This window comes from Pantoea sp. Ae19-2, from assembly GCF_059801205.1.
In genome coordinates, this window is record NZ_JBCHWE010000001.1 from 4255931 (window position 1) to 4312712 (window position 56782).

At 54.7% G+C, this 56782-nt stretch carries 56 protein-coding genes (2 of these 56 cut by a window edge); 35 read left to right on the forward strand and 21 right to left on the reverse strand.

Annotated elements, in window-relative coordinates:
- Positions 1 to 194, reverse strand: partial view of a glycerol-3-phosphate dehydrogenase gene (gene glpD, locus AAIE03_RS19525; RefSeq protein WP_014604841.1) — the beginning only. It extends 1312 nt beyond the left edge of the window; the window shows 194 of its 1506 coding nt (coding positions 1–194); the start codon lies at positions 192 to 194; the stop codon falls past the left edge of the window.
- Between the two features lie 226 nt (positions 195 to 420).
- On the opposite strand from glpD, the gene glpE reads away from it, so the two are divergent.
- From glpE to malQ, 5 genes are all read left to right on the forward strand, one after another.
- The gene (gene glpE / locus AAIE03_RS19530) at positions 421 to 747 is read left to right on the forward strand and encodes a thiosulfate sulfurtransferase GlpE (protein WP_014604842.1); all 327 of its coding nucleotides are present in this window, start codon (positions 421 to 423) and stop codon (positions 745 to 747) included.
- 29 nt (positions 748 to 776) lie between these two features.
- A complete protein-coding gene (gene glpG, locus AAIE03_RS19535) occupies positions 777 to 1595 on the forward strand; it encodes a rhomboid family intramembrane serine protease GlpG (RefSeq protein WP_013027532.1) in 819 nt (272 codons plus the stop codon).
- 39 nt (positions 1596 to 1634) lie between these two features.
- The gene (locus AAIE03_RS19540; protein ID WP_013027531.1) at positions 1635 to 2393 is read left to right on the forward strand and encodes a DeoR/GlpR family transcriptional regulator; all 759 of its coding nucleotides are present in this window, start codon (positions 1635 to 1637) and stop codon (positions 2391 to 2393) included.
- 153 nt (positions 2394 to 2546) lie between these two features.
- Positions 2547 to 4952 carry a maltodextrin phosphorylase gene (gene malP, locus AAIE03_RS19545; protein ID WP_498563141.1) on the forward strand — a complete coding sequence of 802 codons (2406 nt, stop codon included), beginning with the start codon at positions 2547 to 2549 and terminating at the stop codon, positions 4950 to 4952.
- Between the two features lie 9 nt (positions 4953 to 4961).
- Complete coding sequence (gene malQ, locus AAIE03_RS19550; protein ID WP_498563142.1) at positions 4962 to 7034, forward strand: 4-alpha-glucanotransferase; 2073 nt, start codon at positions 4962 to 4964, stop codon at positions 7032 to 7034.
- A 37-nt stretch (positions 7035 to 7071) separates the two neighbouring features.
- Here malQ and nfuA read toward each other — a convergent pair whose 3' ends face one another.
- Together nfuA and gntX are read right to left on the reverse strand one after the other, a co-directional pair.
- Entirely contained in the window at positions 7072 to 7647 is a 576-nt protein-coding gene (gene nfuA / locus AAIE03_RS19555; protein WP_013027528.1) for a Fe-S biogenesis protein NfuA, read from the reverse strand.
- Between the two features lie 58 nt (positions 7648 to 7705).
- On the reverse strand, positions 7706 to 8386 hold the full coding sequence (gene gntX / locus AAIE03_RS19560; protein WP_498563143.1) for a DNA utilization protein GntX: 681 nt from the start codon (positions 8384 to 8386) through the stop codon (positions 7706 to 7708).
- Positions 8387 to 8420: 34 nt separating this feature from the next.
- On the opposite strand from gntX, the gene bioH reads away from it, so the two are divergent.
- Positions 8421 to 9197: a pimeloyl-ACP methyl ester esterase BioH gene (gene bioH, locus AAIE03_RS19565; protein ID WP_014594791.1), complete on the forward strand. Its 777-nt coding sequence runs from the start codon at positions 8421 to 8423 to the stop codon at positions 9195 to 9197.
- Between the two features lie 169 nt (positions 9198 to 9366).
- Entirely contained in the window at positions 9367 to 9636 is a 270-nt protein-coding gene (locus AAIE03_RS19570) for a YdgH/BhsA/McbA-like domain containing protein (RefSeq protein ID WP_026021071.1), read from the forward strand.
- Here AAIE03_RS19570 and AAIE03_RS19575 read toward each other — a convergent pair whose 3' ends face one another.
- From AAIE03_RS19575 to yjbE, 4 genes are all read right to left on the reverse strand, one after another.
- On the reverse strand, positions 9637 to 11322 hold the full coding sequence (locus AAIE03_RS19575) for an alpha-amylase family glycosyl hydrolase (RefSeq protein WP_498563144.1): 1686 nt from the start codon (positions 11320 to 11322) through the stop codon (positions 9637 to 9639).
- A 282-nt stretch (positions 11323 to 11604) separates the two neighbouring features.
- Positions 11605 to 13929 carry a Tex family protein gene (locus AAIE03_RS19580; protein ID WP_498563145.1) on the reverse strand — a complete coding sequence of 775 codons (2325 nt, stop codon included), beginning with the start codon at positions 13927 to 13929 and terminating at the stop codon, positions 11605 to 11607.
- Between the two features lie 99 nt (positions 13930 to 14028).
- A complete protein-coding gene (gene greB, locus AAIE03_RS19585; RefSeq protein WP_014604849.1) occupies positions 14029 to 14505 on the reverse strand; it encodes a transcription elongation factor GreB in 477 nt (158 codons plus the stop codon).
- A gap of 163 nt (positions 14506 to 14668) precedes the next feature.
- On the reverse strand, positions 14669 to 14917 hold the full coding sequence (gene yjbE, locus AAIE03_RS19590; RefSeq protein WP_014604850.1) for an exopolysaccharide production protein YjbE: 249 nt from the start codon (positions 14915 to 14917) through the stop codon (positions 14669 to 14671).
- Between the two features lie 535 nt (positions 14918 to 15452).
- Between yjbE and ompR the strand changes: the two genes are divergently transcribed.
- A complete protein-coding gene (gene ompR / locus AAIE03_RS19595; protein ID WP_001157751.1) occupies positions 15453 to 16172 on the forward strand; it encodes an osmolarity response regulator transcription factor OmpR in 720 nt (239 codons plus the stop codon).
- Complete coding sequence (gene envZ, locus AAIE03_RS19600) at positions 16169 to 17533, forward strand: two-component system sensor histidine kinase EnvZ (RefSeq protein ID WP_013027520.1); 1365 nt, start codon at positions 16169 to 16171, stop codon at positions 17531 to 17533. Before ompR ends, envZ begins: the two co-directional genes overlap by 4 nt.
- Positions 17534 to 17571: 38 nt before the next feature.
- Here envZ and pckA read toward each other — a convergent pair whose 3' ends face one another.
- From pckA to AAIE03_RS19625, 5 genes are all read right to left on the reverse strand, one after another.
- A complete protein-coding gene (pckA, locus tag AAIE03_RS19605) occupies positions 17572 to 19191 on the reverse strand; it encodes a phosphoenolpyruvate carboxykinase (ATP) (RefSeq protein ID WP_019106462.1) in 1620 nt (539 codons plus the stop codon).
- Positions 19192 to 19471: 280 nt separating this feature from the next.
- The gene (gene hslO, locus AAIE03_RS19610; RefSeq protein ID WP_013027518.1) at positions 19472 to 20338 is read right to left on the reverse strand and encodes an Hsp33 family molecular chaperone HslO; all 867 of its coding nucleotides are present in this window, start codon (positions 20336 to 20338) and stop codon (positions 19472 to 19474) included.
- Between the two features lie 45 nt (positions 20339 to 20383).
- Positions 20384 to 20785, reverse strand: a complete 402-nt coding sequence (hslR, locus tag AAIE03_RS19615) for a ribosome-associated heat shock protein Hsp15 (protein WP_024471380.1) — start codon at positions 20783 to 20785, stop codon at positions 20384 to 20386.
- Positions 20782 to 21447 carry a GMP/IMP nucleotidase gene (gene yrfG / locus AAIE03_RS19620; RefSeq protein WP_370620537.1) on the reverse strand — a complete coding sequence of 222 codons (666 nt, stop codon included), beginning with the start codon at positions 21445 to 21447 and terminating at the stop codon, positions 20782 to 20784. Before yrfG ends, hslR begins: the two co-directional genes overlap by 4 nt.
- A 56-nt stretch (positions 21448 to 21503) precedes the next feature.
- Positions 21504 to 23639, reverse strand: a complete 2136-nt coding sequence (locus AAIE03_RS19625; RefSeq protein ID WP_013027515.1) for an intracellular growth attenuator family protein — start codon at positions 23637 to 23639, stop codon at positions 21504 to 21506.
- A 382-nt stretch (positions 23640 to 24021) separates the two neighbouring features.
- On the opposite strand from AAIE03_RS19625, the gene nudE reads away from it, so the two are divergent.
- Entirely contained in the window at positions 24022 to 24588 is a 567-nt protein-coding gene (gene nudE / locus AAIE03_RS19630; RefSeq protein ID WP_013027514.1) for an ADP compounds hydrolase NudE, read from the forward strand.
- A gap of 55 nt (positions 24589 to 24643) precedes the next feature.
- Here nudE and mrcA read toward each other — a convergent pair whose 3' ends face one another.
- The gene (gene mrcA, locus AAIE03_RS19635; protein WP_014604852.1) at positions 24644 to 27196 is read right to left on the reverse strand and encodes a peptidoglycan glycosyltransferase/peptidoglycan DD-transpeptidase MrcA; all 2553 of its coding nucleotides are present in this window, start codon (positions 27194 to 27196) and stop codon (positions 24644 to 24646) included.
- A gap of 116 nt (positions 27197 to 27312) precedes the next feature.
- Between mrcA and pilM the strand changes: the two genes are divergently transcribed.
- The 13 genes from pilM to AAIE03_RS19700 all read left to right on the forward strand — a co-directional run bounded on the left by pilM (position 27313) and on the right by AAIE03_RS19700 (position 38759).
- Positions 27313 to 28116 (forward strand): type IV pilus biogenesis protein PilM, encoded by an 804-nt coding sequence (gene pilM, locus AAIE03_RS19640; protein ID WP_145032864.1) that lies wholly within the window; start codon positions 27313 to 27315, stop codon positions 28114 to 28116.
- A complete protein-coding gene (locus AAIE03_RS19645; RefSeq protein ID WP_014594783.1) occupies positions 28116 to 28658 on the forward strand; it encodes a PilN domain-containing protein in 543 nt (180 codons plus the stop codon). The genes pilM and AAIE03_RS19645 overlap by 1 nt, the downstream gene beginning before the upstream one ends.
- The gene (locus AAIE03_RS19650; protein ID WP_210476314.1) at positions 28651 to 29139 is read left to right on the forward strand and encodes a HofO family protein; all 489 of its coding nucleotides are present in this window, start codon (positions 28651 to 28653) and stop codon (positions 29137 to 29139) included. The genes AAIE03_RS19645 and AAIE03_RS19650 overlap by 8 nt, the downstream gene beginning before the upstream one ends.
- Positions 29126 to 29518, forward strand: a complete 393-nt coding sequence (locus AAIE03_RS19655) for a HofP DNA utilization family protein (RefSeq protein WP_014604856.1) — start codon at positions 29126 to 29128, stop codon at positions 29516 to 29518. Before AAIE03_RS19650 ends, AAIE03_RS19655 begins: the two co-directional genes overlap by 14 nt.
- A complete protein-coding gene (gene hofQ, locus AAIE03_RS19660; protein WP_072006666.1) occupies positions 29451 to 30722 on the forward strand; it encodes a DNA uptake porin HofQ in 1272 nt (423 codons plus the stop codon). Before AAIE03_RS19655 ends, hofQ begins: the two co-directional genes overlap by 68 nt.
- 363 nt (positions 30723 to 31085) lie before the next feature.
- The gene (gene aroK, locus AAIE03_RS19665; protein ID WP_013027507.1) at positions 31086 to 31607 is read left to right on the forward strand and encodes a shikimate kinase AroK; all 522 of its coding nucleotides are present in this window, start codon (positions 31086 to 31088) and stop codon (positions 31605 to 31607) included.
- Between the two features lie 38 nt (positions 31608 to 31645).
- A complete protein-coding gene (gene aroB, locus AAIE03_RS19670) occupies positions 31646 to 32734 on the forward strand; it encodes a 3-dehydroquinate synthase (RefSeq protein ID WP_014594780.1) in 1089 nt (362 codons plus the stop codon).
- A 71-nt stretch (positions 32735 to 32805) separates the two neighbouring features.
- A complete protein-coding gene (locus AAIE03_RS19675; protein ID WP_200286763.1) occupies positions 32806 to 33858 on the forward strand; it encodes an SPOR domain-containing protein in 1053 nt (350 codons plus the stop codon).
- A gap of 96 nt (positions 33859 to 33954) precedes the next feature.
- Positions 33955 to 34767: an adenine-specific DNA-methyltransferase gene (dam, locus tag AAIE03_RS19680; RefSeq protein ID WP_013027504.1), complete on the forward strand. Its 813-nt coding sequence runs from the start codon at positions 33955 to 33957 to the stop codon at positions 34765 to 34767.
- Positions 34768 to 34833: 66 nt separating this feature from the next.
- Positions 34834 to 35517, forward strand: coding sequence for a ribulose-phosphate 3-epimerase (gene rpe / locus AAIE03_RS19685; protein WP_014594778.1), 684 nt, complete (start codon positions 34834 to 34836; stop codon positions 35515 to 35517).
- Positions 35501 to 36178 carry a phosphoglycolate phosphatase gene (locus AAIE03_RS19690; RefSeq protein WP_019106456.1) on the forward strand — a complete coding sequence of 226 codons (678 nt, stop codon included), beginning with the start codon at positions 35501 to 35503 and terminating at the stop codon, positions 36176 to 36178. The genes rpe and AAIE03_RS19690 overlap by 17 nt, the downstream gene beginning before the upstream one ends.
- 17 nt (positions 36179 to 36195) lie before the next feature.
- The gene (gene trpS / locus AAIE03_RS19695; protein WP_013027501.1) at positions 36196 to 37200 is read left to right on the forward strand and encodes a tryptophan--tRNA ligase; all 1005 of its coding nucleotides are present in this window, start codon (positions 36196 to 36198) and stop codon (positions 37198 to 37200) included.
- Between the two features lie 275 nt (positions 37201 to 37475).
- Entirely contained in the window at positions 37476 to 38759 is a 1284-nt protein-coding gene (locus tag AAIE03_RS19700) for a cytosine deaminase (RefSeq protein WP_014594776.1), read from the forward strand.
- Positions 38760 to 38795: 36 nt separating this feature from the next.
- On the opposite strand, the gene tsgA is transcribed toward AAIE03_RS19700, so the two are convergent.
- Positions 38796 to 39974 (reverse strand): MFS transporter TsgA, encoded by a 1179-nt coding sequence (tsgA, locus tag AAIE03_RS19705; protein ID WP_013027499.1) that lies wholly within the window; start codon positions 39972 to 39974, stop codon positions 38796 to 38798.
- A 260-nt stretch (positions 39975 to 40234) separates the two neighbouring features.
- Between tsgA and ppiA the strand changes: the two genes are divergently transcribed.
- The 5 genes from ppiA (at position 40235) to argD (ending at position 43700) form a co-directional block, all read left to right on the forward strand.
- Positions 40235 to 40807: a peptidylprolyl isomerase A gene (gene ppiA / locus AAIE03_RS19710; RefSeq protein WP_014604860.1), complete on the forward strand. Its 573-nt coding sequence runs from the start codon at positions 40235 to 40237 to the stop codon at positions 40805 to 40807.
- A gap of 78 nt (positions 40808 to 40885) precedes the next feature.
- The gene (ficA, locus tag AAIE03_RS19715; protein WP_013027497.1) at positions 40886 to 41056 is read left to right on the forward strand and encodes a FicA/YhfG family antitoxin; all 171 of its coding nucleotides are present in this window, start codon (positions 40886 to 40888) and stop codon (positions 41054 to 41056) included.
- Positions 41046 to 41645 carry a putative adenosine monophosphate-protein transferase Fic gene (locus tag AAIE03_RS19720; RefSeq protein ID WP_014604861.1) on the forward strand — a complete coding sequence of 200 codons (600 nt, stop codon included), beginning with the start codon at positions 41046 to 41048 and terminating at the stop codon, positions 41643 to 41645. Before ficA ends, AAIE03_RS19720 begins: the two co-directional genes overlap by 11 nt.
- 170 nt (positions 41646 to 41815) lie before the next feature.
- The gene (locus AAIE03_RS19725; protein ID WP_145032854.1) at positions 41816 to 42391 is read left to right on the forward strand and encodes an aminodeoxychorismate synthase component II; all 576 of its coding nucleotides are present in this window, start codon (positions 41816 to 41818) and stop codon (positions 42389 to 42391) included.
- Positions 42392 to 42479: 88 nt separating this feature from the next.
- Positions 42480 to 43700: a bifunctional acetylornithine/succinyldiaminopimelate transaminase gene (gene argD, locus AAIE03_RS19730; RefSeq protein WP_028715871.1), complete on the forward strand. Its 1221-nt coding sequence runs from the start codon at positions 42480 to 42482 to the stop codon at positions 43698 to 43700.
- A gap of 1 nt (position 43701) precedes the next feature.
- On the opposite strand, the gene AAIE03_RS19735 is transcribed toward argD, so the two are convergent.
- Entirely contained in the window at positions 43702 to 45777 is a 2076-nt protein-coding gene (locus AAIE03_RS19735; RefSeq protein WP_042676635.1) for a YccS/YhfK family putative transporter, read from the reverse strand.
- Between the two features lie 58 nt (positions 45778 to 45835).
- Positions 45836 to 46468 carry a cAMP-activated global transcriptional regulator CRP gene (gene crp / locus AAIE03_RS19740; RefSeq protein ID WP_000242758.1) on the reverse strand — a complete coding sequence of 211 codons (633 nt, stop codon included), beginning with the start codon at positions 46466 to 46468 and terminating at the stop codon, positions 45836 to 45838.
- 303 nt (positions 46469 to 46771) lie between these two features.
- Here crp and AAIE03_RS19745 point away from each other — a divergent pair, with 303 nt between their 5' ends.
- The gene (locus tag AAIE03_RS19745; RefSeq protein WP_013027492.1) at positions 46772 to 47176 is read left to right on the forward strand and encodes an OsmC family protein; all 405 of its coding nucleotides are present in this window, start codon (positions 46772 to 46774) and stop codon (positions 47174 to 47176) included.
- Positions 47177 to 47205: 29 nt separating this feature from the next.
- Here AAIE03_RS19745 and AAIE03_RS19750 read toward each other — a convergent pair whose 3' ends face one another.
- From AAIE03_RS19750 to AAIE03_RS19760, 3 genes are all read right to left on the reverse strand, one after another.
- Positions 47206 to 48075, reverse strand: a complete 870-nt coding sequence (locus tag AAIE03_RS19750; RefSeq protein ID WP_013027491.1) for a phosphoribulokinase — start codon at positions 48073 to 48075, stop codon at positions 47206 to 47208.
- A gap of 61 nt (positions 48076 to 48136) precedes the next feature.
- Positions 48137 to 48355, reverse strand: a complete 219-nt coding sequence (locus AAIE03_RS19755; RefSeq protein ID WP_498563146.1) for a YheU family protein — start codon at positions 48353 to 48355, stop codon at positions 48137 to 48139.
- Between the two features lie 4 nt (positions 48356 to 48359).
- Positions 48360 to 49376: a hydrolase gene (locus AAIE03_RS19760; protein WP_072139091.1), complete on the reverse strand. Its 1017-nt coding sequence runs from the start codon at positions 49374 to 49376 to the stop codon at positions 48360 to 48362.
- Between the two features lie 54 nt (positions 49377 to 49430).
- Here AAIE03_RS19760 and AAIE03_RS19765 point away from each other — a divergent pair, with 54 nt between their 5' ends.
- Entirely contained in the window at positions 49431 to 50033 is a 603-nt protein-coding gene (locus AAIE03_RS19765; protein WP_041457836.1) for a LysE family translocator, read from the forward strand.
- Positions 50034 to 50035: 2 nt separating this feature from the next.
- Here the strand turns inward: AAIE03_RS19765 and AAIE03_RS19770 are convergent, their stop codons facing one another.
- Positions 50036 to 51016: a LacI family DNA-binding transcriptional regulator gene (locus tag AAIE03_RS19770; RefSeq protein WP_014604864.1), complete on the reverse strand. Its 981-nt coding sequence runs from the start codon at positions 51014 to 51016 to the stop codon at positions 50036 to 50038.
- Between the two features lie 221 nt (positions 51017 to 51237).
- Here AAIE03_RS19770 and tauA point away from each other — a divergent pair, with 221 nt between their 5' ends.
- The 4 genes from tauA to tauD are packed head-to-tail and all read left to right on the forward strand — an operon-like array spanning position 51238 to position 54668.
- On the forward strand, positions 51238 to 52227 hold the full coding sequence (tauA, locus tag AAIE03_RS19775; RefSeq protein WP_014594767.1) for a taurine ABC transporter substrate-binding protein: 990 nt from the start codon (positions 51238 to 51240) through the stop codon (positions 52225 to 52227).
- A gap of 10 nt (positions 52228 to 52237) precedes the next feature.
- Positions 52238 to 53005 carry a taurine ABC transporter ATP-binding subunit gene (gene tauB, locus AAIE03_RS19780; RefSeq protein WP_014604865.1) on the forward strand — a complete coding sequence of 256 codons (768 nt, stop codon included), beginning with the start codon at positions 52238 to 52240 and terminating at the stop codon, positions 53003 to 53005.
- Positions 53002 to 53832, forward strand: a complete 831-nt coding sequence (gene tauC / locus AAIE03_RS19785; protein WP_013027484.1) for a taurine ABC transporter permease TauC — start codon at positions 53002 to 53004, stop codon at positions 53830 to 53832. Before tauB ends, tauC begins: the two co-directional genes overlap by 4 nt.
- Positions 53829 to 54668: a taurine dioxygenase gene (tauD, locus tag AAIE03_RS19790; RefSeq protein ID WP_498563147.1), complete on the forward strand. Its 840-nt coding sequence runs from the start codon at positions 53829 to 53831 to the stop codon at positions 54666 to 54668. Before tauC ends, tauD begins: the two co-directional genes overlap by 4 nt.
- A 65-nt stretch (positions 54669 to 54733) precedes the next feature.
- Here the strand turns inward: tauD and AAIE03_RS19795 are convergent, their stop codons facing one another.
- A complete protein-coding gene (locus tag AAIE03_RS19795) occupies positions 54734 to 56638 on the reverse strand; it encodes an ABC transporter ATP-binding protein (protein ID WP_145032850.1) in 1905 nt (634 codons plus the stop codon).
- A 111-nt stretch (positions 56639 to 56749) separates the two neighbouring features.
- Here AAIE03_RS19795 and kefG point away from each other — a divergent pair, with 111 nt between their 5' ends.
- Positions 56750 to 56782: the 5' end (the start) of a glutathione-regulated potassium-efflux system ancillary protein KefG gene (gene kefG / locus AAIE03_RS19800; protein ID WP_013027481.1), read on the forward strand. The gene runs 519 nt beyond the window's last position; the window shows 33 of its 552 coding nt (coding positions 1–33); it begins with the start codon at positions 56750 to 56752; the stop codon falls past the right edge of the window.

Genomic DNA, 56782 nt, shown 5'->3' on the forward strand with positions numbered 1-56782 from the left:
CTCACCAGACGGAATTCATAATGTTCAAGGTAGCGCAGGCCACCGTGAATCAGCTTTGAGCTGGCGGAAGAGGTCGCGCAAGCCAGGTCCCGCGCCTCTAGCATTAACACCGACAGTCCGCGTCCTGCAGCGTCTGCTGCGATGCCAGCACCGTTGATGCCGCCGCCGATAACGATCAGGTCTTTGGTTTCCACGTTGTCTCCTCCGATGTTCGGAATAGTTCACTTATGTTCGTTTTCGAGCATAATCATAATCGCAAACCAACATTGATGCCAGTATTTAACCACCTAAAAACAATTTTGCGTGATATGGATAACATTATCTGGGCGCAAAGGTGAATAGCCGTAGTGATTGTCAGGTTATTGGCGAGGATTATCAGGTTACACTAGACGTCATTTTGATGATGTTATGAGAGACACCATGGAAACTTACCAATGTATTGATGTTCATCAGGCTCAACAGCGGCTGGCACAAGGCGCAGTAATGGTGGATATCCGCGATGCGCAAAGTTTTGCTCTTGGTCATGCCAACGGCGCCTTGCATTTATCGAATAACAACCTTAATGATTTTATCAGTTCAACCGATACAAGCCTGCCGGTGCTGGTAATGTGCTATCACGGCAACAGCAGTAAAAGTGCAGCGGATTATCTGCACGCCCAAGGATTTACCACTGCTTACAGTATTGATGGCGGGTTTGATGCCTGGCGCGCCGCCTTCCCTCAACAGGTGACCAGTGGCGCTGAGTGACTGGTCAGGCGTAACACGGAGAGTGAGTAATGCGCATTACCCAATTTAACCAGCCGCGCATGGCGCAGGCTTTTGTTGACTATATGGCAACGCGCGGCGTGAAATTGCGTATTGAACGTGAAAGTCATTACGTCATTATGCTGGATGATGAAAGCCAGCTTTCGATGGTCGAAAACGAACTTCAGCAGTTTGTGCGCGATCCCAACCATCCGCGCTACCAGGCGGCAAGCTGGCACAGTGGTAAAACCGACAGCGGGTTGCGCTATGAGCGAAGCAATATCTGGGCAAACATCCGTGAGCGTGCCGGGCCGTTGACCATGGTGGTTATGTTTGCCTGTATTGCGGTATTTGTGCTGATGCAGGTACTGGGCGATCGTACCGTAATGTACTGGCTGGCGTGGCCAGATGCCGATCAACATTTTGAGATCTGGCGCTGGTTCAGCCATGTGCTACTTCACTTTTCACTGTTGCACATCCTGTTTAATCTGATGTGGTGGTGGTATCTCGGTGGAGCCGTAGAAAAACGTCTGGGCAGCGGTAAGCTTTTTGTTATTTTTATCATTTCTGCACTGCTCAGCGGCTGGCTTCAGTCGAAATTTAGCGGTATCTGGTTTGGCGGCCTGTCCGGTGTGGTCTATGCGCTGATGGGATACTGCTGGCTGCGCGGTGAACGCGATCCCGACAGCGGTGTTTATCTGGAGCGTGGGTTAATCGGCTTTGCACTTGTCTGGCTGGTGGTGGGCTGGTTTGGTGCATTTGGTCTGGCTATCGCTAACGCAGCACACGTTGGTGGCCTGCTTGTCGGACTGGCAATGGCGTTTGTCGACACACGCAAGCGTAAACGGTAGTCACAACGAATAAGAATAAGCCCGAAACAGGAGAGGAATGTGAAGCAGACGCAACGTCATGACGCCATTATTGATCTGGTTCGGCGTCAGGGATATGTCAGTACTGAGGAGCTGGTCGATCATTTCGAGGTCAGCCCACAAACGATTCGTCGTGATTTAAACGACCTTGCCGATCAAAATAAAATTCAGCGCCACCACGGCGGCGCAGCCTTGCCTTCCAGTTCAGAGAATACCGCCTGGCAGGATCGCAAGATGATGTGGTCAGCTGAAAAAGCGCGTATCGCACAGCGGGTGGCCAGCCAGATACCGGACGGGGCGACGCTGTTTATTGATATCGGTACCACACCAGAAGCCGTGGCACATGCGTTGTTAAACCATAGCGATTTACGCGTGGTGACCAACAACCTGAACGTGGCAATGCTGTTGATGGGCAAGCCAGACTTCAGGGTCATTATCGCCGGTGGAGAAGTGCGTACGCGTGACGGCGCAGTCATGGGGGAAGCGACGCTGGACTTTATTTCACAGTTTCGTCTTGATTACGGCATCCTCGGGATCAGCGGCATCGATATGGACGGATCGCTGCTGGAGTTTGACTACCACGAAGTCCGTACCAAACGCGCCATCATCGAAAACTCCCGCTGTGTCATGTTGGTGGTAGACCACTCGAAATTTGGCCGTAATGCGATGGTCAATCTGGGCAATATGAGCCAACTTGACTATCTCTACACCGATAAGATGCCGCCTAACAGCATCATGAAAGTTATTGAACAGCATGAGGTTCACCTCGAACTCTGCTGAAACCTGCACGCCAGTCAGATCACTGGCGTTTTTCAAACCTGCCTGTCGCTTTTTTCTCCACTCGCGTATTTAATTAACATGGCCGCCAGCAATATGGCTGGCCCATGCGCATTCCATTTTTGCTTTACCCATATGGATACAAAAGGGAGTGATATGCCACAGCAGAAATTCAACAAATCCCGTTTTCAGGCTGCGTTAACCCGCCACTGGCAGCATCTTGGTTTCTCCTCCGCAAAACAAATGACGCCACACCAGTGGTGGCAGGCACTGAGTGCCACGGTCAACGAATTGCTCAACGCCCAACCGGCGGTCCGGGGCGCGCAACCCCAGCGTCACGTTAACTATCTCTCAATGGAGTTTCTGCTGGGGCGCCTTACAGGAAATAACCTGATGAATCTGGGGTGGTACGACGAGGTCAAATCCCTGCTGGCGGAATACCAGGTTGAGTTAAGCGAATTACTGGAAGAAGAAGTTGATCCGGCATTGGGGAACGGTGGCCTGGGCAGGCTGGCTGCCTGTTACATGGACTCAATGGCGACGGTTGGGCAGCCCGCTACCGGGCACGGGCTTAACTACCAGTACGGTTTGTTTCGCCAGCGTTTTGCAGAGGGGAAACAGGTCGAGGAACCCGACGACTGGGCGCGCGAGACGTACCCCTGGTTTCGGCATAACGCCGCGCTGGATGTCCGCGTCGCGATGGGCGGAAAAGTCATTAAGCAGGATGACGGGCGTAAAGTGTGGGAGCCCGCCATTTATCTTCGTGGAGAAGCCTGGGATTTACCGGTAACAGGTTATCGCAATGGCGTCACCCTGCCGTTGAGGCTGTGGAAAGCGACCAGTGAGCATCCCTTTGACCTGACCCTGTTCAACGACGGTCAGTTTTTGCAGGCTGAGAAGCAGGGGATTGATGCCGCCAGCCTGACCAAAGTGCTCTATCCCAATGATAACCATCCACAGGGCAAACGCCTGCGTCTGATGCAGCAGTATTTCCAGTGTGCCTGTGCGGTGGCCGATATTTTGCGTCGCCATCATCAGGCGGGGAGAAGCATTCATGCGCTGCCTGATTTTGAGGTCATTCAGCTTAACGATACGCATCCCACTATCGCCATTCCGGAGATGCTGCGCCTGCTGCTGGATGAGCACCAGCTAAGTTGGGACGAGGCCTGGCACATCACCAGCCGCGTGTTTGCCTATACCAATCACACCTTAATGCCCGAAGCCCTGGAGCGCTGGGATGAGAAGCTGATACGCAGCCTGCTGCCGCGCCACATGATGATCATCAAAGAGATCAACCGTCGCCTCAAACAGCAGGTTAAACAGCGCTGGCCTGATGACAAAGCGCTTTGGAACAAACTGGCTGTGGTCGCCGAGGGGCAGGTCAGAATGGCTAATCTTTGCGTTGTCAGTGGCTTTGCGGTGAATGGCGTGGCTGAACTGCATTCCGGGCTGGTCGTGACGGATCTTTTCCCCGAGTACCATCAGCTCTGGCCGCAGAAGTTTCATAACATCACCAACGGCATTACGCCGCGCCGCTGGATAAAGCAGTGCAATCCTGCGCTGGCTGGCCTGATTGATGACACCCTGAAGCGTGAATGGGTCAACAACCTGACCGCGCTGCAGGGCCTTGAGCCTTACGCCGACGATCCCGTTTTCCGTGAGCGCTTTCGCGCGGTTAAGCAACACAACAAAGCGCGGTTAGCCACCTATATTGCTCAGCACACCGGCATTGTGGTTAACCCAAACGCGATTTTTGACGTGCAGATCAAGCGGCTACATGAATATAAACGTCAGCATCTGGGTCTGCTCCATATTCTGCACTGCTATAAAAACGTCCGCGACAACCCCAATGACGCCAGTATCATTCCCAGAGTGTTTCTGTTTGGGGCAAAGGCGGCACCAGGCTACTACCTGGCAAAGAACATTATCTATGCCATTAACAAGGTGGCAGAGGTGGTGAACAACGATCCGCTTGTCGGCGACAAGCTGAAGGTGGTCTTTATTCCGGATTACCGCATCACGGCCGCCGAATACCTGATTCCCGCCGCCGATCTGTCAGAGCAGATTTCCACCGCAGGCTATGAAGCTTCCGGCACCGGCAACATGAAACTGGCCCTGAATGGCGCGCTGACTATCGGCACGCTGGATGGCGCCAACGTGGAAATTGCGGAGCAGGTAGGGGCAGAAAATATCTTTATTTTTGGCAATACCGTGGATGACGTTAAAGCCCTCAAGGCCGGAGGCTACAAACCGCAAAAAGTCCGTAAGCACAACAAGGAGCTGGATGAACTGTTGAGATCACTGAAAAAAGGAACGTTCAGTCATGGCGATAAGCATGCATTCAACCTAATGTTGGATAGCCTGACAAAAAATGGCGATCCCTGGCTGGTGCTGGCGGATTATCAGGCCTATATCGATGCGCAGAAACGGGTTGAGGCCTTGTGGCGCGATCGGGAAGCCTGGACGCGCGCGGCCATTCTCAACACGGCGCGAACCGGTATTTTTAGTTCGGATCGGTCGATTCGGGACTATCAACAGCGCATCTGGCAGGCGCAACGCTAAGGAATTGCGATGAAATCCACTTCACTTGATAAAGCCGCCCAGGCGGCGGGAATAGCGCTCACGTATTTCGATGCGAACGGTGAACCTGAAGCCATCAGCGATGATACCAAACGCGCCTTACTGGGCATAATGGAAAACCCACAGAAAGCCGGTAAATCTCCGCTGCCCCCCGTTGTGGTTTTTAGCGGTAATCGTAAACGCGAGCTGACGCCTCAGATGGACGGCAGCTTCCGCTGGCAGTTGCAGACAGAGAAAGGCAAAACCCTTAGCGGAACCCTCGAAGGCGGTGCGCCCTTTAAACTGCCTTCGCCTCTGGGGCAGGGTTATCACCAGCTGACCTTGAGCAAGGGCAAGCGTGAGTGGCAGACGCGCGTGATCGTGACACCGCGCCGTTGTTATCTGCCACCGGCCTTGCGCGCCGGAGAGAAACGCTGGGGGGCGCTGGTTCAGCTTTATACCGTGCGTTCAGAGAAAAACTGGGGCATCGGTGATTTTGGCGATCTGGAAATGTTGCTGGAGCAGCTTGCCGCACGCGGCGGCGACTTTGTTGGCCTGAACCCGTTGCATGCGCTCTATCCGTCCAGCCCCGCTTTTGCCAGCCCCTACAGTCCTTCATCGCGCCGCTGGCTGAATATTATTTACATCGATGTGGCACAGGTTGCCGATTTCCAACAAAGCAGCGCGGGTCAGAAGTGGTGGAAAAGTGCCAAAACCCAAAAGGCGTTAAAGCAAGCCCGTGAAAGCGAATGGGTGGATTATGACGCGGTTATGGCACTGAAAATTGCGGCATTACGTCACGGCTGGGCCCGGTTCCAGTCGCGCGATGCGCAAGACGCACAGAAGCAGCAGTTTGCGGATTTCATCCAGCAGGGGGGCGACAGCCTGCGCTATCAGGCGGCCTATGAGGGTCTGCAGGCTGAAATGCAGGGGAAAGGTGCCACGCACGCGGGCTGGCCGGCCTGGCCTGAGCGCTGGCGTAACAGTCAGTCTTCTGACGTTCAGGATTGGTGCGCGCAGCACGCGGATGAGATTGCCTTCTGGCAGTGGTTACAGTGGCTGGCACAGCAGCAGTTCTCTCAGTGTTGGGCACGGAGCCAGGCGCTGGGCATGAGCGTGGGGCTGTATCGTGATTTAGCGGTCGGTGTGGCCGAAGGCAGTGCCGAAACCTGGCACGATCCGGAGCTGTACCGCCTTAAGGCATCAATCGGCGCGCCGCCTGACAGGCTGGGGCCGTTGGGGCAAAACTGGGGGTTGCCGCCAATGGATCCTCACGTCTTGCAGGCCAGGGGCTATCAACCATTTATCGATATCCTGCGCGCCAATATGCGTGACTGCGGGGCGCTGCGTATTGACCACGTCATGGCTCTGCTGCGCCTCTGGTGGGTTCCGGCAGGTGAAACGGCGGATAAAGGCGCCTACGTCGCTTACCCTGTGCACGATCTGCTTGGCATTCTGGCGCTGGAAAGCCAGCGTTTGCGCTGTATGGTGATTGGTGAGGATCTCGGTACGGTACCTAAAGAGATCGTCAGCCTGCTGCGCGACAGCGGCGTGTTTTCCTGGAAAGTCTTGTGGTTTGAGCAGGAAAAACAGGGGAATTACCGTGCCCCCCAGGCCTATCCACGCCAGTCCATTGCCAGCGCCAGTACGCACGATCTACCCACGTTGACCGGCTTCTGGAGTGCAGGTGATTTAGAGCTTGGCGAGAAAATCGGGCTTTATCCAGACGGGCAAATGGTACAGAACCTGCAGCAGCAGCGGATGAAGCAAAAACAGGCCTTACTGGATGCTCTACATAAAGCGGGAGCCGTACCGTCGCGCAGCGCAAAGCGGGCGGATGCTCTGGCGATGACGGCCGAACTGAATCAGTCCGTTCACCGTTTTCTGGCGGGCACGAACAGTGCGCTGCTGGGGCTACAGCCGGAAGACTGGCTGGGGATGACGACGCCGGTGAATGTGCCGGGAACGGTCGACCAATATCCCAACTGGCGGCGCAAGCTCGCGCAGCCGCTGGAACGCATTTTTGCCGACGATAACGTGAATAAACTGCTGGAAACCGTGACTAAACGACGCAAGGCAGGATAACGGATGCGCGCGACAGCCGGGCTGTCGCGCGTAAACATCAGTAGAAAGAGTGCTCGCCACGCTGATGTTCGGTGATATCGCGCACGCCTTTCAGCTGCGGGAACGCCGCCAGCAGTTCTTTCTCAATGCCGTCTTTAAGGGTGACGTCGATCATCGAACAGCCGTTACAGCCGCCGCCGAATTGCAGAATAGCAAAACCGTCGTCGGTGATTTCCATCAGCGAAACGCGACCGCCGTGGCCTGCCAGCTGCGGGTTAATCTGAGCCTGTAACAGGTACTCAACACGCTCAACCATCGGCGCATCATCGGAAACTTTACGCATTTTGGCATTAGGCGCCTTGAGCGTCAGCTGCGAACCCAGGTTATCCGTTACGAAGTCGATTTCAGCGTCTTCCAGATAGGGCGCGCTCAGCTCATCCACATAGGCTGACAGCTTTTCAAATTTCAGTTCAGTATCTGTCGCTTCTACCGCATCCGGCGGGCAGTAGGACACACCGCATTCGGCAGTTGGCGTACCCGGGTTAATCACGAATACGCGAATCTGGGTGCCATCTTCTTGTTTGGATAGCAGTTTTGAAAAATGCTCTTGGGCAGAATCAGTAATTCGGATCATGTCAGTTGCTCAATAGTTGACTAATTTAGTTGGTTATAATACGCCCATCATTCAGGCTCTACAAGGTACGGCACAGGCACCACACTTGCACGCTGGCTGCGCCTCGCCCCTGTAACAGGCGGCTGATTTCTCTGACCGTGCTGCCGGTCGTCACCACATCATCGATTAAGGCGATATGGCGTCCGTTAACATCCGTTTCAAGGCAAAACGCACCGCGTAGATTGCGGCGCCGCTGACGGGCACTCAACTGATGCTGAACGGCGCCGGCGCGCTGACGGGATAACGCCAGGCTGAATTCACACTCCAGCCAGCGTGCCAGCGGCGTTGCCAACAGGGCCGTCTGGTTGTAACCGCGCCGCCAGCAGCGTCGGGCATGCAGCGGAACACACATCAGTAAGTCGGGACGAACGGTCTGTCCTCTGCGATACGCATTGAGCCAGCTTAGCAAAAGCAGCCGGGCCAGCATCACCCTGAGTGCGGTAATACCCGAAAATTTTAATTGATTCACCCATGTGCTGAGCGGGGGCTGATAGTGGCTGACGCAGATTAGCGCCTGCCAGGGCGGCGGTCTAAGCAGGCAACGACCGCAGGGCAGGGCATCGGATGCGGCAGGCAGGCCGCAGCACGGACACAGTGACGGCAGCCGTGGTAGCTGGCGCAGGCAAATGCTGCAGAGTCCATGCAGGGCAATCCGCAAGGGTAACTTACATAGCCAACACAGGGCGGGCATTGGTAGCATAGTGACCTCCTTATCAATCATGGAATAGTAACGGATGAGCTCACTTTACTGGCATACCTGTGGCGAAGGAGATGACGATCTTGTGCTGCTGCACGGCTGGGGACTGAATGCGGAAGTGTGGCAAAACATTGTGCCGCGACTCAGCGCACAGTTTCGCCTGCACCTGGTGGATCTGCCTGGCTATGGTCGCAGCCGCGGGTTTGCTGCCCTGTCGCTGGAACAGATGGCGCAGGCACTGGTGCCCTTTCTGCCGCCTCGCGCCATTGTGCTGGGGTGGTCGCTTGGCGGGTTGGTCGCCACACAGCTGGCGTTGAGCGAGCCAGAGCGGTTACGCGCCCTGATTACGGTGGCTTCTTCGCCCTGTTTTACGGCCCGCGATGACTGGCCGGGTATTGCCCCCTTAACCCTGCATAACTTCCAGCAGCAGCTCAGTCACGATTTTCAGCGTACCGTCGAGCGTTTTCTGGCGCTGCAGACCATGGGAACGGAAACCGCTCGGGCGGATGCACGTAAGCTCAAGGAGGTGGTATTGTCGCAGCCGATGCCAGACGTGGACGTGCTCAATGGCGGCCTGACGATTCTGAGCGACGATGACTTGCGTGACAGGCTTACGGCCATTACGCTGCCCTTTTTGCGGATGTATGGCGCGCTGGATGGTCTGGTGCCGCGCCGGATTGTGCAGCAACTCGATCCGCTGCTGCCCACGTCGCCGTCTGTCGTAACGGACAAAGCGGCACATGCCCCCTTTATTTCGCACCCGGATGCGTTCTGCCAGCACATTGTTTCATTTATCAGCAAATTAGACAGATAACCCTGGCCGTTACTGGCAAATTTCTGCGCAGCGGCAATACTTCATGAGTGAGCAAGGCCGCTGCACTTCTATGCGATTAGTCAGGGAGATGACTATGCCGTTCGATATAGCCTTAAGCGATTTGCGGCTGCTTACATCTCAACAATGGATCATGAATGAGGGTAGACAAATGAAGGTTATGAAATGGGTTGTTGCATCAATGATGATGGGCGCAGTGTCATTCTCTGCTCTGGCGGCGAAAGAAGTCACCAAAGAAGAAGTGCAGAAGATGCATCTGACCAAAATCGGCACCGTAAATACCACGGCCGAAACCACGTCGCCGATGGATGCCAAGAAGAAGCTGTCAGAGGCCGCTGATGAGAAGGGTGGCAAATACTTCCTGGTGATCGCGGGTCGTGAGCACGGTAAGTTCAGTGCGACAGCGGAAGTGTACAAGTAATTATCGTAGCCACATGAATTGCCAGGCATCCAGCGTTACTGGCTGGGTGCCATCAATTTTCTCACCGCTTACCACATCCTGAAAAAGATGCGCCTCCGGTAACGGGGCTTCAATCTGCCTGCCACTGAGATTAAACACACACAGTAATTCATCACCGCCGTTATGCGAATAACGCTTCATGATGAGCAGGGCATTATCGCTCTGAAACAACGTCAACGGGTTGTCGGGATGAAAGGCCGTCTGGCGTCGACGCTGCTGAATCAGTTTGCTCAGCCGGGTATAAACCTGATGGCGTAAGCCGTCGCTGTTCACCAGTGCGTCTTCGATAGCGGAGAGCGAATATTTTTGCCGGTTAATGGCCCGGTTATGGCCTGCCTCACGTACGCCGTCATAGTCATTACGCGATCCCAGGATGCTTTGAATATAGACGGCTGGAACACCCGGAAAGGCCAGTAAAATAGCATGCGCCAGCATAAAGCGTTTGAGGCGCGTTTCGTCGTCATCGCCTTCACGGTTAAGCGCGTCGAAATAGGTCACGTTGATTTCGTATGGGCTGGTGCTGCCGTCAGGATTGTTTTTATAAGAGATCAGCGCCCCCTCCAGTGCCAGATCGCGCACCAGCGCCGTGATCTCCACCTCCGATAAAATCCCACGTGCCGGATTAAGACCTATACCATCGTGCGAGGCCAGGAAGTTAAAAAAGGTTGTATTGCCATTGCCCACCTGCAGGGTGCTGGCCCATTGACGCAGAGCGCGAGCCGATCCGGTGTGGATGGCATGCAGCACCAGCGGCGGCAAGGAAAACTGATACACCATCTGGGCTTCGTCTTGCCCGTTCCCAAAGTAGCTGATGTTGTCTTTGTGCGGCACATTCGTTTCGGTGATGATGACGGTGCCGGGTGCGACCACGTCGGCAATGGCGCGAAACAGTTTGACCAGCAGATGCGTTTTTTCGAGGTGAATACAGTTCGTGCCCGGCGTTTTCCACATGTATCCCACCGCATCCAGTCGCACATAGTCCGCGCCACGTTTCAGATAGTCGAGTAGTACCTCTACCATGCGCACCAGCACCCTGGGACGGGCAAAGTTAAGGTCAGTCTGATCGGCACTGAACGTGGTCCAGACAAAGCGGATTTCACCGTTTTCCAGCGTAAAGGGGGTGAGCAACGGTGACGTTCTTGGCCGCGTGACCGCGCTGAGGTCGGTGGTGGGCGGCAGGCTGATAAAAAAATCATCCCAGCCTTCATCCTGAGCAAGATAATGTTTAAACCACGCACTATGCGCTGACATATGGTTACAGACAAAGTCGAACATCAGGCGCGTTTCCTGATGCAGTAAGGCAATGTTCTGCCAGTCGCCACACAGTGGATCGACCTGATGGTAGTTAATGACCGAAAAGCCATCGTCAGACGAATAGGGATAAAACGGCAGGAGGTGCACCAGCGGAAACGTGGCGTGCAAATGCTGCTGGTAGAAACGTGAAAAGGTGTTGAGTGTGGGTTTGCCCGGCTCGCGGAACTGATCGGCATACGTAATCAGCACCACGTCCTGCTCATCCCAGTGGGCCTTTCTCGGCAGCTTAGTGGTGTCACGGGCTTCAACGATCGTGGCGAGCAGGCGTTCGCGCATAGCCTGAGGAAAGGCATCGGCATAAATCTTATCGATTAAAGCAGTGATCTTTTCCATTATCAAAGGGTGCCACAGCAGGTGTCGTTATTATGACGGGCGTCTTTTTAGCGTAGCGTCAGGGCGGGGATTTTCAACTCAAACGTGCCAGGTCGGCCTGAAAAGCCAGTGCAAAGCAGCAGGCGTGAAGCCCCACATCGGCAACCGCGCCCGCGTCAGAAGGTAAACAGGGGCGGCCTGGAACGTTTTTTCTGTTCAGATAAAACGAGCGACCAGCGAGAGAAGGATGACAGTCACCTCCTTCTCCATGACAGGGATAAGAGGTGACTGCGTGGTGCGTAACTAGCGTTTTTTACCGAATGCCGCCGCCAGCGCGTCGCCCATGGCGCTGTTGCCTGCGGGCTGGCTGGCAGGACGTGCGCGGCCTTTGTTCGCGGCCGGACGTTTTTCTTCGCGTGGCGCACCGCTCTTAGCGCCACGCGCGTTGCCTTCTCCCGGCTGCTCGTCAAGGCGCATGGTTAAGGCAATGCGCTTACGTTGCAGATCCACTTCCATCACTTTAACTTTAACGATGTCGCCCGCTTTTACGACCTGATGAGGATCTTCCACAAACTTGTCCGACAGCGAAGAAATATGAACCAGGCCATCCTGATGCACGCCAATATCAACGAACGCACCAAAGTTGGTGACGTTGGTCACGGCGCCTTCAAGTACCATGCCTGGCATCAGGTCATTCAGGGTTTCCACGCCTTCGGCAAACTGTGCCGTTTTAAACTCAGGACGGGGATCGCGGCCCGGCTTTTCCAGCTCTTTCATGATGTCGGTCACAGTCGGTAAACCAAAGCGGTCGTCTGTGAAGTCCAACGCTTTCAGGTTACGCAGGCTGGTGGGATTACCCATCAGCTCACTCAGCGCCTGCTCGGTCGCGGCCAGAATGCGTTCCACCACCGGATAAGCTTCCGGGTGCACCGTCGAGGCATCCAGTGGATTATCGCCGTTGTTGATGCGCAGGAAGCCAGCGCACTGCTCAAACGCTTTAGGCCCAAGACGGCTGACCTTGAGAAGCTGCTGACGGTTCTGGAAACGGCCGTTTTCATCGCGCCAGCCAACAATATTTTGTGCCATCATGCGGGTTAACCCGGCCACGCGCGTCAGCAGCGGTACCGAAGCCGTGTTGAGATCGACACCGACAGCGTTCACACAGTCTTCCACCACCGCATCCAGTTTTTTTGCTAGCTGGCTCTGGCTGACGTCATGCTGATACTGGCCGACACCGATCGATTTCGGATCGATTTTCACCAGTTCGGCCAGTGGATCCTGCAGGCGACGGGCGATCGACACTGCGCCACGCAGTGAGACATCCAGATCCGGAAATTCCAGCGCAGCTAATTCAGACGCGGAGTAGACTGAGGCGCCCGCTTCGCTGACGATCACTTTCTGGGCGGTGACCTGGGGAAACTGTTTTTGCAGATCCAGAAAGAAGCGCTCGGTTTCACGTGAGGCGGTGCCATTACCGATGGCGACCAGTTCCACCTGATGTTTCACGCACAGCGCCGCGACCGCTGCCGCCGCCTTGGCCGTTTGCCCGGTATGCGGATAAACTGTATCGGTGGCGACCAGCTTGCCGGTCGCGTCAACCACAGCAACTTTCACACCGGTACGCAGGCCGGGATCCAGGCCCATCGTGGCCCTCATGCCCGCAGGTGCCGCCATTAACAGGTCGTGCAGGTTAAGGGCAAAGACGTTAATGGCCTCGTCTTCCGCACGCTCGCGAACGGTACCCATCAGCTCGGTTTCCAGATGCAGCATGACTTTGATGCGCCAGGTCCAACTGACCACGGCCTTGCGCCAGCTGTCAGCCGGTGCGTTATTCAGTCGCAGATTCAGGTGTTCCGCAATCAGGGTTTCACCGTGGCTTTCGCGCGGTGGCTCATCAAACTGCGGATCGGCATTCAGCGACAGCTGTAAAATACCTTCATTACGACCGCGCAGCATGGCCAGCGCGCGATGCGAAGGGACGCTGTGCAGCGGCTCATGGTGATCGAAGTAGTCGCGGAATTTCGCGCCTTCTTCCTCTTTGCCTTCCACCACGTTTGAGACCAGATGGGCATTTTTCCACAAATAGTGGCGGACTTTAGCCAGCAGGGCGGCATCTTCAGCAAAGCGCTCCATCAGGATATAACGCGCGCCATCCAGCGCCGCACGAACGTCAGCGACACCGTTATCCACATTCACATAGCCTGTTGCCAACTGCTCAGGGTCCTGTGAAGGATCCTGCCATAAGGTATCGGCCAGGGGTTCCAGCCCGGCTTCAATCGCGATTTGGCCACGCGTACGGCGCTTAGGCTTATAGGGCAGGTAGAGGTCTTCAAGTTCGGTTTTGCTGAGGGTGGTATTGATGGCATTCGCCAGATCGTCGGTGAGTTTTCCCTGTTCCTCTATAGATTTCAGGATGGCCTGCCGACGCTCGGATAATTCACGCAGGTAGCTGAGGCGGGTTTCGAGCTGGCGGAGTTGTGTATCATCCAGGCCGCCCGTCACCTCTTTACGATAACGTGCGATAAACGGCACGGTATTCCCTTCATCCAACAGGCGGACGGCCGCATCAACTTGCTCAGGGCGCGCCTGTAGCTCACTTGCAATTAGCTGGCTAAGAACATTCATCATCGGACTATTATGCTTTCTGGGTTGAGAAATAGCCGATAGTTATACGGATTGATGGCTGAAATTGCCAGAGAAGCGGCCTGCTTTCAGCGATATTCTGAATCAGCCTTCAACATAGCTAATTTCATTGACATACCAGCATGCCGGGCCCGCTGGCGTTTCTACTACCGCCGCGTCGCCGACGGCCTTTTTTAACAGCGCCCGCGCCATGGGCGAGTCAATTGAGATGTAATCCTTGCGGCCAAAAATCTCATCGTAACCCACGATACGGAAGCGCTTCACATCGCCGTCATCGTTTTCGACTTCAACCCAGGCGCCAAAAAATACTTTGCCATCCTGCTGGGGTGAATAATCCACAATGCGCAGTTGCTCAATGCTCTTGCTCAAATAGCGCACGCGGCGGTCAATTTCACGCAGGCGTTTCTTATTGTATTGATAATCCGCATTTTCGCTGCGGTCGCCGAGGCTGGCGGCCCAGGTCACTTTTTTGGTGACTTCAGGTCGCTCTTCACGCCACAGGTGATCGAGTTCAGCTTTTAAGGTGTTGAAACCTTCTCGGGTAATCAGTCGGGTTCTCATGGTACAAGCCGGTCAAATCGAAAGAGGATCAGTGTAAAGCAAATCGTGCGTGGCGAAAAAGAGGTGGGAAAAGGGTTTTTTACCTGTTAAAAAACCCTTATACGGCGATGACAGAGAATGGGGCTGTCATATCCAGAGCGGTGCGGTTCCGTGGCGGCAGGAATTACTTACCGGCTTTGGTCGAGGTGGTCGTCGAGGTGCTGCTGTTGGTGCCGTCACCGCCGCCGCCGCCAGCCGTTGCCAGTCCAACGCCCAGCAGAGCGGCGACTGCGCCAATACCAATCGCGTTGGAGTTACCCTGAGCGGTGGTCGTTGCCTGTGCGCCCGCGGCTTCACCGGTTGCGGTTGCGGCATAAGTCTGACCGACGCTGGCCAAAGCCAGTGCGCTCAGCAGTAAAATCGTTTTTTTCATTATGGTTTCCCCGTAAAGCGGCAAGTTGGTGTCGCTATAGTGTGGGTGAAATCCATTGGGCCGCAAAGCGGGCTTTACTGTTTGATTTATCTCTCTTTACCTGCAGATGGCCTTGTTCGGGAGGCTTCTCAAACTAATCCGAGAGAGGTCGCGTATTAACCTGTTTTTTTTCCGAATATTATGCTGTTATCAGTCTAAAAAACCGGACTATACGGGATTCGTCGTCAGATACGAACGTCATTTAAGTCAAATTTTCCGGCAAGCGCTTGAATTTGCAAGTGCTGTGCCACGGTGTGCCGCGTCTAAACCAGTGAATAGCGGAATTTTACCCAATATTTCAGATTTGCCGTATTCTGTTCAACGCCGTGGTCATTACGCAGCTTGCCCGGCCGTCAGACCAAAATTTAAATATAAGCTGCTGTTTAATATGCTTTGTAACAATTTTGACTAGAATATAAACCATTAAACACTGTCACTGTGCCGCATCTTTTTTTAACAATATCGGCTCAGGCAATAGCGCCTTTGGGAGTTAAAAATGCAAGAAAACTACAAGATTCTGGTCGTCGATGACGATATGCGTTTACGTGCACTATTAGAGCGCTATCTTACCGAGCAGGGCTTTCAGGTGCGCAGTGTCGCCAACGCCGAGCAGATGGACCGTCTGTTAACCCGCGAATCCTTCCATTTAATGGTGCTTGATCTGATGCTGCCTGGCGAAGATGGTCTTTCCATTTGCCGCCGCCTGCGCAGTCAGAGCAACCCGATGCCTATCATTATGGTGACCGCCAAGGGCGAAGAAGTGGATCGCATCGTTGGGCTGGAAATCGGTGCTGACGACTATATTCCAAAGCCGTTCAACCCACGTGAGCTGCTGGCGCGTATTCGTGCGGTATTGCGCCGTCAGGCCAATGAACTGCCCGGTGCGCCGTCTCAGGAAGAAGCGGTCATCGCTTTTGGCAAGTTCAAGCTTAACCTGGGCACGCGTGAGATGTTCCGTGAAGACGAACCTATGCCGTTGACCAGCGGTGAATTTGCCGTTCTCAAGGCGCTGGTAAGCCATCCACGTGAGCCGCTGTCGCGCGATAAGCTGATGAATCTGGCCCGTGGTCGGGAGTACAGCGCCATGGAACGTTCTATCGACGTACAGATTTCCCGCCTGCGACGCATGGTGGAAGAAGATCCGGCCCATCCACGCTACATCCAGACCGTTTGGGGCCTGGGCTATGTATTTGTTCCGGACGGCAGTAAAGCATGAGGCGGCTGCGCTTCTCGCCACGAAGTTCATTTGCACGCACCCTGTTGTTGATCGTTACCTTGCTGTTCGTCAGCCTGGTAACGACCTACCTGGTGGTGCTGAACTTTGCCATTCTTCCCAGCCTGCAACAGTTTAATAAAGTCCTCGCCTACGAAGTGCGTATGCTGATGACCGACCGTTTACAACTGGAAGATGGTACGCAGCTGGAAGTGCCGCCCGCTTTTCGTCGCGAAATTTATCGTGAACTGGGTATTTCGCTTTATACCAATGCGGCGGCAGAGGAGAGCGGACTGCGCTGGGCGCAGCACTACAAATTCCTTAGCGATCAGATGGGCCAGCAGCTTGGCGGCCCGACAGACGTTCGCGTCGAGGTCAACAAAAACTCCCCTGTTGTCTGGCTCAAAACCTGGCTATCGCCCGACATTTGGGTACGGGTGCCGTTAACGGAAATTCATCAGGGTGATTTCTCGCCGCTGTTCCGCTATACCCTGGCGATAATGTTGCTGGCGATAGGCGGCGCATGGCTTTTTATCCGCATCCAGAACCGCCCGTTAGTCGATTTAGAACATGCCGCATTACAGGTGGGCAAGGGCATTATTCCCCCACCATTACGTGAATACGGTGCGTCAGAGGTGCGTTCGGTGACGCGCGCGTTTAACCAAATGGCGGCGGGCGTTAAGCAGCTTGCCGATGACCGCACTTTGTTGATGGCGGGCGTCAGCCACGATTTACGCACCCCTTTGACGCGCATCCGGCTCGCGACGGAAATGATGAATGAACAGGATGGCTACCTGGCAGAGTCGATTAACAAAGACATCGAAGAGTGCAATGCCATCATCGAGCAGTTCATCGATTACCTGCGCACCGGGCAGGAGATGCAGACTGAGCTGGCCGATCTTAACAGCGTGCTGGGCGAAGTAGTGGCCGCAGAAAGCGGTTATGAACGTGAAATTGAAAACGCCGTCATGGCAGAAGAGCTCATGCTGGAGATTAATCCCCTTTCGATTAAGCGCGCCCTGGCTAACCTGGTGGTGAACGCGGCGCGTTACGGCAACGGCTGGATCAAAGTCAGCAGCGGACGCGAGCTGCATAGGGCCTGGTTCCAGGTTGAAGATGACGGTCCCGGCATTAAGCCGGATCAGCTGGCGCATCTCTTTCAGCCATTTGTGCGCGGTGACAGCGCACGCAGCACCAGCGGCACGGGCCTTGGGCTGGCGATCGTCCAGCGCATTATTGATGCGCATCAGGGTTCGCTAGAGATCGGTGACAGTGAACGCGGCGGATTACGTATCCGTGCCTGGTTACCCTTAGCGGAAAGCCCGGAGTCGGGCGCCAACAACAGCAACCTTGCACTGAGTTAAACAGCAGCGGCGCGGCCTGTTAAGCCGCGCCGCTGTGATTAACGCTGAGGACCTGCTTTTACCAACGCGGCACCGGCCGCATTATCGGTATATTTTTCAAAGTTAGTGATAAAGCGCTGGGCTAAATCATCTGCCGCCGCGTGCCACTTCTCTTCGCTTTCCCAGGTACGACGTGGGTCGAGCGTTTCGGCATCCAGATCGCCCAACGTTTTTGGCACCTGCAGGTTAAATACCGGCAGCGTTTCCGTTGGCGCATCGTCCAGTTCACCGGCCAGAATGGCGTTGATGATGGCACGGGTATTTTTCAGTGAGATACGCTTGCCACTGCCGTTCCAGCCCGTATTAACCAGATAAGCCTGCGCGCCCGCCGCTTCCATGCGTTTCACCAACACTTCTGCATACTGTGTAGGATGCAGCGTCAGGAAGGCTGCGCCAAAACAGGCTGAGAAGGTTGGCGTTGGCGCCGTTACTCCGCGCTCCGTGCCTGCCAGCTTCGCTGTAAAGCCCGACAGGAAATGATACTGAGTCTGCTCTGGCGTCAGTCTGGAGACGGGCGGCAGCACGCCAAAGGCGTCGGCGGTCAGGAAAATGACTTTCTTCGCATGGCCTGCTTTGGAAACCGGCTGAACAATATTGTCGATATGGTTAATCGGATAGGACACACGGGTGTTTTCGGTTTTGCTGCCGTCAGCAAAATCGATGCTGCCGTCTTCACGTACCACGACGTTTTCCAGTAAGGCGTTACGACGAATGGCGCGATAGATTTCCGGCTCAGCCTGTTCAGAAAGGTTAATCGTTTTCGCGTAACAGCCGCCTTCAAAGTTGAACACGCCGTCATCGTCCCAGCCGTGTTCGTCGTCACCGATTAACTGGCGGTCCGGATCGGTAGAAAGCGTGGTTTTACCCGTGCCGGACAGTCCAAAGAATACCGCGACATCGCCTGCTTTACCCACGTTGGCGGAGCAGTGCATAGAGGCAATGCCCTTCAGCGGCAGCAGATAGTTCATCACCGCGAACAGCCCCTTCTTCATTTCTCCGCCGTACCATGTGCCGCCAATCAGCTGCATACGTTCGGTCAGGTTAAAGGCAACAAAGTTCTCGGAATGCAGCCCTTGTGCCTGCCAGTCAGGGTTGGTGCATTTAGCCCCATTCATCACCACAAAATCGGGCGTGAAGTTATCCAGCTCAGCCGCGCTCGGCTGAATGAACATGTTTTTGACGAAATGCGCCTGCCAGGCAACCTCGGTAACAAAACGCACGCTCAGGCGTGAATCCGGGTTAGCCCCGCAGAAGGCATCAATAACGAACAGACGCTTCCCTGAGAGCTGCCGGGTCACGCATTTTTTCAGCGCCTGCCAGGTTTCCTGGGACAGGGGCTGGTTATCGTTCTTTCCGGTGCCTTGATCGTTCCACCACAGCGTATCGCGCGTGGTGTCATCACGCACAATGTACTTATCCTTGGGCGAGCGCCCGGTAAAAATCCCGGTATCAACGGCGATTGCGCCGCTCTGCGTCAGGGTGCCACGCTCAAAACCTTCGAGCTCCGGACGCATCTCTTCCTGAAATAGCGTAGCGTAATCAGGGTTATGAACCACCTCAGTGGTATCGGTGATGCCCAGGTCGGCAAGGGCTTTCGAGGTCAGGCCGTTAACGCGCATTTTACTGCTCCTTAAATCGGTGTCTGTTCTGTAGGGCAAAGAGAGTTTGGGATCGCGTCCTTAAAATGCCACAGAGTGAGGGGCGGAGACGCGATCGCGCGCAGTTTACGCTACTGTGCCAGGCGAGAAAGGCTTGTTCGTTAAAAATGAGACTTAGGGCGCGTTAAGGATATGTTTCGAACGTTTTTAAGATGTTATGAAAGTAAAAAAAGATAATTTGCTAAGTAAATTAATGGCATAGCAGTGAGGCAGGCAGGGCGGCATAACCGCCCTGGTCCGATCAGTGAAGTCGATTGCTGTTCTCAACGGAGTTGCTGCGGATCCCGGCAATGTCTACCGCATCGAATACGTAATGCGATCCACAATAGTCGCAGTTCATATCGATTTTGCCATCTTCTGCAATGATCTCGTCAACTTCTTCCTGCGGCAGGGTTTTCAGCACCTCGCTACAGCGTTCGCGTGAACATGTGCATTTATAAACAACCGGCTGCGGATCGTAAACGGTCACCTCTTCCTGGTGATAAAGCCGCCACAGGACATCGGTTGCAGGCAAATCAATCAGCTCTTCGGTTTTAATGGTTTCTGTCAGCGTCGCCAGATGCTCAAAGTCATCTTTACTCGTGTCCTGAGCCGGTAGGACCTGCAGCAGAATCCCGGCTGCGCCTGCGTCGCTGGTGCGGATAAACAGTCGGGTCGGCAATTGCTCGGAGCGCATAAAGTAGTCTTCCAGACAGTCGCTCAGCGTGTCACCTTCCAGTCCTACCACGCCCTGATAACGCTCGCCCTTTTCAGGCGTGATGGTGATAACCAGATAGCCGTTACCCACCATGCTTTTGAGCGTGCTGTCGTCAGGAATGTCACCTTTCATGCGGGCGATGCCACGTAACTCCTGCTGATTATTACCATTGATCACGGCTAAGGTCAGGGGGCCATCGCCTTGAAGCTGCACGGTAATTTCACCGTCAAATTTAAGCGTGGCAGTCAGCAAGCTGGTTGCCACAAGTAACTCCCCCAGCAGCGTTTGTACGGCTGGCGGGTAGTCGTGATTTTTAAGGATAGCGTGCCAGGTGTTTGAAACATTAACCAGTTCGCCGCGGACGGCAGCATTTTCAAACAAATAGCGGCGCAGTTGATCTTGTACAGACATAGTTTTTCTCTCTTTTGGCGGACGATAACCGGCTCAGTAGCCGGTTTACTCATCGCCCGATAACTTAAACTTCATCAAATCGCGGCGTTCTTTCTTATCGGGCCGGCGATCGGGATGGGGCATGGTCAGCGCATTCATCTTGCGTGCCAGAGCCACTTTTTCACGTTTTTCAATACTGGCTTCGGTTTCGCGGTAAAGCAGCTGTGCTTCACTGGCGGGGCGCCGCTGCTCGCTGATTTCGGCAATGACGACCGTTCGCTCCTCATTGCCCTGACGCAGGGTTAACTCAGCATCCCGTTCAACCAGTTTACTGGGTTTACTCCGCTGACCATTGTAATGAACCTTGCCACCTTCAATCATTTCGCGCGCAATCGAGCGGGTTTTGTAGAACCGTGCCGCCCAAAGCCATTTATCAAGACGAACGCCTTCGCCGGGTTTCTCTTTCATTGCTGCTCCCAGAACGGAATCAGTGTGCGGTAGTCGCTGATCGCACAGTGACGCTGAAAGTGTTGTTCAGGACGGCCAGAGTCAGGATTACTGACGCCCAGGCACCAGCCGATTCCCCATGATTTGGCGGCATCGAGGATGATTTCGCTGTCATCGATGAACAATGTCCGCGATGCATCAAAGCCAGTGTGCTGCTCAACTGCCTGCCACAAACGCTGATCTTCTTTCGGATAGCCAAAGGTATGGGTGGAAAGCAATAAATCAAGGTGTGGTGCTAAAGCTGTCTGTTTGAGTTTCACATCCAGATTCCAGGGATGCGCATTGGTCAGCAGGATGGTGCGCTTACCCGCGCGACGCAGTGCCTGTAGAAAAGGCAGCGTATCCGCGCGGATACTGACCCGGTGACGTTGTTCCCAGGTCATGGCATGAATGTCCAACTGCAACGCCTGTGACCAGTAATCCAGACAATACCAGTTTAGCGTATGCGCTACGGCCTGATATTTTTCTTCAATAATCAGCCGGGCCTGAGCAGCAGGGATGCCGCGTTGGGTGCTCAGGATGTCAGGGACATGCTCCAGCCAGAAAAAGCGGTCAAACGCCAAATCAAGCAGCGTGCCGTCCATATCGAGCAGCACGGTGTCAATGTCGGACCCGTTGAACATCATGGCAATTCACCCGTTGCTTGTCAGCGCAACAGGGTAGCACAGTTGCAGGTGGCTCAGAATATGGAGCGCACGCCCTGTATAGTGTTAAGCGAGGGATTAAAGCACTTATCGTAATACTGCTGGATAGCAAGCATTCGCTGGCGGTTAAGATGGATGCGCCGCAGTGCCAGCAGACCGTTGGTAATGGCGCAGGTCAGCAACACGATAAGCAACAGTGCGGCGCCCAGATAGCGCCATTTTGCCATGGCGTCAGGCTCATTGTGCAGGGCGATATGACGCGTGCCGTTGGCATCGGTATAAATGCCGGTAATGATGCCTGTAGCGCTAAACGGTGTGTGCAGCAACAAGGAGGACAGACGCTGCAACTCTTGCCACTGCGAACCCGCATCCAGATCAAACAGAGGAACGGCAGGCTGAGGCTGATTGACGAGCTGATGCCCTTCATCACTGGCGATAACAAACCCGCCTGGCGGTGGGCTGTTCAGGTTTTCTGCGGCGCGGCGCGTTTCGCGGAAGAAGAAGGTAGAGGTTGCCGTGTGCACCAGGTTTTCCAGCGCCTCCGCACTGACCGGACGCAACAGGACATTCATCCCGTTTAGCTGGCCAGAATCGGCACGGCTGACTAAGGTGTCCCAGTCTTTGGCATTCCCCAGATTGACCAGCGCATTTTTGAGTCGCATACAGTCCTGTGCCTGATTGCAAAGCGCCTGCGTTTTTAACACGAGGTCCGAAAAGTCATCCAGCAGAATCATGCCTGATTTCTGAATCGCCGACGCTAACTGTGGGTTCAGTTTGGGATCGGTGTTCGTTTCAGGATGGAGCTGCCTGGTGGTGGTGTCCAGCAACGCCGAGGCTTTCTCAATAATATCTGAGTGGGGCAGCGGCAGCGGTGTGGCGTTATTCCAGTAAATTTGCGAGCAATCGAACGGCATATAAGTATAGGTGCGGTTGCTTTGGTAGTTGTCCGGTACCGCACACATACCGGTTCCGGTGACCTTAAGGCTGTCGCCTACTTTAAGATCTTCACGACTCAGCTGGTTTACGCTATTCACATCCAGGCTCTCCGTCCCTTTAGCCCATGCCAGACTGAGTTTGATGGGCATACTGAGGGGGATCCAGGTGATCAACAAAGCCAGAACAATCAGCGAGCCAACGGCAAGAACAACATTTTTCCGCCAGCGCTGTAGCGGAAAATTCCTTACCTCGTCCTGAAGGGAAAGGAAGCGCCCCTGGCGTACTACCTGACGGTTCAGATAAATATCGACATCCGTTACCTGACCAAGATCGTGCGCGACGTAAGGCTGCCAGTGTGCAGGATAAGCCAGATCGATGATCCCCAGCGTAATGTTGCTCTGCTCCTGATTTGACTCCCCAAACAGGCCCCAGCGCTTAGGGGCCCCGCGCAGGCAGTGAATTTCGCGCAGGCCATTTTCACCCGGTACGCGATACATCAGCCACAGGCTGGCGACAATCATCATGCCAGCAAGGACGGACAGCCAGATCATCAGGCTCGCGGGCAGCAGCAAACCAATAAAAAACAGCAGCAGGGCAAATGAGATAATTACGGCTTCGCGCGTGCCATCGGGACGAGACAGTCGGTATTCTTCCAGCGTTTCTTTGCGTACTCGTACCAGCTCGACGTTTTCACTTTCGGCTTTACGGATCGAGGCGTTGGTGGAGGACGGACGTATCAGATTGGGTAGCGACTGCTGATCGATAGCGTAATCCACCAAAGAATGCCCGTTCAAAGAGATGATCAAGGGGATCGACTGGGTGCGGATTAACTCAACGTAGTTTTCGTCCGTAATATACTGTTCCCACAGCGGCGGCAAATGCACTTCGACTTCATCGAGGTAGTAGCGCCACTTATGCGGATCGTCCGTGGAAAGGCCATAACGGGTTATCGCCCGCGTAACAGGGTAAACGTTATTGCTTTGTGCCGTGAGCACCAGTTTTTCATGACGACGACGGGTTTCACCCGGGCTGAGGATACGGGGCTGTTTTTCCAGTGCGGCAAGGTATTGTTCAACCGCCTTGCGCTCCCGCTCAGAAAGTTTACGGCAGGGCGGACTAATGAATGGCAGCGGTTTCGCCAACGGCGGCCTGCGCCGCATAGCGTACCAAAATCCAATACCTGCCAGAATTGAACAGGTTAGCACTACGGCCAATATAATAATTATTGTGCTCATGCTTTGCTCAATTCAGCCAAAATACTGCCTTCACTTTAAACTTATTATCCCCAGATGCGCCGGATAGTTAAGACGACTTATGGGAGGTTAAACAACGCTGACAAGTTTAACAATAAACGAAATAGTAATGTAAATCATTTAATTAGGCGTTATTACATCACACATTGCCAGAATAGTAACCACAGTGCACAGGTTATTGTATCGGCATTGTCTGAATTTTGACGTGAGATATTGACTAACACAAATTTTTTGTACCTGAGAAACCAATGTTATCGTAGAAAAACAACATACGCTTCGCGTGCGCCTTGAGAGTCGCACAATGGCGGAGGGTTAGGTATGCTAATTCGTTCCTGAGTGCTGGCGCAGCAAGTTTGAGGCTGATATGAGAAAGTCGTTAAAAAAACCGGACATCCTCAATGTAGAAACCGTGGCGAAGTCACGATTGTTTACTGTTGAAGCGGTAGATCTGGCCTTTAGTAATGGCGCACGGCGTATCTACGAGCGCATGAAGCCCTCGGAACGTGAAGCGGTGATGATCGTGCCGATTATTGACGATCACCTGGTGCTGATTGAAGAGTACGCGGTGGGCCTGGAGAGCTACGAACTGGGCTTTCCAAAAGGCTTAATTGATCCGGGTGAAACCGTAAATCAGGCTGCCGATCGGGAACTTAAAGAAGAAGCGGGATTTGGTGCGGGTCAACTGACCACCCTGGGCAAACTGACCCTGGCGCCGTCCTACTTTTCCAGCAAGATGAATATTGTGGTGGCTGAAGGGCTTTATCAGGAGAAGCTGGAAGGCGATGAGCCTGAACCGCTGGTCGTCCATCACTGGCCGTTGAGCAATCTGCTGGCTTTGCTGCAGGAGCCTGATTTTCGCGAGGCACGTAACGTCAGCGCATTGTTTATGGTGCGTGAGTGGCTGGTGAAGCAGGGACGTATCAGTTATTGATGGGCCGTAAAAGCGGTTTTCGGTGAGCAGGGGCGACTTGCGCCGCCCCTGAAGATTAAAACAGTTCGTGGCTCTCGCCATTATCCATGATGGTTGTCCCTGCATCATGTACCGAATACTCGGTTGGCTGAGTACCATTGATAAAGTATTCCTGGCGCGTATTGCCCCCGCCGTTGGCCAGTTTGCCGGTGCTGCGATCGATAGTAACCGTCACAATCCCCTCTGGTGGCGTCAGCGGCTGCACAGGAACGCCCTCCAGGGCAACCTTCATGAAGTCATCCCAGGCAGGCTGTGCACTCTTCGCGCCGCCCTCGTAACCCGAGATCTGATCGGGAATGGCGCCGGAAAGCGTACTGCGGCCCAGATCGCGGCGCGCATCGTCAAAACCAATCCACACCGAGGTCACCACGCCAGGCCCGTACCCCGAGAACCAGGCATCTTTGGAACTGTTGGTTGTCCCCGTTTTACCACCAATGTCATTACGTTTCAGGTCGCGGCCGGCACGCCAGCCTGTTCCCATCCAGCCCGGTTCGCCAAAAATGTTACTGTTCAGCGCGCTCTTAATCAGGAATGACAGCGGTGTATTAATCACATGTGGCGCATACAGCTGTTCGCCACCTGACTGTGGCTGTGCAGGTACCTGCTCCAGCTCAGGCTGCGGCACCGTCTGGTTTTGCTGCTGAGCGGAAGGCGCAACGTTCTCAACGCTTTCGGCGTTCAGCGCCAACGCTTTTTTGGTTTCACCGTAAATCACGGGCAGGTTGCACTGTGGACAGGCAATTCTCGGTTTTTCTTCGAAAACGGTTTGTCCCTGCTCATTTTCAATCTTGCTGATGAAGTAAGGATCAATCAGGAAACCGCCATTCGCCATAACCGAGTAGCCGCGCACGACCTGCAGAGGCGTAAACGAGGCTGCACCAAGGGCCAGCGATTCGGTATGCACAATATTCTGAGCCGGGAAGCCAAAGCGCTGTAGGTACTCTGCAGCATAGTCCACGCCCATCGCACGCATCGCACGCACCATCACCACGTTTTTCGACTGGCCAAGGCCCTGACGCAGACGAATCGGACCATCGTAGGTCGGCGGGGAGTTCTTCGGACGCCAGTCAGCCCCGGCACCCGCATCCCAGCGGGAAATAGGAACGTCATTAAGAATGGATGCCAGGGTTAATCCCCGATCCATCGCGGCCGTGTAGAGGAACGGTTTGATGTTCGAACCGACCTGGCGCAGGGCCTGGGTGGCGCGGTTAAACATGCTTTGGTTAAAGTCAAAACCGCCCACCAGTGCACGCACGGCACCGTTGGCAGGATCCAGCGAAACCAGTGCCGAGTTAACATCCGGCACCTGGCCCAGCCACCATGTCTCACCGACCTGGCGCACCCAAACCTGCTGGCCCGGCTGCAGAACCTGAGTAATGCTCTTAGGGGTTGGCCCCTGCGCCGTGTCCGACTTAAAGGCACGCGCCCAGCGCACGCCTGCCATGGTCAGCGAGACGTTGCTGCCATCTTTCATCATAACGGTGGCTTCATCGCTCTGGACATGTGTGACCACGGCCGGGTGAAGCGGGCCGTATAACGGCAGGTCTTTTAACGCCTTAACAATTTGCGCCTGTCCCCACGCGGGCTCGCCAACTTTCCACAGCACGCTGGTAGGGCCGCGGTAGCCGTGGCGCATATCGTAGGCCATCACGTTATTCCGAACGGCCTCCTGCGCGGACTGCTGCAGACGACGTGTGACGGTGGTATAAACCTTGTAGCCATCGGTATAGGCGTTGTTGCCATAACGTTTTACCATCTCCTGACGCACCATCTCACTCAGATAAGGCGCAGCGAAGACGATTTTAGGCCCATGATAAGTGGACACTAAAGGCGTATTACGTGCTTCATCGTACTGTTGCTGGGTGATGTAGTGCTGATCCAGCATGCGGGCAAGGACGACGTTGCGGCGTGCTACCGCACGGCTGTGCGAATAAAGCGGGTTAAACGTCGAAGGCGCTTTAGGCAGGCCTGCGATGGTCGCCATTTCACTTAATGACAGCTCATTGACAGGCTTACCAAAATAAACCTGTGAGGCTGCGCCCACGCCGTAAGCCCGATAGCCGAGATAGATTTTATTCAGATACAGCTCAAGAATTTCGTCTTTATTCAGCAACTGCTCGATGCGAATCGCCAGGAAGGCTTCCTTTATCTTACGCATCAGGGAGCGTTCCGGACTCAGGAAAAAGTTACGCGCCAGCTGCTGGGTAATCGTACTGGCACCCTGAGAGGCATGACCTGACACCAGCGCAACGCTGGCAGCACGAAAAATCCCGATGGGATCCACACCGTGATGCTCATAGAAGCGGCTGTCTTCCGTGGCAATGAACGCTTTGACCATTTCAGGCGGAACCTGTTGCAGGCTAAGCGGTATACGGCGCATTTCACCGTACTGAGCGATAAGATCGCCCTCAGCGCTGTAAACCTGCATAGGGGTTTGCAAACGCACATCTTTCAGCGTGTTAACGTCGGGCAGCTGTGGCTCAATGTATTTGTACAAACCATAAATCGAGCCAGCTCCCAGCAAGATGCAACACACTGCAAGGATCAATAAATACTTTACGAACTTCACCTGAGATTTCCCATCTGTTGTCGTTTGGGCAGTTTATAAGCAACCGCGCAGTAGTATAAAGGCAAGCCAGACGCTTTGATATGTCCATTTTTCTGGACGATAAGGAGATCGCGCGCATGACTTTGCACACCTGGCAAATTGGGCTGGATATCCAGAACAGGCAGTGCTGCGCCATTGCCATCCTGCGTCGCCGCCAGGGCTGGCAGTTATGCCACTGGTGGCAGCAGCGGCTGGCGCAAGATACGTTAAGAAACGGCGTGCTGCAATCTTCCCCTGAATTGCTGACCGTGTTAACCCGCTGGCGCAAGCGCTTGCCTCTGCGCTACTCACTGCGTGTGGGCCTGCCTGCCCAGCTGGTATTGCAGCAGCCGCTTTCCCTTCCCGAACTGCCGTTAAAAGAACCCGCATTAAGCCGTTTCATCCAGGCGGCGGCCCAACGCCTTTTTCCCGTTGACGTGCGCGAACTGGCGCTGGATTACCGTCTCGATCCCACCCATAACCAGCTGTGTATTACGGCAGCCCGGCTTGATGTGGTGCAACAGTGGCTGGCCCCGCTGACGCAGGCAGGACTCAAGCCCCGCGTGTTTGAACTGGCTACGCATGCGCTAAAAATGGTGACTGAGCAGGCGCAATTAGCAGCGGGAAGTGTAGTGGTTTTACGACAGGATGCACGTTACCTGTGGAGTGACGGCATCAGTGCAGCATCTTTGGCTGAAGTGGACGGGTTATCGGCTCTGCGTGAGCAGGCCTTTCCGCAGGCAAGCCACCTGTTTTATTGCGATGCCGACAACCTCTCGTCTCCTGAGGGTACGCGTCCTTTTTCACCCTTCCAGCCACTTCGCTATCAGCCGCCTTTACCTGACAATCCCGGTGCGTTCGCGCTGGCAACCGGGCTGGCGCTGCGAAAGGAGGATCGCTGATGGTGGCGGTTAATCTTTTACCCTGGCGGGCGTGGCGCTGGCAGCGTCAACGGTGCCAGAGCATTATCGCGCTGGGCCTGACATTACTGCTCTTAACGCTGGCGGTGCTCCTGTTGTACTGGCAGGAACATCAGGCTCTCATTCATGTCCGGCGGCAGCATGCTCAACTCAGTCCTGTTCTTGAGCGCCTTGTTGCGCGAGCAGAGCAGCAAAAACATCTGCTGCAACAGCTGGACGGGTTGCAGCAACAGCGTATCTGGCTTCGTCAGCAGTCCAGGCAATTCAGCGTCTGGCAGCAGCTTTGGCAGGACCTGCCGGTCATGCTGCCCGATGGGCTGTGGTTAACGCGGCTGGAAAAGCACGATGCGCAGTTGCTGCTGGAGGGCAGGGCACTGCAAATGCAGGCTATCCGCCATTTTCGTCAGCGCTTAACGGGCGTGGCTTTTTTTGCACATATTCGGCAGGGCAATGTGCAGCGCCAGCCAGAAGGGGATTACCACTTCACGCTGCGCATTACACTCAAGGAGGAAGTCAGTGAGTAACGCTATGCAGCACTGGTTACAGTTAACCTGGCCGCTTCGCTATCTCAGCCTGCTGGCGGCAGCCTTTGGGCTGTTCTTTGTTGCCTGGTGGATGCTGTTGCAGCCGCAGCGGCGGGTAACGCACGAAGCCCGGTTTCAGTTGGCGCAGCAGCAGCAGCGGGTGCAACAGCGGCAGTTTCAGCTGGCTCAGCATCCTGACATTGCGACATTACAGGCTCAGTTGGTGCTGGAAACGGCAAGACAACCTGCAGCGCCACGCATGCTGGAGGCCATCATCGCGGAGCGGGGGACGCAGTTAATGCAGTGGCTTACTGATGAAGAGCCGCGGGTGCTGACGTTCCACCTGCAATGGGTGCAGTTTCAACCGCTGTTTTCAGCGTTGTCGCAATCAGCGACGGCATTTCCGGGGCGTTTTCAACTCACCGCACATCCGGCGCATCTGGTCGCGCAACTCTGGCTGCAATCCGATGAAGCCCGTTAGCGTCATCCTGGTATTGCTCTGCTGCGGCGCCGTTCATGCGCGCGATCCTTTTCGTCCTCTTCCCGGTACGGCTTGTCTGGCAGACGTTGAGCCGCTCAGCGAATGGCGCTTACAGGGCATTGTGGGTCGTGCGCCGAGGTTTCAGGGCTGGCTGGTGACGCCGCAGGGTCATGGCGTGAAAGTTCTCAGCGATCGCCCTTTCCCGATGGGGCCGTGGCAAACCGTGCAGTTCACGTCGCGTACCCTTGAGCTGTCAGTACCGGGCAGTTGTTCATCTCAACGTTTCACCTTTCGTCTCAAAGGAAGCCTGCATGATAAGGACAGCGATTCTGACGTGGCTGGTGCTATGCCTGATGCCCGCTCACGCCAGCCACGATGACGGCTTAAGCCTGGCATTTGATGATGCACCTGTTGAACGTGTTTTGCAGGCGCTGGCTGATTATCAGCACATTAACCTGATGATTTCGCCTGAGGTTGAGGGAAGACTGTCATTGCGGCTGGAGAATGTACCCTGGCAACAGGCGCTGTCGCTGGTCGGCCGTATGGCTCGCCTGACCTTACTGGAAGAGGAGAACGTTCTGCTGGTTTATCCTGAGAGCTGGCAGCAGCAACGGCATGAGGCCGAAAAGGCACAACAGGCCGAAGCTTTACAGCAACAGCCGCTCCAACAACGCAGGATCCCCCTGCACTATGCCAGTGCCAGCGACGTCCATCGCAGCCTGCAGAGTGAACGGCCATCGCTGATGACCGCGCGCGGCAGTGCAACGGTTGACAGCCGGACCAACAGCCTACTGCTGCGCGACAGCCCGTCGGCGCTTGAGGAGACTGCGCGCTGGATACGTGCACTGGATGTCCCGCTGGAGCAGGTGGAACTGGCGGCGCATATCGTCACCATCAGCGAAGAGCACTTGCATGAACTGGGCGTCAACTGGCGGCTGTATAACGAAGGCGACGTCATAAATCGTGCATTACGTCATCCTTTACTTGATATTCCATTGGGGCTGAATTCCCACGACGTGTCTGTGGGCGTCACGCTGTCGCGGATTGGCGGCAAACTTCTGGATTTAGAACTCAGCGCTCTGGAGCAGGAAAATCAGGTGGAAATTATCGCCAGCCCGCGCTTGTTTACCTCCCACCAACAAACGGCATCCATTAAGCAAGGCACTGAAATCCCTTATGAAGTCTCTGCCGGCAATAGCGGAGCGACCAGCATTGAGTTCAAAGAGGCGGTGCTGGGCATGGAGGTCACGCCTGCCGTTTTAGGCAATGGCCGCATTCAGCTCAAAATACGCATCAGTCAGAACGTGCCGGGTCGGGCGGTTCAGACCGGCGATTCACAGGTTTTGTCCATTGATAAGCAGGAAATTGAAACTCAGGTCACGGTCAGTGACGGGCAAACGCTGGCGCTGGGGGGAATTTTTCATCAGCAGCGCACTCGCGGGCAGCGCCAGGTTCCGCTGCTCGGTAATCTTCCTGTTGTGGGCAGCCTGTTTCGGCAGCATGCAGAAGAGCAGAGAAAACGTGAGCTGGTCATTTTCATGACGCCGCGATTGGTCAGGGAAGCAGCGCTTTCGGCACGATAAAACGGAAAATGTGCCCATAAAGTCCAACTGCGTTGACGCAGGGCTGGAATTAGCTTACAAGGTTTAGCGATTTTTAACACGTTGTAAGCGTCTTTGTTGGAAAAACCAGGCAAGCAGATGAAAGAATTCCTCTGCTCGCCGTGATGTCACAACGCTGTACTGACGCATTACAGTTTCGCGAACGACGGGCCAATTCAGAAATGGATGTGCTGTAAGCAATATAATCGGTTGCCAAACAGCCTTGAGTGTTGAGATAATTTTTCGTCTGACTCTTGCTAACGCTCATGAGGTCTCAGTTCCTGTCCCGCCAGCAAAATGCTGAAAGCGGGGTATCATTAACGAATTCTTAGTAATACCGACAAAATGGCAGAGAAACGCAATATCTTTCTGGTTGGGCCGATGGGTGCCGGCAAAAGCACTATTGGCCGTCAGTTGGCTCAGCAACTCAATATGGAGTTCTTCGATTCCGATCAGGAAATTGAGCGACGCACCGGAGCGGATGTGGGCTGGGTTTTTGACGTTGAAGGCGAAGCTGGCTTCCGCGATCGTGAAGAAAAAATCATCAATGAACTGACCGAGAAGCAGGGCATCGTCCTGGCGACCGGCGGTGGCTCCGTAAAATCCCGGGAAACACGTAATCGTCTCTCCGCTCGCGGCGTCGTGGTGTATCTTGAAACCACTATTGAGAAACAACTGGCACGTACACAGCGTGATAAAAAACGCCCCTTACTGCAGGTAGAATCACCGCCGCGTGAAGTGCTTGAAGCGCTGGCAGGTGAACGTAACCCGCTTTATGAAGAGATCGCCGACGTCACTATCCGCACTGACGATCAAAGTGCAAAAGTGGTGGCGAATCAGATTATCCACATGTTGGAAAAAAGTTGATCCAACGTTTGAAGTCTCTTTGACAGGTATCGAGCATCATGGAGAAGATCACCGTTTCACTGGGGGAACGTAGTTACCCCATCACTATCGCCGCCGGACTGTTTAACGATCCGGCTTCTTTTTGGCCGTTAAAAGCGGGTGACAATGCCATGCTGGTGACCAACCAGACGCTGGCACCGCTCTACCTGGATAAGGTATCGGCTCTGCTGAAGGCGGCGGGGGTGAAAACGGATCAGGTGATTTTGCCCGACGGTGAGCAGTATAAAACGCTGACCGTGATGGATCAGGTCTTTACCGCACTACTGCAAAAACCCCACGGCCGTGATACTACGCTGGTGGCGCTTGGCGGTGGTGTCATTGGCGATCTTACGGGGTTTGCTGCGGCAAGCTATCAGCGCGGCGTGCGCTTTATTCAAGTACCGACAACGCTGCTGTCGCAGGTTGACTCATCGGTTGGCGGCAAAACGGCCGTTAACCATCCTCTTGGCAAAAACATGATCGGCGCGTTTTATCAGCCCGCCTCGGTGGTGATCGATACGGTGTGTCTTCGTTCACTGCCGCCACGTGAACTGGCTTCCGGTCTGGCTGAAGTCATCAAGTATGGCATTATCCTGGACGGTGAATTCTTTCAGTGGCTTGAGCAGAATCTTGATGGGCTTCTGGCACTGGATGAATCTGCACTGGCCTGGTGTATTCGCCGCTGCTGCGAGTTGAAGGCGGAGGTCGTTGCCGCAGATGAGCACGAGCACGGTCAGCGCGCATTACTGAATCTGGGTCATACTTTTGGTCATGCCATTGAGGCCCATATGGGCTACGGCAACTGGTTACATGGTGAGGCGATTGCTGCCGGGATGGTCATGGCGGCGCGCACGGCGCAACGTCTGGGCCAGTTCAGCGCACAGGACACCGATCGCATCATTGCTTTACTGCAGCGGGCCGGTTTACCGGTGAACGGGCCAGTAGAGATGCAGGCAGAGGACTATTTGCCGCATATGATGCGTGACAAAAAAGTGCTGGCCGGTGAATTGCGTCTGATACTGCCGCTGTCCATTGGTCGCGCTGAAGTGCGCGGTGGCGTGGCTCATGATATGGTGATGGCTGCAATTAATGATTGCCAGAAATCTTGATATTAAGCAGGTAAGTGGTGACGCGGCGCGCAGGTGCGCAGTGCGGGATGCCGCTTTACGGAGGAGGCAAAATGGATGAGTTCAAACCGGATGATGAGTTAAAACCTGACGCCAGCGACCGTCGTCCCTCGCGCCCACGTAAATCGTCTTCTGCGACGAAAGCACCGGTATCGCGCCAGCATGTCATGATGGGCGTCGGGATTCTGGTGTTACTGCTGTTAGTGCTGGGAATCGGTTCTGCGCTCAACGGTTCTGACGACAGTAAGTCCTCTTCGGCCAGCGATAATAAGAACGCGCCTGCCAGCGGAGCCGCGGGAACGGGCAGCGAAAAAAATATTGATCTGAGTGGATCTACCGCCATGAGCGGTGGACAAAATGCCGCAGGGACTCAGCCGTCCTCTTCGACAGCGCAGAATGCGCCGGGTACGGATTCTTCTGCCGGAGCGACAAATGCGCCACGCGATATTTCTATGCCGCCGGTGGCTTCGACGCCGACGCAGGCAGCGCCCGTTGAAACCCCAGCAAATCAGCAGCGCGTAACGTTACCCGGCGATCTCAACAACGCCCTGACCAATCAACAGCAGCAGGTTGATGGCGCGGTGCAGGGAGCAGAAAACAGCAGCTCACTGCCTACGGCGCCTGCCACGGTTAGCGGCAAAGCCGGTTCAGCGCCAGCAACAACAGGCCGGGCGCCTTCAGGTCAGACCGCAGTCGCCCCACGTCACATGCGTGAGCAACCGGTCAAAACCGCGACTAAGCCCGCAGCCAGCGAGCACAAAACCCACACCACGCCAGCGCACACTGCCGCGCATACTGCGCCAGCTAAAGCCACTGGCAGCGGCACAGCGGCGAGTAAATCGCTGCCTGGCGGCAATTACACTCTGCAGCTGAGCGGTGCCTCCAAAGCAGAAAGCCTGAATGCATGGGCCAGGAAACAGAATCTGAGCGCGTACCATGTGTATAAGACGACGCGCAATGGCCAACCCTGGTACGTGCTGGTGAGTGGTGCGTATGCAACGCCCGCGGACGCAAAACGCGCTGTAGCAACCTTGCCTGCCGCCGTCCGCGCACAGAACCCATGGGTAAAACCGGTCAGTCAGGTCAGGAAAGAAGCCAGCCAATAAATGATGTGGGACCGGCCGTTGCCGGTCCCGTTTTAAGCGCAGATCTGCTGTCGGTTTAACCACAGCCTCACAATAAGATGTAATTACCACGACAGCATGAAAAAAAATCGCGCTTTTTTGAAATGGGCGGGGGGAAAGTTTCCCTTAGTCGAAGAGATCCACCGTTACCTGCCGCAAGGTGATTGCCTGATCGAACCCTTTGTTGGCGCTGGCTCAGTGTTTCTCAACACCGATTTTGATCGCTATCATCTGGCCGATATCAACAACGATCTCATCAATCTCTATAACATCGTGAAAACGCGTACGGCAGATTTTATCCGCGATGCGCGTTTACTCTTTACGCCTGAAGGGAATAACGAAGCCTGCTATTACCAGCTCCGCACTGAATTTAATCTCAGCCAGGACGCTTATCAGCGTGCGCTGCTATTTCTCTATCTTAATCGCCATTGTTACAACGGCCTGTGTCGCTACAATTTACGCGGCGAGTTCAACGTCCCTTTTGGTCGCTACCGCAAACCATACTTTCCGGAAGCAGAGTTACTGTGGTTTGCCGAACGTGCGCAGAAAGCAACGTTTGTCTGTGAATCATACGATGTTACCCTGAACAATGCCCGGAAAGGCTCTGTGGTATATTGTGATCCGCCGTACGCGCCACTGTCCGCGACGGCTAACTTTACGGCTTACCACACCAATAGTTTCAGTCTGCATGAACAGCAGCATCTGGCACAGCTGGCGGCTAAGCTGGCGTCTGAGAGCCAGATTCCGGTACTGATTTCTAATCATGATACTGAGCTGACGCGTTGCTGGTATCAGGATGCCGTGTTACATGTGGTTAAAGTCCGGCGTTCTATTAGCCGAAGCATAACCGGCCGCACCAAGGTCGACGAACTGCTGGCACTCTATCGCTAGTCTGTTTCGTCCGCGGCCAGGGTATTTCGCCAGCAGCGATGCTGGCGCACAACAGTGGAGAATCGGATGAAACAATATTTGCTGGCCCCTTCCATCCTTTCGGCAGACTTTGCTCGCCTGGGTGAAGACACTGCGAAAGCACTGGCGGCCGGAGGCGACGTGGTTCACTTCGACGTTATGGACAACCACTATGTTCCCAATCTGACCATGGGACCGATGGTACTGAAAGCGTTGCGCGATTACGGTATTACGGCCCCAATCGATGTGCATTTAATGGTGAAGCCCGTGGATGCGTTAATTCCCGAGTTTGCCAAAGCCGGTGCCACCTACATTACTTTCCACCCGGAAGCCAGCGAGCATGTTGACCGTACGCTGCAGTTGATCAAAGAGCACGGTTGCAAAGCCGGCCTGGTCTTCAATCCCGCCACGCCGCTCAGCTATCTTGACTACGTGATGGATAAGCTGGATATCATTCTGCTGATGTCGGTGAACCCTGGCTTCGGCGGGCAGTCATTTATTCCCGGCACCCTGGATAAGCTACGTGAAGCGCGTAAGCGCATCGATCAGAGCGGCTACAGCATTCGTCTGGAAGTGGACGGCGGCGTGAAGATTGATAATATTGGCCAGATCGCCGCAGCAGGCGCGGATATGTTTGTGGCCGGTTCAGCCATCTTTGGCCATCCGGACTATAAAAAAGTAATCGATGACATGCGAAACGAGCTGGAGAAAGCCAATGGCTCATTTCACTGATATACGCGCACTGGCGTTCGATCTGGATGGTACGCTGGTCGACAGCGCGCCGGGCCTGGCTGACGCAATCGATCTGACGCTTGCGGATCTGCGTTTACCGGCTGCTGGCGTGGCGCGCGTGTCCACCTGGATTGGTAACGGTGCGGATATCATGATGGCCCGCGCGCTGACCTGGGCGCTGGGGCGTGAGCCACAGCAGGATGAGCAGCGTGATGCGCGAGTGCTCTTTGACAAGCACTATGCCAGTACCGTGGAAGCCGGCAGCACGCTGTTTCCTCAGGTTAAGGAAACGCTGGCAACCCTGCAGGCGCAGGGGATACCGATGGCGATTGTGACCAATAAGCCTACGCCGTTTGTCGCCCCGCTGCTGAAGTCTTTGGGGATTGATGACGCGTTTTCGCTGATTATTGGCGGTGATGACGTCGTAGCGAAAAAACCGCATCCTGCGGCCATTTTTTTGGTGCTGGGTAAATTTGGCCTGCTGCCCGCGCAGTTGCTGTTTGTCGGGGATTCGCGCAACGATATTTTGGCTGCGCAGTCGGCTGGTGTTCCCAATATTGGTATGACCTTTGGCTATAACTACGGCGAGCCTATTGCGACCAGCCAACCCGATCTCACCCTTGACTCTTTTGACGAACTTTTGCCCGCTATCGGGCGGTAATTTATCAGGACATAAGCATGAGCAAACCCATCGTTTTCAGCGGCGCACAGCCGTCCGGCGAACTGACCATTGGCAACTATATGGGTGCGCTGCGTCAGTGGGTGCAGATGCAGGATGATTTCCACTGCATTTACTGTATCGTCGACCTGCACGCGATCACCGTTCGCCAGGACCCGGCAGCACTGCGTAAAGCCACCTTAGATACGCTGGCGCTGTATCTGGCCTGTGGTATCGATCCCGAGAAAAGCACTATCTTCGTTCAGTCCCATGTGCCCGAGCACACGCAGCTCAGTTGGATCCTGAACTGCTACACCTATTTTGGTGAGCTGAACCGTATGACGCAGTTTAAAGACAAATCCTCGCGCTATGAAGAAAACATCAACGCGGGATTGTTCAGCTATCCGGTGCTAATGGCTGCAGACATTTTGCTTTATCAGACGACGCAGGTGCCAGTGGGTGAAGACCAGAAACAGCACCTTGAACTGAGTCGCGACATTGCGAGCCGGTTTAACGCGTTGTATGGCGATATCTTTAAAGTGCCCGAGCCGTTCATTCCTAAATCTGGCGCACGCGTGATGTCCCTGCTGGAACCGACGAAAAAGATGTCTAAGTCGGACGATAACCGCAATAACGTTATCGGCCTGCTGGAAGATCCAAAATCCGTGGTCAAAAAAATCAAGCGCGCGATGACCGACTCGGAAGAGCCACCTGTCATTCGCTATGACATTAAAGAGAAGGCGGGCGTATCAAACCTGCTGGACATTCTGTCAGGCGTGACCGGCAAGCCCGTAACGGCGCTGGAGCAGGAGTTTGAAGGCAAAATGTACGGGCATCTGAAAGGCGCAGTAGCTGATGCGGTGTCCGGTATGCTGACTGATCTGCAGGAACGCTATCATCGCTTCCGTAACGATGAAGCGCTGCTGGAGCAGGTGATGCGTGACGGTGCGCAGAAAGCCCGTGCTCAGGCGCAGGAAACCCTGAAAAAGGTTTATGACGCTGTAGGTTTTGTCGCTCAGCCCTAATCGGCGAGTCGGGCATGTAAACGGCGAGCATAGGCTCGCCGTTTTGTTTTTACCACCAGCGTAATGTTTCGTGCAGGACAGTCCGACAGCGGCGAATCACCTGTCTGGTGCTTATTGATGTACATCAATCGCAGTACGCTATACCTCTTAAGGGAGTGCTGCACGATTCAGCCCATTACCTTAAGTGAGGTCACTGACTTACAAAGTCATCTGGAGCAGGGCAACGCTATCGTGTTAGCTTTAATCAGCAGCGCTTAACGTATCAGGAGCCCGCAATGACAACCGCACCACTTCGATGGATAAACAATCTGCGTCTGCCCACACGTGACGGACTGTGGCAGATAGAAATTGCTGAAGGGAAAATCGTCCGAATGACGGCACAGCCTCAGCAGATATCTGCGGACGGCGCCTCGCTGGATGCGGAAGGTGGCCTGGCCCTTGCGCCTTTTATTGAACCTCATATTCACCTGGATACCACGCAAACCGCGGGAGAGCCAGCCTGGAACCAGTCCGGGACCTTGTTTGAGGGCATTGAGCGCTGGGCAGAGCGCAAAGCGTTGCTGAGTCATGAGGACGTCAAACGGCGGGCAATGCAGACGCTGAAGTGGCAAATAGCGAACGGCATACAGTATGTCCGTACCCATGTGGACGTATCCGATCCCACCTTAACGGCTCTCAAAGCGATGTTGGAACTTAAAGCGGAGATGGCACCCTGGATTGATATTCAGATCGTGGCGTTTCCGCAGGAAGGCATCCTGTCTTATCCCAATGGTGAAGCGCTTCTTGAAGAGGCGCTGCGGCTCGGCGCAGATGTCGTCGGGGCGATTCCTCATTTTGAATTCACCCGGGAATACGGCGTCGAGTCGTTGCATAAAACGTTCGCGCTGGCTAACCGTTATGACCGGCTGGTGGATGTGCACTGCGACGAAATTGACGATGAGCAGTCGCGCTTTGTTGAAACCGTGGCCGCGTTGGCCCACCGCGATGGCATGGGGGCACGCGTGACCGCAAGCCACACTACGGCGATGCACTCCTATAACGGTGCCTACACATCGCGTCTGTTTCGACTCCTGAAGCTCTCCGGGATTAACTTTGTAGCGAATCCGCTGGTCAATATTCATCTTCAGGGCCGTTTCGACAGTTACCCTAAGCGGCGCGGCATTACCCGTGTTAAAGAGCTTCTGGAGGCGGAGATTAACGTCTGCTTTGGTCACGATGATGTGTTTGATCCCTGGTATCCGCTGGGCACGGCCAATATGCTCCAGGTGCTGCATATGGGGCTACATGTGTGTCAGCTAATGGGCTATGAACAAATTAATGCCGGGCTCGATCTCATCACCCATCACAGTGCCAAAACGATGAATCTTGCAGAATACGGCATTCAACGCGGGCATGACGCCAGCTTGATTATCCTGCCAGCGGAAAACGGCTTTGACGCGGTGAGAAGACAGGTACCGGTGCGCTATTCGCTGCGTCGCGGAAAGGTGATAGCCGAGACTCAGCCTGCGAAAAGCGCAATCTGTTTAGAACAGTGGGAAGACGTGACGTTTAAACGCTGAAAGGCGAGGGCGGCATGGTGGCGCCGCCCAGAGAGATTAATGGGTGTTATGACCGTGGGAGCGGTGTTTGGTCACCAGACCTAACAGCACACACATAATAAACACCACCGCGTACAGGCCGTTTGCGGTTAACAGCGCGCTGTGAACGCCGCTGTTTTTCACAATCGGTGACGTCACAACAAAGGTCAGCATGGTGCCGACCGTGCCGCAGGTCAGAATAAAGTTAACCAGCTTGGGTGAGGCCACTTTGGTTTGCAGCGAGCCCAGGGTGATAATGGTGGTATAAATCGCGCTTGAGCTAAAGCCCAGCGTTAAGATAATCCATCTCAGCATGCTGGCGTCATGGCTGCTTACGAACCAGTACATCAACACCGTTGCCAGGCCTGCCAGCACCATCAAAATACGTTGCAGATCAAAGAAGCGCAGCAGGAAGCTGAACACCCACATACCGACCATGTAGGCGGTCCAGAAACTGCCCACCAGCTGACCGGCGTCGTCAATGTTCATGCCCATGACTTTGGTCGCGTACTCTGGCACCCAGGAAATAAAGCCTAACTGGCCCAGGATGTAGCATAGCGCCGCAATGGCCAGAAACAGGACGCCAGCCCCCCATTTCTCTTTCTCAACGGTCGGGCTGTTCTCCGGCTTGCGCAGCACCGGGAATTCAACAAACAGCGTCATGATAAAAATGCCAACATAAATCACGCCAATACAGACGTAAACCCAGTACCACGGCAGATGACGCGCCAGCAGGATACCGGCAAGGATGGGGAAAATGGTGCCTGCCATACTGAAGAACGAATCCGTAAACAGCAGACGTGAACCGCGCTGACGGCCTTCGTACATGTGGGTTATCAGGAAGGTGCCAATCGACATGGTAATGCCGCTGACCACGCCAAGCACGAACATGCACAGAGAAAATACCGACAGATCGCGGCTGGTCATTAAGCCGATGACGGCTAACACCATCAGCACAAAGCCGAATATCAGCTGCCGTTTGAGCGGCACAATCACCATCAGCCAGGCATTAAGGAAAACCGCAGCCAGAATGCCACTGTTCAGGAAGGTGAAGGTGTTGCCCATACTGTCGATAGGAATCTGGAAATCTTTCGCGATATCGCCCATTACCATGCCGGTGACAATCACCAGTGCGCCGGTAAGCGCATACGAGAGAAAGCTAATCCAGGTAAGGCCGATACGATTACGATTTGTCATGTTCTGAACCTGTTAGGAAGCGGGAGAGCCTGAAGCGTCAGAAATTGTAAACGTAACCGTGATCTTAATAAACTAAGAGTGAAAATTGATGTCATTCATTTCATCAATACTGTGATTTTAGTCACGAAGCGCAAGCAACCTTATTCAGGCTCTGGTGGGTGCCTTTAGCGTAAATATAGGTAAAACGCTGGCTCTTGTATTACATGCTCTTTACAATCAATATCGTTTTTGAGCTGGCTCTCCAAAGTAAGGAATTACTCATGTTTAAACGTACTTTGACAGCGGCAGTTGCCCTGTTAGCGCTCTCTTCTGTTTCCGCCTCAGCTTTAGCGGCTAAAGGTGATACGCATGTTCTGCTTACCACCTCTGCTGGCAATATCGAACTCGAACTGAATAATCAAAAAGCACCGGTTTCAGTTAAAAACTTCGTGGATTACGTCAACAGCGGTTTCTATAACAACACGATTTTTCACCGCGTCATTCCTGGCTTTATGATCCAGGGCGGTGGCTTTACCAGTGAAATGCAGCAAAAACAGACCAACGCGCCGATTAAAAACGAAGCAGACAACGGCTTGCGCAACCTGCGTGGCACCATCTCAATGGCCCGTACCGCCGATAAAGACAGCGCCACCAGCCAGTTCTTCCTGAACGTTGCTGACAACGCTTTCCTGGATCACGGTCAACGTGATTTTGGTTACGCCGTATTTGGTAAGATTGTCAAAGGCCAGGACGTGGTGGATAAAATTTCTCAGGTGCCGACAAAAGACGTGGGCCCGTATCAGAATGTGCCAACCAAACCTGTGGTTATTTTGTCAGCGAAAGTCTTACCGTAATTTTATCCAATGCCATCTCGTCTCCGGCAAAGGGAAAATTTGCTCTTATACTTAGAGCAAACCTGAGCAGGAGGCGGTATGGCAAACAAACTCACAGATAAACAAAAAGCAGCGCTCTGGCAACAGCGGCGAAATGCCAGCTATCGGGCAAGCTGTCGGCTCGAAGGCTTTACCCTGACGGAACCGGAAATCAAGGGTGAAGATGCAGAAGCGCGTCTGGCCTCACTGAGGAGGCAATATGGCTGCTAACACTGCCGTCACTCAGGATCCCTACCTGTGGCAAAACGATACCGTACTGAAAAACCGTCTTGATATTCACGATGCCGCGCAGCTGCGTAAAGCCGAGTTAAGCTTTAGTGCCGCGCGCCTTGCCACGCTTGAACTGGGCCCGTGCAAGATCGGATTGCCCTACCTCTGCCATATTCACCGTACCCTGTTTCAGGACGTCTATAGCTGGGCCGGCGAACTGCGTACGCTGGACATCTGGCGCGACGAAACCCCTTTTTGTCATTTCGAGTACATCGAAAAAGAGGGAAATGCACTGATGGCGGCGCTGGAAGAGGAGAAAGCCTTGGCCTGTCTGCCTCAGGCTGAGTTTGTAAAACGGATTGCCTGGTACTATTGCGAAGTCAATATGCTGCATCCCTTCCGCGAAGGTAACGGCAGGGCGCAGCGTATTTTCTTTGAACAGCTGGCGCTGCATGCCGGCTACGTGCTGGAATGGGACAACCTGAGCGCCGAAGACTGGGTTGCGGCAAATCAGGCCAGTGCCGCCGGCGCGTTGCAGCCGCTGGAAAAGCTCTTTGCCCGTATCGTCAGTGAAGCCAAAGCCCCCTGATCCGCTTACGCCACAGGGCGGCGCCCCAGGTGCGTCGCCCTGCACGAAACCGGTTATCCTGCATCCCCACATCACACTCATCCTGAACAGCATGATAGGATAGCGCTCTGGTCATCACTCTGGATGCTGAACGCTCCGCGCATCCCTCCGGTCTGCCTGAAATCACAATCATGTTGCTGCTTATTGATAACTACGACTCGTTTACCTGGAACCTCTACCAGTATTTTTGCCAACTGGGTGCTCAGGTTCGGGTAGTAAGAAATGATGCTATTACCCTTGATGAAATGCGCACGCTGCCGCTGACTCATTTGGTGATTTCCCCTGGCCCCTGCACGCCCGATCAGAGCGGTATTTCGTTGCAGGCCATCCGCCATTACGCTGGCCGTCTTCCTGTACTGGGCGTTTGCCTGGGCCATCAGGCGATAGCCCAGGTTTTTGGGGCGCAGATCGTTCGCGCTCGCGAGGTAATGCACGGTAAAACCTCGGCGGTGCAGCACAATGGTTGTGGCGTCTTCCGCGGTCTGAATGAGCCGTTGACCGTTACGCGCTACCATTCACTTATTGTCAAAACGGAAACCTTACCTGATGCGTTCGAGGTGACCGCATGGAGCCTGCGTAACGGCCAGCCGGATGAGATTATGGGGATTCGCCATAAAACGCTCGCACTGGAAGGCGTGCAGTTTCATCCAGAGAGCATCCTCAGTGAACAGGGACACCAGCTGTTGGCTAATTTCCTGCACCAGTAAAGTTGTGTTTGCCTTTAAGTGATTTTTTATGCATATTTCATGATTATTATTTCATCGTGACTCAACGAATCAGTTAATGAGGTTGTCAATGACAGCGGAAAATATGGCAGTAACGCGTGAGACGTTCGATCAGGTCATTTTGCCTGTTTATGCACCTGCTCAGTTTGTACCGGTAAAAGGCAAGGGAAGCCGCGTCTGGGATCAACAGGGTAAAGAATATATCGACTTCTCTGGCGGCATTGCCGTGACCGCTCTGGGCCATTGCCACCCGGCGCTGGTTGAGACCCTGAAGAAACAGGGCGAAACCTTATGGCATACCAGCAATGTGTTTACCAATGAACCTGCGCTGCGTCTGGCCAGTAAACTGATCAACGCCACGTTTGCGGAGCGGGTCTTTTTTGCTAATTCGGGGGCAGAAGCCAATGAGGCCGCGTTTAAGTTGGCTCGCTACTATGCCTGTAAACGCCACAGCCCGTTCAAAAGCAAAATCATTGCCTTTCACAACGCCTTTCACGGCCGGACGCTGTTCACCGTAACGGTGGGCGGTCAGCCCAAGTACTCCGACGGTTTTGGCCCGAAACCCGCCGATATCGTTCATGTGCCGTTCAACGATCTGGACGCGGTTAAGGCGGTGATTGACGATCACACTTGCGCCATTGTGGTGGAGCCGATTCAGGGTGAAGGCGGTGTGATGCCTGCAACACCAGCGTTTATGCAGGGGTTACGTGAACTGTGCGACAAACACCAGGCGCTGCTGGTACTGGATGAGGTGCAAAGCGGCATGGGGCGCAGCGGTAAGTTGTTTGCCTATGAGCACTACGGCGTGACGCCCGATATTCTGACCTCGGCGAAGGCGCTGGGCGGCGGTTTTCCTGTAAGCGCCATGCTGACCACCAATGAGGTAGCCTCAACCATGGCGCCTGGCGTGCATGGCACGACTTATGGCGGCAATCCGCTGGCATGCGCGATCGCAGAAACCGCGTTAGATATTATCAATACGCCAGCTGTACTGAATGGGGTAGAAATCCGCCGCCAGCAGTTTGTTGAGGCGCTCAAGGCTATTGATGCGCGTCACGACCTGTTCAGTGATATCCGTGGTAAAGGCCTGCTGATTGGTGCAGCCCTGAAGCCGCAGTATGCGGGCAAGGCGCGCGATATTCTGAATGCGTCAGCTGCGGAAGGCGTCATGGTGCTGGTGGCCGGAACAGATGTGATGCGCTTCGCACCGTCGCTGATTATCGAGCCTGCCGATATCGAAGAGGGCATGGCTCGCTTTGCCCGTGCGGTAGAGAAAGTGCTGTCTGCCTGAGTTATTTGCGGCGCAGACTGCGCAACAGCCAGCGGCCATGATGAGGCCGCTGGTTCCAGGCCAGAGAAGAGATCGTGTGCATGACTTTCAGATGCTCCAGGATGCGCCTGACGTGCTGCTCCAGTACCGTGACCGGCCCCTCATTTATATCTTCCACGCCCTGTAGCAGATCCGTCTGCGAACTTTCCCCATCATATTCCAGCCTTTGCTGACACCGTTGCAGGGCGATCTCGCACCATTGCAGGTAGTGCTCAGCCAGCGTGGGCGGCAGCATGGTATGTTCACGTGCCAGAATGGTCATGGCGTTAATGTGCTCCACGATAAACTGGCAGTGCGTGACCCATAAGCGCATATCCTGCAGGTAGCGTGAATTAAATCCCGGCTCCTGCATGGCCTGATTCAGGGAGTTGAATACGGCGTTATGCGCCTGGTTGACCTTAACCCGCTGGTAAGCCAGCGCATCGGGTGACTGCTCCGGGCCCAGCAACATTCGCAGGGCATCCTGACAGGCCTCCAGCGCATCATGGGCATTCTGGCGCAGCAGGGCACTTTGCCACTGCGGCCACAGCCATAACATGCCCCCAAAGGCGATCAGGCAGCCCATCAGCGTATCCAGCAGGCGGGGCAGTAAAAACTGTGCCCCGTTAAGGGAGAGCAGTTGCAGCGTATAAACGGCCGTAACCGTAAATCCCACTATTGACCAGCCGTAAAACTGGCGGGTAAAACGGTAGCTGATAAAGGTAATCACCAGCATGATGCTCAGCACCAGCGGTTCAGGCACATCCAGGCGTAGCGACGCCGCCGCGATAGCCAGTCCGGCAAAGGTTCCCAGGGCCCGGTGCTGAATACGTACGCGGGTTGCGCTGTAGTTGCTCTGGCTGACAAACATGATGGTCATCAAAATCCAGTAGGGCTTAGGAATCGAAAAGAACACGGCCAGGGCGCTGCCCAGCATCAGCATGACGGAAAAACGCCCGGCCGTTCGCAGTGCGGAAGACCGCAGCGACAGATAGCTCCGCAACGCGGGCAGCAGCGGTAAACGACGCTGGCGATCGGCCATCAGGTCGCGTTGATAAAGCGGCTTTTGGGTTCGAAGCACCCGGGCGATACGGCTGAAATGATAGAGACAGAAGTTACCCACCGGATTGTCCGGATGCTGAAGGGCGATTTTCTCCAGCGCACCCAACTGCTTGTCCATATCGAAACGACCAGAGAGTTGGTGATACAGAATATCGTCGGCCAGCGCGCGCAGCCGGGCTGAAATCGTTCTGGCGTTCCAGCGGATGACGGCTTCAGCATGGCTTTGCTCGACCAGCTTCTGGACCTCTTCCGGCTGATGCAGGCTGACGGAGATATGCTCCTGCAGATCCAGTGCTACCTGAAACGCCCGGGTCAGGCGTTTGTGGCTGTGATCGCGACTCGCAGACAGCATATGCATTTGCTGATAGCAGGTGTTGATCAGATCGATCGCTTTTTGCTGACGCGCCAGCAGGGGCGGCAGGGCTTTTTCCGGATCGGTCAGCTGCGTCAATAAGCTGTACTTGGCGTCACAGTAATTTGCCAGCTCACGGTAGATCAGGCTCAGGCTTTCGCGCATCGGCTGCTCTTTCCACAGCCAGAACCAAAACCAGTTGAACAGGCCATACCAGAGCGTTCCACCGATATAGAGCAGGGGCGGAACGTAAATGGGCATACGGCCAATCAGGCTGAGGGTAAAAATTGACGCGATTAACGTGCCGGGCAGCAGTCGGGCGTGCAGCGGACTGATCTCTCCGGTGACGCCAAGCAGCAAAGGCAGGGCAAACAGGATGAGCGGCAGCGGCACGTCTTTAAGCAGCAGCCACTGCATCAGTAAACTGCCAAGGGCAAACAGGCTGCCGCCGATGATCAGGCGTTTAAAGAAGCGTTTGTGGGGCGTGTCCAGACCGGCAATGTTGCAGCAGGCGGGAACCAATGAGAACAGCAATCCTTTTTGCAGATCGCCGAACAGCCAGCCGAGCGCTACGGGAAGGCACAACACCAGCGTCTGGCGCAGCGCATAGTTAACTTCGGGGTGATAGATTATTCTTCGCCACATCGGCTCAACACAAGACATTCACGGCATAATGTCGCCATCACGCCGTGAACAGTCAGGCTTAGCGTGTGCCGTAAACAACGATGGTTTTGCCGTGTGCGGAGATCAGGTTCTGATCTTCCAGCATCTTCAAAATACGGCCCACGGTTTCACGTGAACAACCAACGATTTGGCCAATTTCCTGACGAGTAATTTTAATTTGCATGCCGTCAGGATGCGTCATGGCATCTGGCTGTTTAGCCAGATTAAGCAACGTTTGTGCAATGCGTCCGGTCACATCCAGGAAAGCGAGATTTCCCACTTTTTCTGACGTCACCTGCAGACGGCGAGCCATCTGAGAAGAAAGACGCATCAAAATATCCGGGTTAACCTGGATGAGCTGACGGAATTTCTTGTAGGAAATCTCTGCCACTTCGCACGCAGTTTTCGCACGTACCCAGGCGCTGCGCTCCTGACCTTCTTCAAACAGGCCAAGCTCACCAATAAAATCGCCTTGATTCAGATAAGAAAGAATCATCTCTTTGCCTTCTTCATCCTTAATCAGTACCGCGACGGAACCTTTCACGATGTAGTAAAGCGTTTCGGCTTTTTCACCTTGGTGAATCAGCGTACTTTTGGATGGATACTTGTGAATATGGCAATGGGACAGGAACCATTCAAGTGTAGGGTCTGTTTGCGGTTTGCCGAGAACCATTCGCTATTATCCTCTATTGTAATCGTGCCCAAAATACAGGGCTCAGTTTCCCTGCCAGGCGATGAAAGCGTTAAGCGTGTTTCCATTCAGGAAATTATTCGGGCTGCATTTGCGCAGAGCGCATCATTCTTCCCGGCTTCGTCTTCGGATGACGAAAAATATTTTCAGCACTGTTTGTAGCACAGCTTTCGCCGACTGTCTTGTGTTGTCTCGCTTCAGCAATAAGGCTGATTTCTCCGGATTGCTGTTTACCAGGCAAAAGCGTACTCTGACGCAAAAACAGGGCATTCTGGGGGCCAGATTATGCAGGCAAGAGTCAAATGGGTTGAAGGGTTAACATTCCTCGGCGAGTCTTCGTCCGGACATCAGGTCTTAATGGACGGCAATTCCGGCGATAAAGCGCCCAGCCCTATGGAAATGGTGCTGATGGCGGCCGGCGGATGCAGCGCCATTGATGTGGTATCAATTTTGCAAAAAGGTCGCAACGATGTGGCTGATTGCGAAGTAAAACTCGAATCAGAACGCCGGGAAGAAGCGCCTCGCATCTTTACCCGCATCAACCTGCATTTTATCGTCAGTGGAAAAGCACTTTCAGATAAAGCCGTGGCGCGTGCGGTCGACCTTTCAGCTGAGAAGTATTGCTCGGTTGCCATTATGTTAGGCAAAGGGGTGGAAATTACCCACAGTTACGAAGTTATCGAGCTGTAATTATTCAGAGGCCAGCGCGGCCTCTGATTTTATTCAATGCGTTTGCCTTCCATGAGCCGTTTTACCAGCGGTGCCATAATTAATTCCATCGCCAGCCCCATTTTCCCGCCAGGTACAACCAGCGTGTTGATATTGGAAATAAACGATCCCTGCAGCATGGCCAGTAGGTAGGGAAAATCAATATCTTCCAGCCCCTGAAAGTGGATGACGACAAAACTTTCATCCAGTGAAGGAATGGTGCGTGCCGCAAAGGGGTTAGAGGTGTCGACGGTTGGAACCCGCTGAAAGTTAATATGGGTGCGTGAGAACTGCGGCGTAATGAAATTGATGTAATCTTCCATTGAGCGCACCACCGAATCCATTACGGCTTCACGCGAATGACCGCGTTCACCGGTATCGCGTACCAGCTTCTGAATCCACTCCAGGTTAACGATGGGGACGACGCCGACCAGTAAATCCACTTTTTCAGCGACGTTGTGCTGAGCCGTCACGACGCCGCCGTGCAGTCCTTCATAAAACAGCACGTCCGTATCCGGTGGCAGCGGCTGCCACGGGGTAAAGGTACCTGGTACCTGATTCCAGGGCACCGCTTCGTCGTAGGTATGCAGGTATTTACGTGACTGGCCCTTGCCCTGATCACCGTATTCAACAAAGGTCTGCTCCAGCAGACCGAAATCATTCGCCTCCGGGCCAAAGTAGCTGATATGGCGACCCAGATCGCGCGCCTTACGGATAGCCATATCCATTTCAGGCCGGGTAAATCGGTGGAAACTGTCCCCTTCCAGCTCGGCCGCGTGCAAATTGAGTTGCTGAAAAATTTTACGGAATGCGAGGCTGGTGGTAGTGGTTCCGGCACCGCTGGAACCTGTTACCGCGATAATCGGATGACGTGCCGACATAGTGAAACTCCCTGTGAAATCAGGCGATGAGCATTGTTAGCACGATTTTTCGTTCTGTGCATCAGCCACGGAACTCACTTTTGCGCATGATGTTGACCGATTCATGAAGCTCAGACCAGACCAGCACGACTTCACCTTGCTGCAGCTGGCGTCGCACATTGCCGACTTTTTCGGTCAGGCTGAGTTCCTGTTCGCCGTAGTCGGTACCTTCGCGCAGAACAAAGGCTTCAATAACGTTTTCAAGGGTTTCGGGAGAAACCTGTTGCCAGGGAATAATCACAGGGTTAGCTATCCAGATAAGGGGAAATCCACTGCGGCACGCGCTGTTCCAGCCACAATTCAGGCTGACGCAGGGTACCACTCACAAATCCAACATGACCACCGTGTGTTGTCAGCTGATAGGTAATAGTGGCAGATAACTGGTCATTTTGCGGGATCACCTCATCGCTCATAAAGGGGTCATCTTTTGCATGGATAATCAGCAACGGTTTTGTCACCGATCTCAGCAACGGCAGGGCGCTGGCACGGCGATAATAGTCCGTGGCGTCGGCAAAGCCATGCGCCCGGGCCGTGATGGCGTCGTCAAAATCACGCAGGCGACGCAGGGCATTCAGCTGACTGAGATTGACCGGTAAGGTGTCGGGCCATGCGTGCAGCTTGCGCCTGGCATTCTTTTTAAGCTGGCTCAGCAGGTAACGCTGATAAATTTGGGAAAACCCACGTTCCAGTCGGGCGCTACAGGGTTCAAGCATCAAGGGTGCCGAAACGATAACGCCGGCATCCAGCGCAACGTCACTGCCCTGTTGGCCCAGCAGGCAACCCAGCATATTCCCGCCCAGCGAAAACCCCACAGCTGCAGTAGGAACCTGTCCCCAGCGGGCCTTCAGCCAGGTCAGGAAAAAGCGTGCATCTTCCGTCTCGCCGGAGTGGTAAATCCGGTTTAGCCTGTTCGGCTCGCCGCTACAGCCGCGAAAATGCATCACTACGGCCAGCCAGCCACGTTGCCTGCAGACTTTCATCAGGCCATGGATGTAGGGACTGTGGAAGCTTCCTTCCAGACCATGAAACAGCACCACGCGTGGTTTATGCGCGGCAAACTGTGGATCTTCACTCCAGGCCAGATCGACAAAATCACCATCGGGTAAATCCAGCCGCTGCCAGTGAGGCGTTAACGCTAGAGTACGGCGGAACAGGCGCGGCAATATGGTTTGCACATGCGGATTGGTCAGGCCGCGCATGGGGCTGAACGCCGCGCCGTCCGGGCCCGAAAATTTCATGTTGTAAAGGCTTGTCTGTTCCATATCACACTGTTAGCTTCGATAAGTTTTCACATAATGGAGGGAGAACCCGGATTAATGGAACTCAGTCTTTTTTTATCAATGTTAGGGTTTCTCTGGGTCGCGGCGATTACACCCGGCCCTAATAATATGTTACTCACCGCCTCGGGCGCCAACTTTGGCTTTTTCCGTACCCTTCCGTTAATGGTCGGCATCATGATTGGTATGCAACTGATGCTACTGATGGTGGCGTTTGGCGTAGGGGGATTGATCCTGCTCTATCCCTCACTGCACCTTATCCTGAAAGTTGCCGGGAGCCTCTATCTTCTGTGGCTGGCATGGAAAATTGCGACCGCCGCATACGAAAAGCTGGAGACCGATGCGGCACCGGTCGCGCCCATGCCCTTCTGGCAGGGAGGATTGTTGCAGTTGATCAATCCCAAAGCCTGGTTAATGGCCTTGGGGGCGATAGCCAGCTTTAGCCTGGCCGGTGCCGGATATCGCCGCTCTGTCCTGTTAATCAGCGTAGGGATGGTGATGGTCAATCTGGTCGCGGGCATCATCTGGATGGGGTTTGGCGCGATGATTGGCCGTGTTTTACGCAGTCCGCGCGCGTGGAAGATATTTAACCTCAGTATGGGGCTGTTAACCGCAGCCTGCGTACTGCTCATCTGGCGCTGACGTTAACTGGAGGCGCGTTCCAGGCGCTTCCAGGGCAGCACCTCCCTGACAACCGGCGCATGGGGCTGACGGATTTTTTTCAGCAGCAACTGTACGCTGCGGGCGCCCAGCTCATTCATCGGTTGCTCTATGGTGGTCAAAGGCGGATTCAGGCTGCCGGTAAAGGGAATACCGTCAAACCCGACCACAGCCAAATCCTCGGGTACGCGCAAGCCTGCTTCCAGCGCCGCATGCACGACGCCGACCGCCAGTACATCGGACACGGCAAAGACCGCGTCTGGTCGCTCGGGCGAGTGCAACATCTCCCGTAAAGCCCGACTGCCTTCTTCACAGGAAATATCCGCAGTATAGACGACCTTAGACCAGCCCAAATCCGTTTGCTCAATGGCCTGGCGATAACCCTGCTCACGATACTGGGAATACAGATAACGCATGTCGCCGTTGACCAGTGCAATGCGTTGGCGGCCTCTGGCAGCAAGGTAATGTACGGTATCGCGCGCAGCCTCAAGATGATCGATGGAGACCGAGGATGCCGCAATCTGGGGATCAAACTCTGAGCACTGCACCCAGGGCGCATCTCCAATGATATCGATAAGGCTTTCCAGCCCGGCCGCCGCGTCCATGGTAATGACGCCATCAACGACTTTGCCTGTGAGCAGCGTCAGGTAAGCGGCTTCGCGTTTAAACTGCGAGGCGGAATTACACAACAGGATATGGTAGCCATGCATTTCGGCTTCCGCTTCAATGCCTTGCACCACCCTGGAACAAAAGGGATTGGTGATATCTGAAATCAGCACCAGCAGCATATGGCTTTGTGAGGTACGCAACTGACGCGCTAACAGGTTTGGCTGATAGCCGCTGGTTGAAATGGCATCCAGCACTTTCTGGCGCGTATCCGCTTTCACACCTGGATGAGCGTTAAGCACGCGGGATACCGTGGCTTTAGACACGCCAGCTAACAGGGCAACTTTGTCGATCGACATCGAACTCGCAGGCCTCACCGGGAGCAAATAATAGCGCATATCAATAGCACACCCAGCATGTGAGCGCCTGACAAATTTATGGCTTTTTGTCTGAATTTTAATTTGCATATAACGGCAATCTATTGCAGATGATGATCTAAGAATTTCTTTCTATTAGGGATAACTTTTAATTCCTTTGTGAAATTAATCCTGCCAGCAACACTGCCCACATCATAAAAGTGATGGGGAAAATCATGTTAAAAGGGCAGTCAACCATTTTGGCTACTGTGCTGGCACTGCTGGCGTTTCAGGCCGGCGCGGTCGACGTGACGGTGGCGTATCAAACCTCTGCCGAACCGGCCAAGGTGGCGCAGGCAGATAACACTTTTGCTAAAGAGAGCGGCGCAACGGTAGCCTGGCGCAAATTCGACAGTGGGGCGGGCGTATTGCGCGCCCTGGCATCCGGAGATGTGCAGATAGGCAATATTGGGTCCAGTCCGCTAGCGGTTGCGGCGACGCAGCAACTCCCGATAGAAGCGTTTTTGCTCGCCTCTCAGTTGGGGAATTCAGAAGCGCTTGTTGTCAGGAAAACCATCGCCAGCCCTCAGGATCTGATTGGCAAACGCATCGCCGTCCCCTTTATCTCCACCACGCACTACAGCCTGCTTGCTGCCTTGAAGCACTGGGGAATTAAACCCTCCCAGGTCCAACTGGTGAACCTGCAGCCGCCCGCTATTGTGGCCGCCTGGCAGCGGGGCGACATCGACGGCGCGTACGTTTGGGCACCGGCGGTCAATGCACTGGAAAAGGACGGCAAGGTCCTGACAGACTCTTCTCAGGTTGGCCGCTGGGGATCGCCTACGCTGGATGTCTGGGTCGTGCGTAAAGACTTCGCGCAGCAGCATCCTGATATTGTTACCGCCTTTGCCCGCAGCGCCCTTGAGGCGCAGAAAGCCTATCTGGATGACCCGGAAAAGTGGCTGAAACAGGCTGACAACCTCAGCAAGCTTTCGCGTTTAAGCGGCGTGCCAGAGCAAGCGGTTCCGGAACTGGTAAAAGGCAATACCTACCTTACGGCCGCGCAGCAGGTTAAACAGCTGGATCAGCCGGTGAACAAGGCCATTGTGGATACGGCGCAGTTTCTGAAAGCGCAGGGAAAAGTGCCGCAGGCTGGCAGTGATTACAGCCGTTATGTCACCAGCCGCTTTGTTGCCCCCTTGGCTAAACCCTGAGGAGAACGCCATGTTACGTATCGCTCACCTGAACGCGAGTTATGGCGGCCAGCCTGTGTTGCAGGACATCACGTTACAGCTTGATAAAAAAGCGTTGATGGTCGTGCTGGGGCCGTCAGGCTGTGGCAAAACAACCCTGCTTAACCTGATCGCCGGATTTTTACCGGTTGAGTCCGGCACGGTTTCCCTGGACGGGGAGCCTGTGCGCGGGCCGGGCGCAGAGCGTGGCGTGGTGTTTCAGAACGAAGGCCTGCTGCCGTGGCGTAACGTGCTGGATAACGTGGCTTTCGGCTTGCAGATAGCCGGCATGGCGCGCCAGCAGCGTGAGGAGATTGCACGGGGCTTCATCAAAAGCGTCGGACTCGAAGGTGCGGAAAAACGCCCTATCTGGCAGCTGTCAGGAGGCCAGCGTCAGCGCGTCGGAATCGCCCGGGCGCTGGCGGCCAATCCACAACTGTTGCTGTTGGATGAGCCTTTCGGCGCACTTGACGCGTTTACGCGTGAGCAAATGCAAACCCTGTTATTAACCCTGTGGCGCAACAGCGGTAAGCAGATTCTGCTTATCACTCACGACATTGAAGAAGCCATCTTTCTGGCCAGCGAGCTGGTGCTGCTCTCTCCCGGGCCTGGGCGCGTGCAGGAAAAAATGACGCTTAATTTTGGTCAGCGTTTCGTGGAGGGCGAACCCTGCCGGAGCATTAAATCCGATCCTGATTTTATTGCCCAGCGGGAATATGTGTTGAGTCGGGTATTTGAACAGCGGGAGGCCTTTGTATGAGTGCGCTGATCAACGATGAGCCGGCCACCGTGCGCCACCGTCGCCTGCGCTGGCCTTTTTCCACCTCGTTTACGCTGAGCGCCCTGAGCCTGCTTGTGCTGCTGTTCGTCTGGTGGAGCGTGACCGCGCTGGGCCTCATTGCACCGCTGTTTTTACCTTCGCCGCAGCAGGTAGTAAGTAAGCTGCTGCTGGTGGCTGGCCCGCAAGGATTTATGGACGCCACGCTGTGGCAGCATCTGTCGGCCAGTCTGACGCGGATGCTGATTGCCTTAACCGCGGCGGCGGCGATCGGCATCCCGGTGGGGATCGCGATGGGCATCAGCCCGGTCGTGCGTGCGCTGATCGATCCGCTGATTGAGCTGTACCGGCCCGTACCGCCGCTGGCGTATTTGCCGCTGATGGTGATCTGGTTTGGTATTGGCGAGACCTCGAAAATCCTGTTGATTTATCTGGCTATATTCGCCCCGGTGGTGCTGTCGACGGTGGCGGGCGTGCGTCATGCTCAGCAGGTTCGTCTGCGTGCGGCGGCCTCGTTGGGAGCGACCCGCTGGCAACAGCTGCGTTGGGTCATTTTGCCTGGTGCCCTGCCGGAGATACTGACCGGGTTACGGATTGGTCTGGGCGTGGGATGGTCAACGCTGGTGGCTGCCGAGTTAATCGCGGCAACCCGAGGCTTGGGTTTTATGGTGCAGTCGGCGGGCGAGTTTCTTGCTACGGATGTGGTGCTGGCAGGGATCGCGGTCATTGCCGTGATTGCGTTTGGTTTAGAGCTGAGTCTGCGTGCGTTGCAACGCCGGTTAACGCCCTGGAATGGAGAGCAAAAATGAACGAAAAGTTAGCCATCAAGCCGCTGGGGCCCTTTATCGGTGCCCAGGTCGGCAACCTTGATGTATCACGTCCCCTCAGCGACGCGCAGTTTGAACAGCTTTATCATGCGCTGCTGCGTCACCAGGTGCTGTTCCTGCGCGAACAGGTCATTACGCCCGAGCAGCATCGCGCACTGGCGATTCGCTTTGGCGATCTCCATATTCATCCGGTTTACCCTCATGCCGAGGGCGTGGAAGAGATTATCGTTCTGGACACGCACCAGGATAATCCGCCGGATAATGACAACTGGCATACCGATGTGACCTTTATTCAAACGCCGCCCGCCGTGGCGTTACTTGCGTCTAAAGTGCTGCCTGAGTCTGGCGGCGATACGTTGTGGACCAACGGCATTGCCGCTTATGAGGCGCTGTCTGCGCCTTTTAAGACATTACTGGTTGAGTTACGTGCAGAGCATGACTTTACCAAGGCGTTTCCTGAATATAAGCATCGCAAGACGGAAGAGGCGCATCGGCAGTGGCAGCAGGCTGTGGCGAAAAATCCCCCTGTTTATCATCCGGTAATCCGCACCCATCCCGTGAGTGGCAAGAAGGCCCTGTTTGTCAACGAGGGGTTTACGACGCGGATTATGGATATCAGTCAGAAAGAGAGCGACGCGCTACTGGGCTTTTTGTTTGCCCACGTGACCCGGCCCGAGTTTCAGGTGCGCTGGCGCTGGCAGCCAAACGATCTGGCTATCTGGGACAACCGGGTGACACAGCACTATGCGAATGCGGACTATTATCCGGCGAGGCGAGTGATGCAGCGGGCGACGGTGCTAGGTGACCAGCCTTATTGATCCGCACCCGGCGCTGGAGCCGGTGCGGAGGAGTAAGGCAAGAGCAAGAAACATCACCGCCTTTATCAGGCGGTGAGCATGGCTTCCAGTTTTTCCTGTGCATCCAGCCAGGCCATCTCCACCTCTTCCAGGGCCGATTTACTCTCGGCCTGTTTTTGTAGCGCGGCGCTGAGATCGGCCTTACGGCTTTGCTCATAGAGGGCGCTATCTGAGAGCAGGGCTTCGGCGTCGGCGAGCTGGCTTTGCCATTTTGCCATCTGCTTTTCCAGCTTCTCAATTTCTTTACGCAGCGGCTGGGTCTGCGTGCGCAGCTCCGCTTCACGGCGCTTCTGGTCCTTGCGCGCCTGAGCGCTGTTGCCGGAATCCTGCCTGGGTGCCGCATCCTGCTGAGACTGCTGTTTTTGCAGGTCGCTCAGCCACTGCTGATAGTCTTCCAGATCGCCGGGAAACACATCTACGCTGCCATCGTGAACCAGATAGAGATCGTCCGTGGTGGCACGTAACAGATGACGATCGTGCGAAACCACCACTAACGCGCCTTCGAAATCGATAAGCGCTTCGGTGAGTGCCTGGCGCATATCCAGATCCAGATGGTTGGTTGGCTCATCCAGCAGCAGCAGGTTAGGGCGCTGCCAGACAATCAGCGCCAGCACCAGGCGCGCCTTTTCTCCACCGGAGAAACGCGCTGTTATCTCTGTGACTTTATCACCCTGAAAACCAAAACCGCCGAGATAGTCACGTAACTGCTGCTCCAGCTCTTTCGGCGCGATACGGGACAGGTGCTGTAAAGGGGACTCGTCGGGGCGCAGGAACTCCAGCTGATGCTGGGCGAAGTAACCCAGCTTGATGCCTTTTGCCAGCCCAATCTCACCCTCTTTGGCACTGAGCTCACCGGCCAGCAGCTTAATCAGGGTCGATTTACCGGCGCCGTTGCGCCCCAGCAGGCCAATACGTGAGCCGGGCACCAGGTTAAGCTTAATGGCATCAAGAATGATGCGATCGCCATAGCCTGCGGTGACTTTTTCCATTTTCAGCAGCGGATTCGGCAGGCTCTCCGGTGCACGAAAGCTGAAGCTGAAGGGGTTATCCACGTGCGCTGGCGCAATCAGCTCCATGCGCTCCAGCATCTTAATGCGGCTTTGGGCCTGCTTCGCCTTGGTTGCCTGAGCACGGAAGCGATCAATATATTTCTGCAGATGCGCCACTTTTTCCTGCTGGCTCTGATATAACGCCTGCTGCTGGGCCAGTTTGGCGCCGCGCTGGCGTTCGAAGGAGCTGTAGTTCCCGGTGTACTCCATCATCGTCTGCTGCTCGATGTGGATAATTTTATCCACCACGGGATCGAGAAAATCGCGATCGTGCGAGATCAGGATCAGGGTACCTTCATAGCTTTTCAGCCAGCGCTCCAGCCAGATAACCGCATCCAGATCGAGGTGGTTGGTCGGTTCATCCAGCAGCAACAAATCTGAGCGGCACAGTAACGCCTGAGCCAGGTTTAGCCGCATGCGCCAGCCGCCCGAAAAGTCGCTTACCGGGCGCTGAAGCTGCTCCTGACTAAATCCCAGTCCATGCAGCAGGCTCGAGGCGCGTGACTGTATGGTCCAGGCCTGAATGGTATCGAGCTTTCCGTGTACCAAAGCAATGGCATTTCCGTCATTTCTGATGTTCGCCTCTGCCAGTTCTGCCTCAAGCTGGCGGTATTCACGATCGCCATCGATCACATAGTCAAGGGCGGCCTGGCTCAGGGCAGGGGTTTCCTGGTTAACCCAAGCAAGCGACCAGTTGCCGGGAAAGGTGAATGAGCCAGCATCGCTGCTGATCTCGCCTTTCAGCAACGACAGCAGCGTGGATTTTCCACAGCCGTTTTTACCCACCAGTCCGACTTTTTGGCCGGGATTGATGGTGGCGGTCGCGTTATCGAGCAGAACGCGAATACCGCGGCGAATTTGTAGGGCAGAGAAGACAATCATAAGCGCCGTATCGTCAGAATATGTTAATTTACCTGCAACATAATTGGGTTTTTGTTGCGTTGTGCATGGTAGCGGAAATCTGCACCAATGACGACGCTTTGGAGGGAAAGGATGTCGCAGCCACCTAAGATTTTGCTGCTTTTT

What these genes read in the sequence shown, in the direction of transcription:
- glpE (WP_014604842.1), top strand. Translation starts at nt 421, where the DNA reads ATGGAAACTTACCAATGTATTGATGTTCATCAGGCTCAACAGCGGCTG.
- glpG (WP_013027532.1), top strand. Translation starts at nt 777, where the DNA reads ATGCGCATTACCCAATTTAACCAGCCGCGCATGGCGCAGGCTTTTGTT.
- malP (WP_498563141.1), top strand. Translation starts at nt 2,547, where the DNA reads ATGCCACAGCAGAAATTCAACAAATCCCGTTTTCAGGCTGCGTTAACC.
- malQ (WP_498563142.1), top strand. Translation starts at nt 4,962, where the DNA reads ATGAAATCCACTTCACTTGATAAAGCCGCCCAGGCGGCGGGAATAGCG.
- nfuA (WP_013027528.1), bottom strand. Translation starts at nt 7,647, where the DNA reads ATGATCCGAATTACTGATTCTGCCCAAGAGCATTTTTCAAAACTGCTA.
- gntX (WP_498563143.1), bottom strand. Translation starts at nt 8,386, where the DNA reads ATGCTACCAATGCCCGCCCTGTGTTGGCTATGTAAGTTACCCTTGCGG.
- bioH (WP_014594791.1), top strand. Translation starts at nt 8,421, where the DNA reads ATGAGCTCACTTTACTGGCATACCTGTGGCGAAGGAGATGACGATCTT.
- AAIE03_RS19570 (WP_026021071.1), top strand. Translation starts at nt 9,367, where the DNA reads ATGAAGGTTATGAAATGGGTTGTTGCATCAATGATGATGGGCGCAGTG.
- AAIE03_RS19575 (WP_498563144.1), bottom strand. Translation starts at nt 11,322, where the DNA reads ATGGAAAAGATCACTGCTTTAATCGATAAGATTTATGCCGATGCCTTT.
- AAIE03_RS19580 (WP_498563145.1), bottom strand. Translation starts at nt 13,929, where the DNA reads ATGATGAATGTTCTTAGCCAGCTAATTGCAAGTGAGCTACAGGCGCGC.
- greB (WP_014604849.1), bottom strand. Translation starts at nt 14,505, where the DNA reads ATGAGAACCCGACTGATTACCCGAGAAGGTTTCAACACCTTAAAAGCT.
- yjbE (WP_014604850.1), bottom strand. Translation starts at nt 14,917, where the DNA reads ATGAAAAAAACGATTTTACTGCTGAGCGCACTGGCTTTGGCCAGCGTC.
- ompR (WP_001157751.1), top strand. Translation starts at nt 15,453, where the DNA reads ATGCAAGAAAACTACAAGATTCTGGTCGTCGATGACGATATGCGTTTA.
- envZ (WP_013027520.1), top strand. Translation starts at nt 16,169, where the DNA reads ATGAGGCGGCTGCGCTTCTCGCCACGAAGTTCATTTGCACGCACCCTG.
- pckA (WP_019106462.1), bottom strand. Translation starts at nt 19,191, where the DNA reads ATGCGCGTTAACGGCCTGACCTCGAAAGCCCTTGCCGACCTGGGCATC.
- hslO (WP_013027518.1), bottom strand. Translation starts at nt 20,338, where the DNA reads ATGTCTGTACAAGATCAACTGCGCCGCTATTTGTTTGAAAATGCTGCC.
- hslR (WP_024471380.1), bottom strand. Translation starts at nt 20,785, where the DNA reads ATGAAAGAGAAACCCGGCGAAGGCGTTCGTCTTGATAAATGGCTTTGG.
- yrfG (WP_370620537.1), bottom strand. Translation starts at nt 21,447, where the DNA reads ATGTTCAACGGGTCCGACATTGACACCGTGCTGCTCGATATGGACGGC.
- AAIE03_RS19625 (WP_013027515.1), bottom strand. Translation starts at nt 23,639, where the DNA reads ATGAGCACAATAATTATTATATTGGCCGTAGTGCTAACCTGTTCAATT.
- nudE (WP_013027514.1), top strand. Translation starts at nt 24,022, where the DNA reads ATGAGAAAGTCGTTAAAAAAACCGGACATCCTCAATGTAGAAACCGTG.
- pilM (WP_145032864.1), top strand. Translation starts at nt 27,313, where the DNA reads ATGACTTTGCACACCTGGCAAATTGGGCTGGATATCCAGAACAGGCAG.
- AAIE03_RS19645 (WP_014594783.1), top strand. Translation starts at nt 28,116, where the DNA reads ATGGTGGCGGTTAATCTTTTACCCTGGCGGGCGTGGCGCTGGCAGCGT.
- AAIE03_RS19655 (WP_014604856.1), top strand. Translation starts at nt 29,126, where the DNA reads ATGAAGCCCGTTAGCGTCATCCTGGTATTGCTCTGCTGCGGCGCCGTT.
- hofQ (WP_072006666.1), top strand. Translation starts at nt 29,451, where the DNA reads ATGATAAGGACAGCGATTCTGACGTGGCTGGTGCTATGCCTGATGCCC.
- aroK (WP_013027507.1), top strand. Translation starts at nt 31,086, where the DNA reads ATGGCAGAGAAACGCAATATCTTTCTGGTTGGGCCGATGGGTGCCGGC.
- aroB (WP_014594780.1), top strand. Translation starts at nt 31,646, where the DNA reads ATGGAGAAGATCACCGTTTCACTGGGGGAACGTAGTTACCCCATCACT.
- AAIE03_RS19675 (WP_200286763.1), top strand. Translation starts at nt 32,806, where the DNA reads ATGGATGAGTTCAAACCGGATGATGAGTTAAAACCTGACGCCAGCGAC.
- dam (WP_013027504.1), top strand. Translation starts at nt 33,955, where the DNA reads ATGAAAAAAAATCGCGCTTTTTTGAAATGGGCGGGGGGAAAGTTTCCC.
- rpe (WP_014594778.1), top strand. Translation starts at nt 34,834, where the DNA reads ATGAAACAATATTTGCTGGCCCCTTCCATCCTTTCGGCAGACTTTGCT.
- AAIE03_RS19690 (WP_019106456.1), top strand. Translation starts at nt 35,501, where the DNA reads ATGGCTCATTTCACTGATATACGCGCACTGGCGTTCGATCTGGATGGT.
- trpS (WP_013027501.1), top strand. Translation starts at nt 36,196, where the DNA reads ATGAGCAAACCCATCGTTTTCAGCGGCGCACAGCCGTCCGGCGAACTG.
- AAIE03_RS19700 (WP_014594776.1), top strand. Translation starts at nt 37,476, where the DNA reads ATGACAACCGCACCACTTCGATGGATAAACAATCTGCGTCTGCCCACA.
- tsgA (WP_013027499.1), bottom strand. Translation starts at nt 39,974, where the DNA reads ATGACAAATCGTAATCGTATCGGCCTTACCTGGATTAGCTTTCTCTCG.
- ppiA (WP_014604860.1), top strand. Translation starts at nt 40,235, where the DNA reads ATGTTTAAACGTACTTTGACAGCGGCAGTTGCCCTGTTAGCGCTCTCT.
- ficA (WP_013027497.1), top strand. Translation starts at nt 40,886, where the DNA reads ATGGCAAACAAACTCACAGATAAACAAAAAGCAGCGCTCTGGCAACAG.
- AAIE03_RS19720 (WP_014604861.1), top strand. Translation starts at nt 41,046, where the DNA reads ATGGCTGCTAACACTGCCGTCACTCAGGATCCCTACCTGTGGCAAAAC.
- AAIE03_RS19725 (WP_145032854.1), top strand. Translation starts at nt 41,816, where the DNA reads ATGTTGCTGCTTATTGATAACTACGACTCGTTTACCTGGAACCTCTAC.
- argD (WP_028715871.1), top strand. Translation starts at nt 42,480, where the DNA reads ATGACAGCGGAAAATATGGCAGTAACGCGTGAGACGTTCGATCAGGTC.
- AAIE03_RS19735 (WP_042676635.1), bottom strand. Translation starts at nt 45,777, where the DNA reads ATGTGGCGAAGAATAATCTATCACCCCGAAGTTAACTATGCGCTGCGC.
- crp (WP_000242758.1), bottom strand. Translation starts at nt 46,468, where the DNA reads ATGGTTCTCGGCAAACCGCAAACAGACCCTACACTTGAATGGTTCCTG.
- AAIE03_RS19745 (WP_013027492.1), top strand. Translation starts at nt 46,772, where the DNA reads ATGCAGGCAAGAGTCAAATGGGTTGAAGGGTTAACATTCCTCGGCGAG.
- AAIE03_RS19750 (WP_013027491.1), bottom strand. Translation starts at nt 48,075, where the DNA reads ATGTCGGCACGTCATCCGATTATCGCGGTAACAGGTTCCAGCGGTGCC.
- AAIE03_RS19760 (WP_072139091.1), bottom strand. Translation starts at nt 49,376, where the DNA reads ATGGAACAGACAAGCCTTTACAACATGAAATTTTCGGGCCCGGACGGC.
- AAIE03_RS19765 (WP_041457836.1), top strand. Translation starts at nt 49,431, where the DNA reads ATGGAACTCAGTCTTTTTTTATCAATGTTAGGGTTTCTCTGGGTCGCG.
- AAIE03_RS19770 (WP_014604864.1), bottom strand. Translation starts at nt 51,016, where the DNA reads ATGTCGATCGACAAAGTTGCCCTGTTAGCTGGCGTGTCTAAAGCCACG.
- tauA (WP_014594767.1), top strand. Translation starts at nt 51,238, where the DNA reads ATGGGGAAAATCATGTTAAAAGGGCAGTCAACCATTTTGGCTACTGTG.
- tauB (WP_014604865.1), top strand. Translation starts at nt 52,238, where the DNA reads ATGTTACGTATCGCTCACCTGAACGCGAGTTATGGCGGCCAGCCTGTG.
- tauC (WP_013027484.1), top strand. Translation starts at nt 53,002, where the DNA reads ATGAGTGCGCTGATCAACGATGAGCCGGCCACCGTGCGCCACCGTCGC.
- tauD (WP_498563147.1), top strand. Translation starts at nt 53,829, where the DNA reads ATGAACGAAAAGTTAGCCATCAAGCCGCTGGGGCCCTTTATCGGTGCC.
- AAIE03_RS19795 (WP_145032850.1), bottom strand. Translation starts at nt 56,638, where the DNA reads ATGATTGTCTTCTCTGCCCTACAAATTCGCCGCGGTATTCGCGTTCTG.